The sequence below is a fragment of the Brevundimonas sp. NPDC092305 genome, from assembly GCF_044755415.1.
GTDB lineage: Bacteria > Pseudomonadota > Alphaproteobacteria > Caulobacterales > Caulobacteraceae > Brevundimonas.
Window position 1 is genome coordinate 770,788 of record NZ_JBIVQY010000002.1, and the last position, 55,874, is coordinate 826,661.

The 55,874-nt window shown below is 68.3% G+C and carries 51 protein-coding genes and 1 tRNA gene (2 of these 52 only partly in view); 29 read left to right on the top strand and 23 right to left on the bottom strand.

The features are described from left to right. The 5 genes from ACIQC9_RS14385 to gyrB all read left to right on the top strand — a co-directional run. On the top strand, positions 1-359 hold the 3' portion of the coding sequence (locus tag ACIQC9_RS14385) for a 3-hydroxybutyryl-CoA dehydrogenase (RefSeq protein ID WP_400617210.1). Its footprint begins 520 nt before the window's first position; 359 of the gene's 879 nt are visible here — the last part of the coding sequence; its start codon lies beyond the left edge, outside the window; its stop codon occupies positions 357-359. After that, positions 356-925 (top strand): phthalate transporter, encoded by a 570-nt coding sequence (locus tag ACIQC9_RS14390; protein ID WP_400617213.1) that lies wholly within the window; start codon positions 356-358, stop codon positions 923-925. Before ACIQC9_RS14385 ends, ACIQC9_RS14390 begins: the two co-directional genes overlap by 4 nt. A gap of 62 nt (positions 926-987) precedes the next feature. Further along, complete coding sequence (locus tag ACIQC9_RS14395) at positions 988-2,235, top strand: DUF418 domain-containing protein (protein WP_400617216.1); 1,248 nt, start codon at positions 988-990, stop codon at positions 2,233-2,235. 38 nt (positions 2,236-2,273) lie between these two features. Beyond that, on the top strand, positions 2,274-3,767 hold the full coding sequence (gene hisS / locus ACIQC9_RS14400) for a histidine--tRNA ligase (RefSeq protein ID WP_400617218.1): 1,494 nt from the start codon (positions 2,274-2,276) through the stop codon (positions 3,765-3,767). A 378-nt stretch (positions 3,768-4,145) separates the two neighbouring features. Continuing rightward, positions 4,146-6,593 (top strand): DNA topoisomerase (ATP-hydrolyzing) subunit B, encoded by a 2,448-nt coding sequence (gene gyrB / locus ACIQC9_RS14405; RefSeq protein ID WP_400617220.1) that lies wholly within the window; start codon positions 4,146-4,148, stop codon positions 6,591-6,593. A gap of 12 nt (positions 6,594-6,605) precedes the next feature. Here the strand turns inward: gyrB and ACIQC9_RS14410 are convergent, their stop codons facing one another. From ACIQC9_RS14410 to ACIQC9_RS14430, 5 genes are all read right to left on the bottom strand, one after another. After that, a complete protein-coding gene (locus ACIQC9_RS14410; protein WP_400617222.1) occupies positions 6,606-7,034 on the bottom strand; it encodes a surface-adhesin E family protein in 429 nt (142 codons plus the stop codon). 65 nt (positions 7,035-7,099) lie between these two features. Further along, entirely contained in the window at positions 7,100-8,737 is a 1,638-nt protein-coding gene (locus tag ACIQC9_RS14415) for a pilus assembly protein TadG-related protein (RefSeq protein WP_400617224.1), read from the bottom strand. Then, positions 8,737-9,156 carry a TadE family protein gene (locus tag ACIQC9_RS14420; RefSeq protein WP_400617226.1) on the bottom strand — a complete coding sequence of 140 codons (420 nt, stop codon included), beginning with the start codon at positions 9,154-9,156 and terminating at the stop codon, positions 8,737-8,739. Before ACIQC9_RS14420 ends, ACIQC9_RS14415 begins: the two co-directional genes overlap by 1 nt. A gap of 87 nt (positions 9,157-9,243) precedes the next feature. Further along, complete coding sequence (locus tag ACIQC9_RS14425) at positions 9,244-10,401, bottom strand: DNA cytosine methyltransferase (RefSeq protein WP_400617228.1); 1,158 nt, start codon at positions 10,399-10,401, stop codon at positions 9,244-9,246. Positions 10,402-10,439: 38 nt separating this feature from the next. Then, positions 10,440-11,348, bottom strand: coding sequence for an ROK family protein (locus tag ACIQC9_RS14430; protein ID WP_400617230.1), 909 nt, complete (start codon positions 11,346-11,348; stop codon positions 10,440-10,442). A gap of 465 nt (positions 11,349-11,813) precedes the next feature. Here ACIQC9_RS14430 and ACIQC9_RS14435 point away from each other — a divergent pair, with 465 nt between their 5' ends. The 10 genes from ACIQC9_RS14435 (at position 11,814) to ACIQC9_RS14480 (ending at position 24,196) form a co-directional block, all read left to right on the top strand. Further along, entirely contained in the window at positions 11,814-13,925 is a 2,112-nt protein-coding gene (locus ACIQC9_RS14435) for a glycoside hydrolase family 3 C-terminal domain-containing protein (RefSeq protein WP_400617374.1), read from the top strand. Between the two features lie 44 nt (positions 13,926-13,969). Next, positions 13,970-17,110 (top strand): TonB-dependent receptor, encoded by a 3,141-nt coding sequence (locus ACIQC9_RS14440; protein WP_400617232.1) that lies wholly within the window; start codon positions 13,970-13,972, stop codon positions 17,108-17,110. Between the two features lie 73 nt (positions 17,111-17,183). Beyond that, complete coding sequence (locus ACIQC9_RS14445; RefSeq protein WP_400617233.1) at positions 17,184-18,719, top strand: tryptophan halogenase family protein; 1,536 nt, start codon at positions 17,184-17,186, stop codon at positions 18,717-18,719. Between the two features lie 2 nt (positions 18,720-18,721). Continuing rightward, the gene (locus tag ACIQC9_RS14450; protein ID WP_400617235.1) at positions 18,722-20,257 is read left to right on the top strand and encodes a tryptophan halogenase family protein; all 1,536 of its coding nucleotides are present in this window, start codon (positions 18,722-18,724) and stop codon (positions 20,255-20,257) included. A gap of 64 nt (positions 20,258-20,321) precedes the next feature. After that, positions 20,322-21,374: a LacI family DNA-binding transcriptional regulator gene (locus ACIQC9_RS14455; RefSeq protein ID WP_400617237.1), complete on the top strand. Its 1,053-nt coding sequence runs from the start codon at positions 20,322-20,324 to the stop codon at positions 21,372-21,374. Continuing rightward, positions 21,371-22,588, top strand: coding sequence for an MFS transporter (locus ACIQC9_RS14460; protein ID WP_400617239.1), 1,218 nt, complete (start codon positions 21,371-21,373; stop codon positions 22,586-22,588). Before ACIQC9_RS14455 ends, ACIQC9_RS14460 begins: the two co-directional genes overlap by 4 nt. 74 nt (positions 22,589-22,662) lie before the next feature. Further along, positions 22,663-22,968 (top strand): ArsR/SmtB family transcription factor, encoded by a 306-nt coding sequence (locus tag ACIQC9_RS14465; protein ID WP_400617376.1) that lies wholly within the window; start codon positions 22,663-22,665, stop codon positions 22,966-22,968. Further along, positions 22,965-23,381, top strand: a complete 417-nt coding sequence (locus tag ACIQC9_RS14470) for an SRPBCC domain-containing protein (RefSeq protein WP_400617241.1) — start codon at positions 22,965-22,967, stop codon at positions 23,379-23,381. The genes ACIQC9_RS14465 and ACIQC9_RS14470 overlap by 4 nt, the downstream gene beginning before the upstream one ends. Before the next feature lie 4 nt (positions 23,382-23,385). Beyond that, on the top strand, positions 23,386-23,793 hold the full coding sequence (locus ACIQC9_RS14475; protein ID WP_400617243.1) for a DUF1801 domain-containing protein: 408 nt from the start codon (positions 23,386-23,388) through the stop codon (positions 23,791-23,793). Between the two features lie 10 nt (positions 23,794-23,803). Beyond that, complete coding sequence (locus ACIQC9_RS14480) at positions 23,804-24,196, top strand: DUF1801 domain-containing protein (protein WP_400617245.1); 393 nt, start codon at positions 23,804-23,806, stop codon at positions 24,194-24,196. Positions 24,197-24,202: 6 nt separating this feature from the next. Here ACIQC9_RS14480 and arr read toward each other — a convergent pair whose 3' ends face one another. From arr to ACIQC9_RS14495, 3 genes are all read right to left on the bottom strand, one after another. Further along, positions 24,203-24,619, bottom strand: coding sequence for an NAD(+)--rifampin ADP-ribosyltransferase (gene arr / locus ACIQC9_RS14485; protein ID WP_400617247.1), 417 nt, complete (start codon positions 24,617-24,619; stop codon positions 24,203-24,205). Between the two features lie 197 nt (positions 24,620-24,816). Further along, a tRNA-Arg gene (locus ACIQC9_RS14490) sits at positions 24,817-24,893 on the bottom strand. 73 nt (positions 24,894-24,966) lie between these two features. Next, positions 24,967-25,539 (bottom strand): hypothetical protein, encoded by a 573-nt coding sequence (locus ACIQC9_RS14495; protein WP_400617249.1) that lies wholly within the window; start codon positions 25,537-25,539, stop codon positions 24,967-24,969. Positions 25,540-25,655: 116 nt separating this feature from the next. Here ACIQC9_RS14495 and ACIQC9_RS14500 point away from each other — a divergent pair, with 116 nt between their 5' ends. Further along, positions 25,656-27,407, top strand: coding sequence for a gamma-glutamyltransferase family protein (locus tag ACIQC9_RS14500; protein ID WP_400617251.1), 1,752 nt, complete (start codon positions 25,656-25,658; stop codon positions 27,405-27,407). A gap of 7 nt (positions 27,408-27,414) precedes the next feature. Here the strand turns inward: ACIQC9_RS14500 and ACIQC9_RS14505 are convergent, their stop codons facing one another. Then, positions 27,415-28,275, bottom strand: coding sequence for a lipid A-modifier LpxR family protein (locus ACIQC9_RS14505; protein ID WP_400617253.1), 861 nt, complete (start codon positions 28,273-28,275; stop codon positions 27,415-27,417). Positions 28,276-28,388: 113 nt separating this feature from the next. Then, entirely contained in the window at positions 28,389-29,420 is a 1,032-nt protein-coding gene (locus tag ACIQC9_RS14510; RefSeq protein WP_400617255.1) for a 2'-deoxycytidine 5'-triphosphate deaminase, read from the bottom strand. A gap of 80 nt (positions 29,421-29,500) precedes the next feature. On the opposite strand from ACIQC9_RS14510, the gene apaG reads away from it, so the two are divergent. Next, the gene (gene apaG, locus ACIQC9_RS14515; protein ID WP_400617257.1) at positions 29,501-29,908 is read left to right on the top strand and encodes a Co2+/Mg2+ efflux protein ApaG; all 408 of its coding nucleotides are present in this window, start codon (positions 29,501-29,503) and stop codon (positions 29,906-29,908) included. A 286-nt stretch (positions 29,909-30,194) separates the two neighbouring features. Here the strand turns inward: apaG and ACIQC9_RS14520 are convergent, their stop codons facing one another. Next, positions 30,195-30,698 (bottom strand): GcrA family cell cycle regulator, encoded by a 504-nt coding sequence (locus tag ACIQC9_RS14520; RefSeq protein WP_400617259.1) that lies wholly within the window; start codon positions 30,696-30,698, stop codon positions 30,195-30,197. 195 nt (positions 30,699-30,893) lie between these two features. On the opposite strand from ACIQC9_RS14520, the gene ACIQC9_RS14525 reads away from it, so the two are divergent. The 3 genes from ACIQC9_RS14525 to argF all read left to right on the top strand — a co-directional run bounded on the left by ACIQC9_RS14525 (position 30,894) and on the right by argF (position 33,964). Next, positions 30,894-31,715: an ABC transporter permease gene (locus ACIQC9_RS14525; protein ID WP_400617261.1), complete on the top strand. Its 822-nt coding sequence runs from the start codon at positions 30,894-30,896 to the stop codon at positions 31,713-31,715. A gap of 113 nt (positions 31,716-31,828) precedes the next feature. Then, positions 31,829-33,025, top strand: a complete 1,197-nt coding sequence (locus tag ACIQC9_RS14530; RefSeq protein WP_400617263.1) for an aspartate aminotransferase family protein — start codon at positions 31,829-31,831, stop codon at positions 33,023-33,025. Between the two features lie 15 nt (positions 33,026-33,040). Then, positions 33,041-33,964, top strand: a complete 924-nt coding sequence (argF, locus tag ACIQC9_RS14535; protein ID WP_400617265.1) for an ornithine carbamoyltransferase — start codon at positions 33,041-33,043, stop codon at positions 33,962-33,964. Here the strand turns inward: argF and ACIQC9_RS14540 are convergent. Beyond that, positions 33,961-34,470, bottom strand: coding sequence for a pyridoxamine 5'-phosphate oxidase family protein (locus ACIQC9_RS14540; protein ID WP_400617267.1), 510 nt, complete (start codon positions 34,468-34,470; stop codon positions 33,961-33,963). The genes argF and ACIQC9_RS14540 overlap by 4 nt on opposite strands. A 59-nt stretch (positions 34,471-34,529) precedes the next feature. Then, on the bottom strand, positions 34,530-34,742 hold the full coding sequence (locus ACIQC9_RS14545; protein ID WP_400617269.1) for a hypothetical protein: 213 nt from the start codon (positions 34,740-34,742) through the stop codon (positions 34,530-34,532). Positions 34,743-34,960: 218 nt separating this feature from the next. Here ACIQC9_RS14545 and ACIQC9_RS14550 point away from each other — a divergent pair, with 218 nt between their 5' ends. From ACIQC9_RS14550 to ACIQC9_RS14560, 3 genes are all read left to right on the top strand, one after another. Beyond that, positions 34,961-37,726: a hypothetical protein gene (locus tag ACIQC9_RS14550; RefSeq protein WP_400617271.1), complete on the top strand. Its 2,766-nt coding sequence runs from the start codon at positions 34,961-34,963 to the stop codon at positions 37,724-37,726. A 114-nt stretch (positions 37,727-37,840) separates the two neighbouring features. Next, a complete protein-coding gene (locus ACIQC9_RS14555) occupies positions 37,841-38,761 on the top strand; it encodes a sulfite exporter TauE/SafE family protein (RefSeq protein WP_400617273.1) in 921 nt (306 codons plus the stop codon). Further along, complete coding sequence (locus ACIQC9_RS14560; RefSeq protein WP_400617275.1) at positions 38,761-39,570, top strand: TIGR02186 family protein; 810 nt, start codon at positions 38,761-38,763, stop codon at positions 39,568-39,570. The genes ACIQC9_RS14555 and ACIQC9_RS14560 overlap by 1 nt, the downstream gene beginning before the upstream one ends. Here the strand turns inward: ACIQC9_RS14560 and hisC are convergent, their stop codons facing one another. From hisC to ACIQC9_RS14575, 3 genes are read right to left on the bottom strand one after another with little or no spacing between them, the layout of a single operon-like run. Further along, entirely contained in the window at positions 39,571-40,662 is a 1,092-nt protein-coding gene (gene hisC, locus ACIQC9_RS14565; RefSeq protein ID WP_400617277.1) for a histidinol-phosphate transaminase, read from the bottom strand. It lies immediately after the preceding gene. 9 nt (positions 40,663-40,671) lie between these two features. Beyond that, positions 40,672-41,355 carry a hypothetical protein gene (locus ACIQC9_RS14570; protein WP_400617279.1) on the bottom strand — a complete coding sequence of 228 codons (684 nt, stop codon included), beginning with the start codon at positions 41,353-41,355 and terminating at the stop codon, positions 40,672-40,674. Beyond that, a complete protein-coding gene (locus ACIQC9_RS14575) occupies positions 41,355-42,395 on the bottom strand; it encodes a DUF2125 domain-containing protein (RefSeq protein WP_400617281.1) in 1,041 nt (346 codons plus the stop codon). Before ACIQC9_RS14575 ends, ACIQC9_RS14570 begins: the two co-directional genes overlap by 1 nt. Positions 42,396-42,619: 224 nt before the next feature. Between ACIQC9_RS14575 and ACIQC9_RS14580 the strand changes: the two genes are divergently transcribed. Continuing rightward, positions 42,620-43,054 (top strand): VOC family protein, encoded by a 435-nt coding sequence (locus tag ACIQC9_RS14580; protein WP_400617283.1) that lies wholly within the window; start codon positions 42,620-42,622, stop codon positions 43,052-43,054. Positions 43,055-43,154: 100 nt separating this feature from the next. Here ACIQC9_RS14580 and ACIQC9_RS14585 read toward each other — a convergent pair whose 3' ends face one another. Then, the gene (locus ACIQC9_RS14585) at positions 43,155-46,076 is read right to left on the bottom strand and encodes an ATP-dependent DNA helicase (RefSeq protein WP_400617285.1); all 2,922 of its coding nucleotides are present in this window, start codon (positions 46,074-46,076) and stop codon (positions 43,155-43,157) included. A gap of 249 nt (positions 46,077-46,325) precedes the next feature. On the opposite strand from ACIQC9_RS14585, the gene ACIQC9_RS14590 reads away from it, so the two are divergent. Then, positions 46,326-48,830, top strand: a complete 2,505-nt coding sequence (locus tag ACIQC9_RS14590; RefSeq protein WP_400617287.1) for a ligase-associated DNA damage response DEXH box helicase — start codon at positions 46,326-46,328, stop codon at positions 48,828-48,830. Beyond that, positions 48,827-49,558 (top strand): ligase-associated DNA damage response endonuclease PdeM, encoded by a 732-nt coding sequence (gene pdeM / locus ACIQC9_RS14595; protein WP_400617289.1) that lies wholly within the window; start codon positions 48,827-48,829, stop codon positions 49,556-49,558. Before ACIQC9_RS14590 ends, pdeM begins: the two co-directional genes overlap by 4 nt. Here the strand turns inward: pdeM and ACIQC9_RS14600 are convergent, their stop codons facing one another. Further along, on the bottom strand, positions 49,559-50,341 hold the full coding sequence (locus ACIQC9_RS14600) for a MipA/OmpV family protein (RefSeq protein WP_400617291.1): 783 nt from the start codon (positions 50,339-50,341) through the stop codon (positions 49,559-49,561). A gap of 220 nt (positions 50,342-50,561) precedes the next feature. On the opposite strand from ACIQC9_RS14600, the gene ACIQC9_RS14605 reads away from it, so the two are divergent. Further along, positions 50,562-50,855 (top strand): GIY-YIG nuclease family protein, encoded by a 294-nt coding sequence (locus ACIQC9_RS14605; protein WP_400617378.1) that lies wholly within the window; start codon positions 50,562-50,564, stop codon positions 50,853-50,855. A gap of 48 nt (positions 50,856-50,903) precedes the next feature. On the opposite strand, the gene ACIQC9_RS14610 is transcribed toward ACIQC9_RS14605, so the two are convergent. The 4 genes from ACIQC9_RS14610 to ACIQC9_RS14625 are packed head-to-tail and all read right to left on the bottom strand — an operon-like array spanning position 50,904 to position 53,835. Then, entirely contained in the window at positions 50,904-51,611 is a 708-nt protein-coding gene (locus tag ACIQC9_RS14610; protein WP_400617293.1) for a lysophospholipid acyltransferase family protein, read from the bottom strand. Further along, complete coding sequence (locus tag ACIQC9_RS14615; protein WP_400617295.1) at positions 51,608-52,252, bottom strand: YdcF family protein; 645 nt, start codon at positions 52,250-52,252, stop codon at positions 51,608-51,610. The genes ACIQC9_RS14610 and ACIQC9_RS14615 overlap by 4 nt, the downstream gene beginning before the upstream one ends. A gap of 9 nt (positions 52,253-52,261) precedes the next feature. Beyond that, a complete protein-coding gene (locus tag ACIQC9_RS14620; protein WP_400617297.1) occupies positions 52,262-53,137 on the bottom strand; it encodes a cell division protein FtsX in 876 nt (291 codons plus the stop codon). Continuing rightward, the gene (locus ACIQC9_RS14625; protein WP_400617299.1) at positions 53,134-53,835 is read right to left on the bottom strand and encodes a cell division ATP-binding protein FtsE; all 702 of its coding nucleotides are present in this window, start codon (positions 53,833-53,835) and stop codon (positions 53,134-53,136) included. Before ACIQC9_RS14625 ends, ACIQC9_RS14620 begins: the two co-directional genes overlap by 4 nt. 70 nt (positions 53,836-53,905) lie before the next feature. On the opposite strand from ACIQC9_RS14625, the gene ACIQC9_RS14630 reads away from it, so the two are divergent. Further along, on the top strand, positions 53,906-54,838 hold the full coding sequence (locus ACIQC9_RS14630) for an MJ0042-type zinc finger domain-containing protein (RefSeq protein ID WP_400617301.1): 933 nt from the start codon (positions 53,906-53,908) through the stop codon (positions 54,836-54,838). Then, positions 54,831-55,379 carry a phosphoribosyltransferase gene (locus ACIQC9_RS14635; RefSeq protein WP_400617303.1) on the top strand — a complete coding sequence of 183 codons (549 nt, stop codon included), beginning with the start codon at positions 54,831-54,833 and terminating at the stop codon, positions 55,377-55,379. Before ACIQC9_RS14630 ends, ACIQC9_RS14635 begins: the two co-directional genes overlap by 8 nt. Positions 55,380-55,436: 57 nt before the next feature. On the opposite strand, the gene ACIQC9_RS14640 is transcribed toward ACIQC9_RS14635, so the two are convergent. Continuing rightward, positions 55,437-55,874, bottom strand: partial view of a hypothetical protein gene (locus ACIQC9_RS14640; RefSeq protein ID WP_400617305.1) — the 3' portion only. 156 nt of this gene lie beyond the right edge of the window; the window shows 438 of its 594 coding nt (coding positions 157-594); its start codon lies beyond the right edge, outside the window; the stop codon is at positions 55,437-55,439.

Consider the following 55,874-nt stretch of genomic DNA (forward strand, 5'->3'; position numbering starts at 1 on the left):
GCCTGGGCAAGACCACGACCAACGCCGAGGATTTCCCCGCCTTCATCGTCAACCGCATTCTGGTGCCGATGATCAACGAGGCGATCTACACCCTGTACGAGGGCGTCGGGAACGTGGAGTCGATCGACAAGGCGCTGAAGCTGGGCGCCAACCATCCGATGGGTCCGCTGGAGCTGGGGGACTTCATGGGACTGGACGTCGTGCTGGCCATCATGAACGTGCTGTACGAGGGGCTGGCGGATTCGAAATACCGGCCCTGTCCGTTGCTGGTGAAATACGTCGAGGCGGGCTGGCTGGGGCGCAAGTCCGGCCGCGGCTTCTATGACTATTCCGGCGAGACGCCGGTCCCGACGCGATGATCCCCCAGCTCGAGCGCCCCGAGCGATTCCCCGGCCAGACGCGGGTGTCGTGGCGGCGCGAGCCGTGGCGGGTCGCCGTCGCCGCCGTCGCCGGGGCCCTGTGGCCGCCGCTGGTGCTGACCCTGCCGGTCTGGCCGCCGCACAACTGGATCCCCGGTCTGGAAATGGACTGGCGTCTGGCCGTGCTGGTGATCGGCTTCGCCGCCGTCCCGGCCGGGTTCTGGATGATCAATCGCGAGCGCAACCGCAACAGCCGCCCCGCGACGCGGTTGGGCGTGGTCTGGCGCTTCATGTTCTATGGCGGGCTGCTGGCGGCGGGCATCGCCGCATCGGTCGCCGTCGGCAATCTGCTGGCCCAATGGATCAGCTCGCAAAGCGTGGGACAGGCTCTCGGATCGACGGCGAGCACCCTGCTGATCTTCGGCGTCGGCCTGTTGCCGGTCGCGGTGCTGGTGGGCGTGTCCTATGCGCTGTGGGCCGGTCTTTGCGCCGCCTTCATCGCCTTCCAGCCCCAGCCGGAAGTGCGCGACCGCATGGGCGTGATGGCGCGCGACGCCCAACGCTGATTTGCGGTTTCCCCTGTGCGGAAATGATGTAAAGCTCGCTTGTCTTTGACGAGGGGCCGCCGATGACAACAGACGCCATTCAGGGCGGTGACGCCGCGATCGGACCGGTCGCGCCGAAGGACCGCATCTTCACGCTCGACATGCTTCGCGGCTGGGCCATCCTCGGCATCCTCGCGGTCAACGCCATGGCCTTCGCCTGGCCGGCGACGCTTGTGATGGGCGGCATGCACATCGCGCCCTTCCCGCACGACCAAGCCAACATTCTCGGCCACTGGGCGACCGACGCCTTCTTCCAGGACAAGTTCCGCTCGCTGTTCTCCATGCTGTTCGGCGTGTCGATCTTTCTGATCGGCGGCGAGCGGTATGACGAGACGCGGGGGCCGTTGCTGACGCGGCGGCTCATGTGGCTGGGCCTGTTCGGTCTGATCCACGGCTTCGTCTTCTGGTACGGCGATATCCTGCTGCACTACGCCTACACCGGCCTGCTGGTGATGATGGTGCGGTCGTGGTCGGCGAAAAAGCTGATCTGGACCGGCATGGCCGTGAACGGCGTCTTCGCCATCCTGTCGCTCGGAATGTCGCTGTTGGCGGGCGGCCTCAGCGGAGGCGGGCAGGGTCAGGGCAATCCTTTCGCCGCGACCCCGGAACAGCTTCAGGCCGTGATCGACGCCTACCGGTCGGGCTGGCCGGCGGGTCTGATCGAGAACCTAAAGGCCGCGCTGATGCTGCAGACCATGAGCGTCATGCTGATCCCGATCACCGGCGGGCTGATGATGCTGGGGCTGGGCCTGTTCAAGGCGGGCTTTCTGACCGGGCGGTCAGCGACGTGGATCTATGCGGTCGTGGGCCTGATCGGTGTCGCCGATCTGGTCGGCTTCGCCTGGTACGACTGGCTGATGCTGTCTGCGCCGCGCGGGGCGCCGGATCCCACACACGGTGTGGCGGACGCTTTCGGCAGCTTCGCGCCATTGATCACCCTGGGCTACGTCAGCTTGCTGATCCTGATGACAAAGTTCGGGCTGCGGGCCCTGACGGCGCGGCTGGCGCCGGTGGGGCGGATGGCCTTCACCAACTATCTGACCCAGACCCTCATCATGGCGACGCTGTTCTACATGCCTTGGGGGCCGCACTGGCTGGGCGATCCCGCCTGGGGGCCGGGGCGGCTGTGGATCGTGATCGGCGCGATCTGGGTGCTGCAGCTGATCTGGTCGCCGCTGTGGCTGTCGCGGTTCCAGATGGGGCCGCTGGAGTGGCTGTGGCGCTGCCTGACCTACGGACGGCGCGTGCCGTTGACGAGGCCGGCCGGCTGACCGTTGCCGGGCGGCGGGCGATGGCTTAATCGCGCGCCATGACTGACGCCGCCCCTCCTCGCCCCGAAGCCCGCAATCCCAGAGGGTTCGCCGACCGGCGCGGCCGCGATCTGGTCGCCGAGCGGCGGCTGGTCCAGCGGGTGTCCGAAGTCTACGAGCGCTGGGGGTTCGAACCGCTGGAGACCGGCGCGTTCGAATACGCCGACGCGCTAGGCAAATTCCTGCCGGACGCCGACCGGCCGAACGAGGGCGTGTTCGCGCTTCAGGACGACGACGAGCAGTGGATGGCGCTGCGCTACGACCTGACCGCGCCCTTGGCGCGGTTCGCGGCGCAGTCGTGGGAGACCCTGCCCAAGCCCTTCCGCCGCTACGCCTTCGGGCCGGTGTGGCGGAACGAGAAGCCGGGCCCCGGGCGTTTCCGCGAGTTCGTGCAGTGCGACGCCGACACTGTCGGTTCGGACCGGCCGGAGGCGGACGCCGAGATCATCGCCATGGCCTGCGAGGGCCTGCAGGCGGCGGGGCTGTCCAGCGATCAGGCGGTGATCCGTGTTTCCAACCGCAAGCTGTTCGACGGCCTGTTCGAGGCCGGCGGGGTTACAGACCCGATCCAGAAGCTGACCGCCCTGCGCGCCATCGACAAGTTCGATCGACTGGGCTGGGAAGGCGTGTCGGCCCTCTTGGGTGAAGGGCGGCTGGATGAGTCCGGCGACTACACCAAGGGCGCCAATGTGCCGCTGGGCGTGGCGGCGACGATCGAGGCGTTCCTGGCCTCTGCCGGCGATGGCGCCCTGTCGCGCGCGGAGACGCTGGAGCGGGTGGCACGCGCCGGCGGGCTGGGGGCGACGGGCGAGGCGGCGCTGGAGGAGCTGGCGGCCATCGACCGCGCGTTGACCGCGATGAAGGTCGGCAGTTCGGCGGTGAAGTTCGACCCGACCATCGTGCGGGGGCTGGAATACTACACCGGCGCGGTCTTCGAGGCGGAGTTGCTGCTGGAGACGACCGACGACAAGGGCCGCGCGGTGCGGTTCGGCTCGATCGGCGGCGGTGGTCGCTACGACGACCTGGTGGCGCGATTCACCGGAGAAAGACTGCCGGCGACAGGCTTCTCGTTCGGCGTATCGCGGCTGGCGTCGGCCCTGCGCGCGGCCGGGCGAGGCGGTGAGGACGCGGCGCGTGGACCGGTGGTGGTGATCGTCTTCTCTGACGCAGATATGCAGGTCTATCTGGATGCGGTGTCCGAGTTGCGCGCGGCGGGGATCGCGGCCGAGCTCTACCTCGGCCGGGCGGGCATGAAGGCCCAGATGAAGTATGCGGATCGCCGCGGCGCCCCGGCCGCGGTCATCCTCGGCGGCGACGAGATCGCGGCCGGGCAGGTGACGATCAAGGATCTGGATGCGGGCCGCGCGCTGGCGGCCGGCGTAACCGACAACGAGGCGTGGAAAGCCGAGCGGCCCGGGCAGCTTCTGGTCGCTCGCGACGAGCTGGTGAGAACGGTTCGCGGCATCGTCGGAGCCGCGCACACGGTTGCGTGAGTTACCGGCGATAACCTAGCAAAAACAGCCGTTTCAATCCCGCTGTCATTGACTTTGGGGGCGGACTGTCGTCAATCTGTCGTCACTCGAGAGGCGCGGCGTTCAGACGCAGCCGTCTCCCGGAGGCGTTTCGGGGAGGAAACGTCCGCTCCGTAGAGAGCGAAAGAAAGCCCGCCGCGACGTATCCCCCGCGGCGGGCTTTTTTGCGCCCGAAGCCCTGCGGTCGGAACACCGCTTTTTCTAGCAATTCCGGGCCGATTCCCTATATCCTGACGGCTGTTTCGCGCGAGAGATTCGTGCGGCTTTCACAGACCGCTCCGGGCCTCTGGCAGCCCGCTATTCCGGGCCCGGTTCAGGGCCGTTTCATCGATCGAATTCATGACCGACCAACTGCCCGACGACGACGTTCCCATGGCCGAATACGGCGCCGACTCCATCAAGGTCCTGAAGGGCCTCGACGCGGTGCGGAAACGTCCGGGCATGTACATCGGCGACACCGACGACGGCTCGGGCTTGCACCACATGGTCTACGAGGTGGTCGACAACGCGATCGACGAGGCGCTGGCCGGGCACGCTGATCTGGTTCAGGTGATCCTGAACGCCGACGGCTCGGTGACGGTCACCGACAACGGCCGCGGCATCCCGACCGACATCCACGAGGGCGAAGGCGTCTCGGCGGCCGAGGTCATCATGACCCAGCTGCACGCGGGCGGTAAGTTCGACCAGAACTCCTACAAGGTTTCGGGCGGCCTGCACGGTGTGGGCGTGTCGGTGGTGAACGCCCTTTCGGACTGGCTGGAGCTGAAGATCTATCGCGACGGCAAGGCGCACCAGATGCGCTTCGAACGCGGCGATACGGCGAAGTCGCTGGTCGTCACCGGCGACGCGCCGATCCGGACGGAGGGCGCAAAGGCGGGCCAGCCGCTGACCGGCACCGAGGTGACCTTCTATCCGTCGGTCACGACCTTCAGCCACATCGACTTCGATCTGAAGACGCTGGAGCACCGGCTGCGCGAGCTGGCCTTCCTGAACTCGGGCGTGGTGATCAAGCTGCGCGACGACCGGCATGCCGAACCGTTCGAGGAAATCCTGCACTACGAGGGCGGGGTCGAGGCCTTCGTCCGCCATCTGGACAAGTCCAAGTCGCCGATCCTGAAGGACGTCATCGTCATCCGCGGCAAGAAGGAAGGAATCGAGCTCGATCTCGCCCTGTGGTGGAACGACAGCTACCACGAGACCATGCTGTGCTTCACCAACAACATCCCCCAGCGGGATGGGGGCACCCACCTGTCGGCCTTCCGCGCGGCCCTGACCCGGGTCATGGGCGGGTATATCGAGTCAGCCGGCGCGGCCAAGAAGGAGAAGGTCTCCGTCTCGGGCGAGGATGCGCGCGAGGGCCTGACCTGCGTCCTGTCGGTCAAGGTGCCGGATCCCAAGTTCAGCTCGCAGACCAAGGACAAGCTGGTGTCGTCGGAAGTACGTCCGGCGGTCGAGGGGCTATGTCAGGAAGGTCTGGCGACCTGGTTCGAGGAGCATCCGGTCGAAGCCAAGCAGGTGGTCGCCAAGATCATCGAGGCCGCCGCCGCCCGTGAAGCCGCCCGTAAGGCGCGCGACCTGACGCGGCGCAAGTCGGCGCTGGAGATCTCCAGCCTGCCTGGCAAGCTGGCCGACTGTCAGGAACGCGACCCGGCCAAGTCCGAACTCTTCATCGTCGAGGGCGATTCCGCCGGCGGTTCGGCCAAGCAGGCCCGCAATCGTGAGAACCAGGCGGTGCTGCCGCTGCGGGGCAAGATCCTGAACGTCGAGCGCGCCCGGTTCGACCGCATGCTGTCGTCTGAACTGATCGGCACCCTGATCCTCGCGCTGGGCACCGGCATCGGACGCGACGACTTCAACGCCGACAAGCTGCGCTATCACAAGATCATCCTGATGGCCGACGCCGACGTCGACGGCGCGCACATCCGGACGCTGCTGCTGACTTTCTTCTATCGTCAGATGCCGGAGCTGATCGAGCGCGGCCACGTCTATATCGCCCAGCCGCCGCTCTACAAGGTCGCCAAGGGCAAGCAGTCCCGGTACCTGAAAGACCAGTCCGAGATGGATTCCTATCTGATCGAGGAAGGCTCGTCCGAGGCTGAACTCGACCTGCCGACCGGCGAGCGCCGCACCGGGCGGGATCTGCAGTCTCTGGTGCGTGAGGCCAAGGCCTTCCGGGCCGGGGTGGACCGTCTGAGCCAACGGGCGCCGACGTTCGCGATCGAGCAGGCGGCGCTGGCCGGACTGTTCGACGAGGCGGGCGAGCCCGCGGAGCGCGCCGCCGCCGCCGCCGACCGTCTCAACCTGTTCGCCGAAGAGGGCGACGGTCCTTGGTCCGGGTCTTCCGGCCCGCAAGGCGCGATCGTGTTCGAGCGCACCCGGCGCGCGGTGACCGAACGCATCGTGCTGGAAGAGACCCTGATCCGGTCGCTGGACGCCCGCCGTCTGGCCGAGCGGGCCCATGCCTTCGACGGCCTGTTCGCGAAGCCCGCCGTCTTCCGCCGCAAGGAGAAGGCGACCGACGTGCGCGGGCCGCTGGACCTGCTGGATGCGGTGCTCGATGCCGGCAAGAAGGGCATCTCGATCCAGCGCTACAAGGGTCTGGGCGAAATGAACCCTGAGCAGCTGTGGGAGACCACGCTCGACGCCAACGCCCGCACCCTTCTGCAGGTCAGCGTCGAGCATCAGGAGGACGCTTCCGACCTGTTCGCCAAGTTGATGGGCGACGTGGTCGAACCGCGCCGTGAGTTCATCCAGGAAAACGCGCTGGACGCCGCCGTCGACGCGTGACGGCGGCCGGCCTCAGGGCCGGCCGGTCTCGATGAAGGCCTGAAGGGTCGGGAAGGATGTCGGGCTGCGGGCGTTGTCGCAGGCGATCGTCTTTATGAAACCCGGCGGGGTCGACGGGTTGACGTTTTCCCACGCCGCGTCGGCCTCGGGATAGTCGCCCGTCTCGACGCCGGCGTGATCGAATTCCTTCGCGCCGGCAGTCCGCCACTTCGAGGCGGCGCATTGAAACTCATAGGTCTCAATCGTGTAGGAGACTTCAGCCGCCGGAGTCTCCCGCGGGACTGAAGCGACCCGCATCGAGGTGATGTCGCCGGTCAAGGTGATGCTGTCGACGTCGGCGAGATAGGCGGTCGTCTGACTGCGGGAATAGGTCATCCAGCTTTCGGCCGAGGCCGGTGTGGCGACGGCGATGGCGGCCGCGCACAGGATCATGGTCTTCATCACATCCTCCCCAGGAACACGGATATGATGCGCCGCCGGACGGCTTTGGCAAGAGGGCGCGGCGCCTAGCCGACCAGCACCGGCGCGGCTTCCCGCCCGGGGCAGAGAACCTGATGCACGGTCACATCGGCTTCTCCAAGAGACAGCCCGAGCGGAGTCAGAACCCTCTCGACCACACCGTCGAGAACCGGCCCGACCGGCGCAAGAACCCGGCCCACGGCGCCGGCGACATCGCCCAGTCCCAAGCCAAGGCCCAGCGCCTGTACCTTCAGGTCCGTGCGGCCCAGCAGGGACGAAACCAGTCCCGACGCGAACTGCCGCGACCTGATGGTCCGACTCTGCTGATCCCGGATGGCGATGTCGTCGAAGGCGAGGGGTGAGAACGCCTGATCCGCAGCCTGCAGGTCCGCGGACCCGGTCACCGACACCAGACCGGCGACGCTGAGCAGGGGCGCGGGGCGGACGGTCAGCGGCGTAGCGAAATCGTTCAGACGCGCCTTGTCGACGGTACCGAGGCGCGCCCGCGCCACGCCTGTTCGCGCGTCGATCCGAACCTTCCGTGGCGTCTCGCACCGGATGTCGCCCAGACGCGCCTCGGCGGATGCGAGTTCGATGAGAACGGGGGCCTTGATCTGGGCGAGGCCGGCGACGGCGTTGGCGGTGCGGGCTTCCAGATAGAGCCGGGCCTGCGCTGTATGGATGATCGGGTTTCCATTGTCGGTCACAGTGAGCCAGGGGGATATTTCGGGGCGTTGGCCGATCGCCAGCCAGACGTCCACCTCGGCCAGACCGGCGTCGGCCCCGAGGTCGAGCGCGACCTGTCGCCCGGCCCCCGCGATTTCGATCACCGCGCCAGCGATATCGAGCGCCGATACGGAGGCGTCGACACCGCCTTTCAGGGCCTGCGGAGCGTCCGCGTGCAGTGCGATCAGGTCGCCCACCCTGATATCCCGCCCGGAGGCGGCGCGGACGAGGGCGTTCAGGGCGGCATCCGCACCCTGCGAGGCGTCCTCCACCGCGCGCAAGGCGTCGCCGGCGTCCACACGGCTGTCCAGCAGGGCGTCATAGTCGCCGGCCTTGACGTCGGCATGCGTGGCGAGGCTGTCGGCGAAGGTCAGCAGGTCGACCTTCGCATCGGCGAGGGCGCGGTAGTCCATCACGCTGAGACTGATCTGGCTGCCGGTCAGGCCGCCGAGAACCTGATTGGCGACGCCGCTGTCGAGTCGCGCCAGCCGGGAGCCGATAGAGAACATCGCCTGCGGTCGGGCCAGCGGCACGGCGGCGACGCCGGTTCGGGTCAGGGTGACGGTGTCCCGACCCAGCAACAGCCGGCCGAACCACAGGGGCGCCGGGCCGGTGGCGGTGACGCGCGCGGCGTTCGGGGAAACATTCGCTGAGGCGGTCTGAAATCGATCCTGAGGCTTCACCGTCGGCTCATCGCGATAGAGGCCAACCGTCGTGACCACAGCCTCCACTTTTGCATTCGCCCGCGCAGTGGCGTCGCCCGCGGCAGACGCGCGATCCAGATCCCGGGCGGCGGCCAGCGCGCCGAGATCTGCGGCCGATTGCAGGCGACGGGCGTGCAGGGCGATGGAGCCGCCGTCAACGACGACGGCCGCCGTCAGACAGGCCAGCAGGCCGCTGATCCCACCCATGATCGCCACGCCGCCCTGACGGTTGGAGAGGAAGCCGGAACTGTTCATCAGTAGCCTCCCACGAGCACGGTGGATGTCCGCGTGATGGTCCGGGGCGGAGGCGGCACGAGGGCCGGCAGCGCCATGAACGGGTGCTCGCTCGCGTCGTACGACACGGTCACCTCGATGGCGCGGGTCGTACTGGCGACCGCTACGTCGATCTCGTCGGGCGACAGGATTGTGGCGTCGACGGTGTCAGTCACCGCTGCCCGCGCCAGCATGTCCCGCTCTGCAACGTCGAGCCCGGCCACGGCGGCGCGGGCGCCTTCGGCCGCCAGCGAACTAACTCCCTGCGCCATCCAGAACCAGCCGCCGTAGACGACCAAGCCCATCAGCAACAGAACGAACAGCGGCCCGACAAGGGCGAACTCGGCAGCGATCGCGCCCGAGTTGTGGCGCTCTTTCAGATGACTTGCGAACCTTGACATCAGCGTCCCCCTTCGCATTCAAGGAGACAACTTTTACGCGTATCAGGTTAAACGGCGTTTAAGCGCAAGGGTTGATGTAATGTTGTGTCAGGCTGCTCGTCGCCGAGATACGGCCAGCCCCAGAAGTGGCTTCAGAAGCTGCTCTGAAAGCCACGCCACCACCGGAACCGCTACGCCATCGCCTGTCAGGCGCAGGGCCGCGCTCTCGCTGTGAGGCAACCGGTAGTTATCCTGCAGTCCCATCAGCCGGGCGGTTTCGCGGCCGGTCATCAGGCGCGAGCGGACTTCGCCATTCCGGATGACCAACAGGATCTGTCGACTGGAGCCGCCGGCCGGCGTGCGCAGGCAGCCCGCGCGATCGAAACGCACCTCGGCGCGCTGGACCTTCCGTCCGGCTTCGGTCCGGGTGCGGCGGAAGACGGCACCGACCGCCTCGGTTCCCGAGCGCAGCGCCGTGTCGACCTTGGCGCGATTCAGCGGGGACATCTGGGCCAGCAGGCGTGCGGTGGCGTCATGTTTGCGCCAGCGAAGTGCAGGGGTGTCCGGTTCAACAATCGACGTAAGCGACGCGTTGCTCAGGCCCGGCTCCGGGAGGTTCCACCAGACGATGTGAGACCGCAGGTCTACGGGCAGGGCCTCGACGGCCCGCATTACGGCGGCCGGGTGAAATGTCAGTTCGGGGGCGGGTGAGGCGAGAGCGTCGGGCGCAGCGTCATCCCGCAAGCCAATGACGAAAAGGCGGGGTCGTGACTGGGGCACAAAGAGGTCAGCGTTGATGACCAGAGGGCCGGGGCGGTAGCCGGCCTCGACGAACGTCCGGCAGATGGTTTCGAAATCCTGCCCCCCGCGCGAGGTCAGGGCGCCGCACACATTCTCTATGACTACGAGCCGCGGCGCCCGCCTGTCCGCCGCCAGAGCACGAACGATATCGAAGAAGGCGTGAAAGGTCCCCGACCGTCCGCCCTCAAGCCCGGCTCCTGCGCCGGCGAGCGAGAGGTCCTGACAGGGAAAGGAGCCCCAGACGAGATCCGGCCGGCCGGGCAGGACGCTGGCGTCGAGCGTACCGATGTCGCCGAGATGGAAGTCCTCCCAGCCCCAGTTCTCGCGATAGGCGGCGGCCTTTCCGGGGTTGATGTCATTGGCGAACAGGCAGCGCCAGCCGTCGCCCAGCCCGGCGCGAACCATCCCGCCGCCGGCGAAGAATTCGTAGAAGGCGGGCCGCGCATCGGCGGACGAATCGACCATGCCCCGAGGCTGATCGCGCGGGGCGCCCCTGTCCACCATCAGGCCTTCAGCGCCGACAGTCCCAGCGCGATCGCGCCCAGTGGACCGGCCCGCGATCCGAGACCGGGCGGCTGAACGAAGGCGTCGCCTTCGGCCGAGATCCTCTCCGCGGTCGCATAGCCGGCCAAGCTGTCCAGAAGGGCGGCGCGCAGGCGAGGCAGCAGCCACGGCTGGCCGTCGACGACGCCGCCGCCGATCAGGATGCGCTGGGGCGCGGTCGTGAGCACCAGATTGTGCAGCAGGCCGCCGAGCGCATGCACCGCCATCTCCCAGGCAGGATCGTCGCCCGGCAACTCGTCTCCCGGCCGGCCGGCGCGCAGGGCGATCGCGGGACCGGCGGCCAGTCCCTCGACGCAGTCGCCATGATAGGGGCACCAGCCCGGCCAGTTGTCGCCGGTGAGGCGCCCTACCCGAAGGTGTCCGGCCTCCGAATGACCGAGACCGGCAACGGAGCGGCCGCCTATGATCGAGCCCACGCCAATGCCCGTGCCGACGGTGACGTAGGCGTAGCTGGTCAGGCCCTGCGCGGCGCCCCAGCGGGCCTCCGCGAAGGCGGCGCCGTTGACGTCCGTGTCTATCGCGATCGGAACTCCCAGTCCTTCACCCAAGAGGTTCAGGTCCGCGCCGCTCCAGCCCGTCTTGGGCGTGGAGACGATATGGCCGAACTGCGCGGCGTCCCGATCGAGCTCCAGCGGGCCGAAGCTGGCGATGCCCAGGGCGCTCACTCCCGGTCCGGCCGTCCATCGCTCCAGCACGGTGCGGATGGCGGACAGGGTCGTCTCCGGCGAATCCGTCGGCAGGCGGACCTCCTCGCGCACGTCGTCGGGCCCGGTTGCGAGCACGCAGACACACTTGGTCCCGCCCAGTTCGACACCGGCGATCAGAGGAGGGGAATCGGAGTCGCTCATGGATGGAGCCTGCCCGGTTCAGGCTGCGGGGGCGAGCCGCGGCAATCATCTTGTAACAACCGGGCTCTGTTACAAATCTTGTAAACCGCTTGTTGTGAACGCTCTCAAACCGTGATTACGATCCGGGTGCAGAAGACGAAGATCTTCGCTGGGACGGAATTCGCGGCGGCCTGAGGGGGCCGCATGGGAGGCAGGGAAACTACGACATAGCTCTGCGCGTCGGCGTCGCGGCCTGTCCGCACCGCTGTTCGCGTGGCTCGTGCGCCTATCGGGGACTGGCGCCCCCGCATCCGGAATCACATCGCGTTGTCTATCGCTCGTCGTCGTCTTCACATCAGCTGGGCCGCCCTTTTCGCGACGGGCGTACTGGCCTGTGCGCCCGCAACGGTCGCCGCGCAGGCCGCGCCTCGCGCCGAGGAATCGGCGACGTCGACCCCCGCCCGTGCGGAGGCTCTGCTGGCGCGGATGACACGCGAAGAGAAGCTGCAGCTGATCCACGGCTACTTCCCGCCGATGGCCGACCGCACGCCCGGCGCGCCCGTCGCGGATATGATCCCATCGGCCGGCCATGTGCCCGGCATTCCGCATCTGGGCCTGCCGACCCTGCGTGAGAGCGACGCCAGTCTGGGCGTCGCCAACCAGATCGAACAGCGCAAGGGCGATGTCGCGACCGCCCTGCCGGCCAGCCTCGCGACCGCCGCGACCTTCGACCCCGAGATCGCCTACGCCGGCGGGGCCATGATCGGCTCCGAGGCCCGGGCCAAGCGGTTCAACGTCCTGCTCGCAGGCGGGGTGAACCTGACCCGCGATCCGTGGGCGGGACGGAATTTCGAATATCTGGGCGAGGATCCGCTGCTGGCCGGCGTGATGGGCGGCGAGCACATCCGCGGCGTCCAGTCGAACCACATCGTCTCGACGGTCAAGCACTACGCCTTCAACTCGCAGGAAACCGGCCGGATGATCATGGACGCCCGTCTCGACGAGGCGGCGTTGCGCGAAAGCGATCTGCTGGCGTTCGAGATCGCCATCGAGCGCGGGCGGCCGGGCTCGGTCATGTGCGCCTACAACCGGGTCAACGGCGACTACGCCTGCGAAAGCGACTGGCTGCTGAATCAGGTCCTGAAACGCGACTGGGGCTATCCCGGCTGGGTCATGTCCGACTGGGGCGCCGTGCATTCGACGGAGAAGGCCGCGCTGGCCGGGCTGGACCAGCAGTCGGGACAGGAACTGGACCGCGCGCTGTATTTCGCTGCGCCGTTCGAGCAGGCTCTGGCCGCCGGTCGGATCAGCGAGGCGCGGCTGGACGATATGGTCCGCCGCATCCTGACCGGGGTGATCGAGACAGGCGTCATGGATGCGCCGGTCGTCGAGACCGCGCAGCCGATCGACTACGCGGCCAACGCCGAGGTCGCCCAGCGCGCCGCTGAAAACGGCATCGTGCTGCTGAAGAACGAGGGCGGCGTGTTGCCGCTGGCGAAGACCGCGCGACGCATCGTTCTGATCGGCGGACACGCCGATGTGGGGGTGCTATCGGGCGGCGGGTCCTCGCAGGTCCGTTCGGTCGGCGGAGCGCCCGTTGAGATTCCCCTGACCTCCGGCGCCGCTTCGTCGTTCGCCCGGGTCACCTACCATGCGTCCTCGCCGTTGAATGCGATCAAGGCCGCCGCGCCGGACGCCGAGGTGACCTTCGTGCCGGGCGACGATGCGGCCGCTGCAGCCGAGGCGGCGAAGTCGGCGGATGTGGTCGTGGTCTTCGCCGTCAAATGGATGACCGAGGCGCAGGAGGATGGAAGCCTGTCCCTGCTGGATGGTCAGGATGACCTGATCAACGCGGTCGCCGGCGCCAATCCGCGCACGGTCGTGGTGCTGGAGACAGGCGGGCCGGTGCTGATGCCGTGGCTCGAGCGCGTACCTGCGGTGGTGCAGGCCTGGTATCCCGGCCAGCGGGGCGGCGAAGCGCTGGCGCGCATCCTGTTCGGCGAGGTGAACCCGTCGGGCCGTCTGCCGATCACCTTCCCGCGCGAGGCCGCGCAGGCGCCGCGTCCGGAAATTCCCGGCCATACCGATCTGATGCGCGCCGAGGCGGCTGCGGCCTCGAACCCCGGCGCGGGCGATGCAGGCGGGCTGCAGCCCTTCGCTGTGGACTATGTCGAAGGGTCTGACGTCGGCTATCGCTGGTACGATCGTGAGGACCGGACGCCGCTGTTCCCGTTCGGGCATGGCCTCTCCTACACCAGCTTCAGCTACGCCGACCTGAAGGTCGAAGGCGGCGAGGGGCTGACGGTCAGCTTTGATGTGACGAACACCGGCGACCGGCCGGGGATCGAAACGCCGCAACTCTATGTCGCCGCGCCCGGAAGCGCGCGCCGGCTGGCGGGCTGGGGCCGCCTGTCGCTGCAGCCGGGCGAGACGCGCCGTGTGACCGTGACGGCGGAGCCTCGCGTGCTGGCGGAATACGACATCGCCGCGCCGGGCTGGCGTCTGGGCGGCGATTACCGGGTCATCGTCGGCAAGAGCGCCGGCGACGAGACGCTTACGGGCGAGGCGACGCTTCGGCCGCGATCAATGGAACCTTGAAACCGCACAACAGAGGCGGTTCGAACCTTGGGGAGGAAGTAGGGATGAAGACGGTTTACAGGCCCTGGCTGGCGGCCTTGATGGCCAGCTCCGCACTGGTGTCGCCGGCGTTTGCGCAGGACCCGGGGGCGGGTCAGGAGCCGACGGAGGTCGACGACATCATCGTCACCGGCATCCGCGCCTCGCAGGCGCGGTCGATCGACATCAAGCGCAACGAGACCGCTCTGGTCGACGCCATCTCTGCGGAAGACATCGGCAAGCTGCCCGACGTCACCGTGGCGGACGCCCTGCAACGCGTCGCGGGCATCCAGATCCAGCGCAACGCGGGTGAGGGCGCCACGGTCAACATTCGCAGCCTGCCGCAGGTCGTCACCCTGCTGAACGGCGAGCAGTATCTGTCGCCGGGCAACCTCGGCACCGCCCAGCCGAATCTGAACGACGTGCCGGCACAGCTGATGAGTTCGGTGGTGGTGTTCAAGTCGCAGGACGTGTCGAACGCCCTGTCCGGCATTTCCGGCACGATCGACCTGCGGACCCGCCGGCCGATGGACTTCGACTACGGCCCCAGCGTCTTCGCCACGGCTGAGTATCAGCAGGGCGACCGCACCCAGCAGGACGACTATCTGCTGAACGGCTTGCTCAACTGGCGCAGCGACCGGTTCGGCGTGATGCTGTCCGGCGTCATCAGCAACTCCAACCTCGGCAACAACTACTCCGGCGTCGCCGGCGGCCTGTTCGGCAACAACGACTGGGGCGGCCCTCCCGACGCGGACAACTGGATCGCGCCGCACGGCTATGAGAGCTTTAACCGCGTGGTCGAACGCGAGCGCGTCGGCATCAACGGCGCGTTCCAGTTCGACATTGAAGAGGGCATCCGCCTGACCGGCGAGGTCTTCTACACCCATCAGCAGGAGTATAACCGGGCCGCCGGTCTGAACATCTCCAACCGCTGGAGCGGCGTGACCTGGACCACGCCGACCGAGTTCACGGAAACCGGCGTCAACGGCGGCAACGGCAATCCATGGCTCGATGTGACCGAATACGACCTCGACGTCTGGTGGATGAACTCGTTCACCGTGAACCGGGCCACCGAAAACGAGTCGAAGAACTTCAACCTCGAACTCGACTACGACAAGGGTGGCCCCTTCACCTTCAGCGCGCGCGCCATCAAGGCCGACGCCAACATGGAAAGCATGAACGGCCAGGTGCAGGGCGACCTGTCGAACTGGGAGTACGGCCCGGACCGGACCTTCACCCTGTTCCGTCAAGGCGCCGACCGCACGCGGGGCACCTTCTATCCGGCCTCGATCGCGGCCTTGTACCCTGCATCCCGCTACACCAACGGCGTGGTCGGCAGCCAGGGCGGTCGCTACATCTCGCCGAACCCGTTCGGCTATGGAGCTGACCCGCAGCTGCATATCGACATCGGCGGATCGAAGATGGTCTGGAGCGGCTTCGACCGCGCCACTCCGGGCGGCCTCGGTGTTCGTCCGCTGACGGACTATATGAACAACCTCGACAGCTACACTGTCGGCGCCTACTCGTCCGAGGGCAACCAGCGCAACAACTCGGAGCTGACCGTGGTCCGCTTCGACGGCGGCTATGAGTTCCAACAGGAACCGGCGCTGGGCTTCATCACCCGCGTCGACGCCGGTATTCGCCACAGCGCGCGTGAAGTCGAGATCCGCAACTTCCACCTGTTCTCGGACTTCTACGCCGGTCAGGGCGCGGGCAATCCGCAGGGCTGTTCGGCCCAGTGGAAGGCCATCGACGTCGTCATGGACAATCCGCAGTGTCAGTCGGGCGAGTTCGTCTCCAACCCCGGCTACAACCCGGCACAGCCGCTGGCGACCGCGCCGGGCAGCTGTACGGCGGGCACGGTGCCAAACACTCCGACCTGCTTCCAGGGTTATACGGTCAACCGTCCGACCCTGCTGCGCGAGAACAACAACACCTACTTCCTGTCCGACTACGGTTCGATCACCCAAGGTCTGCCGGGCGTGTGGGTGGCCGATCCCCGTGACTTCGACGACGTCCGTGCCTTCCAGGAGCGGGTGTTCGGAAACGCCTATGAAGTCATCATTCCTGGCAACACCTACGACGTCGATCTGTACGAGGACTCGGCCTATGCCAACGCGTCGATCGCCTTCCGCTCGCTGAGCGGCGACATCGGCGTGCGCATGGTCCGGACCGAGCTGCGGGTTCGCCAGAACCTGACCGGCGACGTGCGGGCGTACGGCGACACCAACAACGACATCGGCGACACCCTGTCGACCCGCAGCTACACCGACTGGCTGCCGACGGTGAACCTGCAGTGGGAGTTCAACGAACGCCTCAAGCTTCGCTTCGCCTATGCCAAGACCATGATCCCGCTGGATCTGGGCAACTACGGCGGCGGCGTTACCGTGACCACCGCCGACTCTCCGGGACCGTCTCCGGCGGACCCGACCGCGCCTCCGATCGGCGTGCGTCGCGTGACCGGCGTGACCTTGGGCGGCGATCCGAACCTGAACCCGTGGCGTTCGGACAACTTCGATCTGGCGCTGGAGTACTATTACGGCCCGGCGACGATGTTCAACGCGGCGGTCTTCCGCCTGAACATCGACAGCTTCGTCACCCGCGCCACCGTTACGGCCAGCGGCTCGTATCCGGACAGCGACGGCGTCATCCGTCGTCTGGTGGATGTGAACCGTCCCGTGCAGGGCGACGGTGGCGAACTGCAGGGACTGGAACTGGGCGCCAAGATCGGTCTGTCGGACTTCATCGACACGCCGATCCTGTCCGACTTCGGCTTCGACGGCAGCTTCACCTATTCGGACAGCACCGCCAACGCCAAGAGCATCGCCGGGGACGACCTGCCGTTCCAGGACAACTCCAAATACTCGACCAACGCCGCGGTCTGGTATCAAGGCGACAGACTTCAGGCCCGCGTGGCCTGGAACTACCGCACGCCGCGCCTGAACGGAAACTTCGGCGGGATCCCGATCTATCAGGATACGTCGCAGTACGTGGACGTGAACGTCACCTATGACGTCAACGACATGGTGACGATCTACGCCAACGGATCGAACGTTCTTGGCGAGATCGAGGAATACTATCTGGAGTTCGAAAAGGGGGCCGAGCAGTTCCACTCGCGCAACCAGTTCGAGCCCCGCTACTCGATCGGCGTTCGCGCCCGGTTCTAAAGCTCTCCTGAGCGGACTGGCCGGCGGCTCCGAAAGGTGTCGCCGGCCTCCTTTTTTGTCGTAAGCATTCGTCATGGACACACGGAGCCAGGGCCCGATCCGATCCGTCGTCATCGTCGGCGGCGGCACAGCCGGCTGGATGGCGGCCGCGGCGCTGGTCCAGCATTTCCGCGGCACGCCGCTGAAGATCACCGTCGTCGAGTCATCCGAGATCGGTACGATCGGCGTGGGCGAGGCGACCATCCCGACCATCCGCCGCTTCTACGGCCAGCTGGGTCTGAGCGACGCCGAGGTCATGCAGGCAACGCAGGCGACCTGCAAGCTTGGCATCCGGTTTCTGGACTGGTCCGGACCGGGCTCTGACTTCATCCATCCCTTCGGCCACTACGGTCAGGACGTGAGAGGGATCGGCTTCCACAATTTCTGGATGCGCGCGCGGGAGGCTGGCGACGGCGTGGCGCTGTCTGACTTCTCGCTGGGCGCTGAACTGGCGCGCCAGGGCAAATTCACCCATCCGTCGCCCAATCCGCCCTCGACCCTGTCCGTGTTCGACTGGGCCCTGCATCTCGACGCCTCGCTCTTTGCCCAGTATCTGCGCAAGTACGCCGAGGCGGGCGGCTGCGAGCGGGTCGATGCGAAGGTGCAGGAGGTTCGTCTGCGCCCCGACGATGGCTTCGTCCGTGCGCTGGCGTTGGAGGACGGGCGCGAGATCGAGGGCGATCTGTTCGTCGACTGCACCGGCTTCCGCGGGCTGGTGATCGGTCAGGCGCTGGGGTCGGGATTTCAGGATTGGGGCCACTGGCTGCCCTGCGACGCCGCCTTCGCGATGCAGAGCGAGAACGAGCCGGGCGACGACCCCCAGCCCTTCACCCGCGTCACCGCGCGGTCGGCCGGCTGGCAGTGGGGCATCCCGTTACGCCATCGCGCCGGCAACGGCGTCGTCTATTCCACCGCGCATCAGAGCGATGATGCGGCCGCGGCCGAGCTGACGGCGAACGTCGTCGGCAAGCCGTTGATGGAGCCGCGCCGCATCCCCTTCCGCCCCGGCCGACGGGACAAGGTCTGGGTCAAGAACTGCGTCGCGCTGGGTCTGTCGGCGGGCTTCCTCGAGCCGCTGGAGAGCACCAGCATCGCCCTGATCGAGACGGGCATCGAGCGGCTGCGTTCGCTGTTCCCGGACCGGTCCTTCGCCCAGCCCGCGATCGACGAGTTCAACGATCAGTCGGCCCGTGAGATGGAGCGGGTCCGGGACTTCATCATCCTGCACTACAAGCTGAACCGGCGTGACGACACGGCCTTCTGGCGCGACTGCCGGGCCATGGCCGTGCCCGACACGCTCCAGCGCAAGATCGACCTGTGGAAGGCGCGGGGCCAGTTCGTGCGCTATCGCTGGGAGATGTTCCATCCCGCCAGCTGGCTGGCCATCTACGCCGGCTTCGAGGAAATGCCCGACGTGATCGACCCGGGCGTCGCCGCCTTCGATATCGGCCAGCTCAGGGACGCGCTGGGGCAGATGCGGACTTCCGTCGCCCGCGCTGTCGCCGAGGCCCCGTCCCATTCCGATTTTCTGGCGTCGCTCGACTGCGCGCCGACCCAGCCCAGGACCTGACGATGGACGCCAAGCCCGGCCCTCTGAAGAAAATCTGCATCGTCGGCGGCGGCACCGCCGGCTGGATCGCCGCCGCGCTGATGGCCGAGCATTTCAAGAGTCGGATGGCGCAGATCGAACTGGTCGAGTCCGACGACATCGGCACGATCGGCGTGGGTGAGTCGACCGTCCCGCCCTTCCTGCAACTGCTGGCCCGGCTGGGCGTCAATGAGCAGGAGTTCGTGCGCGAGACCCAGGCCAGCTTCAAGCTGGGCATCCAGTTCAGGGATTGGCTGAAAAAGGGCGAGAGCTATTTCCACCCCTTCGGCGCCATCGGCACGCCGATCGAGTTCGGCGACTTCTACCAGCTGTGGCTCAAGGCGGCGGCGAACGGTTATCCGGGGCCGTTGATGGATTTCGCCCCGTCGGCGGTGATGAGCCGGGAGGGTCGCTTCACCCTGCCGTTCAAGGCGCCAAGGACCCCGGTCGCGGGCGCCATCTACGCCCTGCACGTGGACGCCAAACGGGTCGCCCACTTCCTGCGCAACTTCGCCGAGGCGCGAGGCGTGACGCGAACCGAGGGCATCGTCGAACACGTGAAGACCCGACCCGACGGCTTCGTCGAAAGCCTGACCCTCAAGAGCGGAAAAACGGTGGAGGCTGACTTCTTCATCGACTGCTCGGGCTTCCGCTCGCTGCTGATCGGCAAGACGCTGGATGTCGAGTTCGAGGACTGGTCGCAGTGGCTGCTGTGCGACCGGGCCATCGCGGTGCAGACGGAGAACGTCGGTCCGCCGGCGCCCTACACCCAAGCCCTTGCCCAGGATTTCGGCTGGCGCTGGCGCATCCCGCTGCAGCACCGAACCGGCAACGGTTACGTCTTCTGCAGTAAATACCTCTCCGACGACGAAGCCACCGCGACCCTGATGAGCCAGGTCGAGGGCGAGCCGGTGGTGCGGCCCATGCCGGTGCCGTTCCGCACGGGCGTCCGCAAGCAGATCTGGAGCAAGAACGTCCTGTCGCTGGGGCTGGCGTCCGGCTTCATCGAGCCGCTGGAGTCGACCGCGATCCATCTGATCTATCGTGGCATGGATTTCTTCTTCCGCTTCATGCCCGAAACCGACTGCGATCCCCGCCTGATCGCCGAATACAATCGCCGCATGATTACGGATTTCGAGGAGATCCGGGACTTCGTGATCCTGCACTATTGCGCGACGCAGCGGGACGACACGCCGTTCTGGCGCGAATGCCGTGACATGGTCGTACCCGAAAGCCTGCAGGCCAGGATCGACCTGTTCCGGGTCAACGGAACGCTGAAAGAAGGCGTCGACGAGCTGTTCCGGAGCGTCAGCTGGCACGCGGTGATGGAGGGGATGGGCGTCCGTCCCCGGACCTGGCATCCGCTGACCGACCGAATCCCGTTCGACGCCGTGCCGGGCGAACTGGACCAGATGGCCGCCGTGCTCCGCCACGCGGTCGCCGGCCTGCCGACGCATCAGCAGTTCATCGACGCCCACTGTTCGGCCCCGAAGGTCGAGCTGGCGCCGCTCGCCGTGTGAGTCGGCTTGCGGACCTACGGCCGGGGCTGACAGAATGAACGAAGCCGAGGGGGCCCCGAAAAGCGTGCGTCGAGCCGTCACTATCAAGCATGTCGCGGCCGAGGCGGGCGTTTCCCTGCAGACCGTTTCGCGCGTCATCAACAACGAGCCCAACGTCCGCCCGCAGGTGCAGGAGCGAGTGCGCGAGGCCGTGGCCAGGCTGGGCTACACCCCCAGTCTGGCGGCGCGGCGGATGGGCGGTTCGCGATCCTATCTGCTGATGGCGCTGAACGATCGCGACCGCACCATCGAGGGCTGGCAGTCGGGCGAAGGCACGGACTGGGTCGACCAGATGCTGATGGGCGGGATGCTGCGCTGCGCCGAGTCCGGCTATCGGATGATCTTCGAGCTGGTGGACACCCATTCGTCCAATGTCGAACGCGAGGTGCAGGGCGCTATCTCGGCGCTGCACCCCGACGGCGTGATCCTGACGCCGCCCCACTCTGACAATCCGCTGATCACCGACCTGCTCAGCCGACAGGGCCTGCCGTTCGCACGGATCGGTTCTGTGGAGCCTGGGGACGGTTTCGCCATCTCCATGGATGACGGCAAGGCGGCCGAGGTGGCGACGGATCACCTGCTGGATCTGGGCCACCGTCGCGTGGCCTTCATCACCGGCAGCGATGAATATGCCCTGAGCGCCGCCCGTCTGGAGGGCTATCGTCGAGCTGTGAAGAACCGTGGCATGCCCTCTGACGACGCCCTGATCGGACGCGGCGACTTCACCTACGAGTCCGGCGAGGCCGCGATGGAGGCCCTGCTGAATCTGGCTGAGCCGCCGACGGGCGTGGTGGCCAGCAACGACCAGATGGCGCTGGCGGCGCTGAAGGTCGCGGGCCGTCGCGGCGTTGCGGTGCCGGAGCAGTTGTCGATCGTCAGCTTCGACGACACGCCCATCGTCAAGTTCAGTCACCCGGCCCTGACCGCCGTCACACAGCCGATCGCGGCCATGGCGGCCGAGGCGGCCAATCTGCTGATCCGCGCCAAGTCGGGCGAGGGCGATCTGCCGACCAGCAAGGTCCTGCCCTTTGATCTCGCGGTCCGTGGGTCCACCGCGCCGCCGCCGCGGCCCGCGTGACCGCTCCGGCCCGTCCCCGACGAAACCTCGGCTACCTGCTGCTCTACGCCCTCGCCTATGGCGGCGGGGTGGTGGCCTACGTGCCGCTGCTGACCCTGCTGCTGCCGGTCAAGGTCGAGTTTCTGGCCGGGCCGGACAAGATCGCGGTGCTGAGCGCTGCGACTCTCGCCGGCGCGATCGCCGCGAGTCTGGCCAACATCGCGGGCGGCATGATCAGCGACCGGGCGATGGACCGTCCGGCGGGGCGCAGGCCCTGGGTCTGGGTCGGGCTGGCGGGAACCGTCGCCTCGTATGGCGTGCTGCATCTGGCGGCCAGCCCCGCGATGGTGATCGCCGGCGTCGTGCTGTTCCAGCTGGCCCTGAACTTCATGCTGGCGCCCCTGCTGGCCATCGCCGCCGATGAGGCGCCGGACGAGCAGAAGGGTCTGGTGGGCGGTCTGTTCGGCGCCGTCTATCCGCTGGGCGCCCTGTCCGGCGTGCTGGTGACGTGGTCGCCGGGGGTAGGCGAGCAGATGCAGTTCGCCATCATCTGCGCGCTCATCGTCGCCCTGATCGCGCCATTCCTCGTGCTCAAGTCCCGCCGCGAACCGGTCGAGGCGGCGGAGGAGGCCGTGGCCGAAAGACGGGCTGGCGGCTGGCGCAATCTGACGCTGGTCTGGCTGGCGCGCCTGCTGCTGCAGATGGCCGGCATCATCCTGTTCGCCTACCTGCTCTATTATTTCGAGACGGTGGATCACGGCATCACCGCCGAGAGTCTGCCGGCGCGGATCGCGCTCCTGTCGGGCATCACCGCGGTGCTCGTGGTGCCGCTGGCGCCCGCGCTGGGACGGCTGTCAGACGTCACCGGATCGCGCAAGGTGATCCTCGCGGCGACGGCCGGGATGACGACGCTGGGGCTGGCGGTGATGGCCCTGCTGCCCGACTGGCCCAGCGCCGCGGTTGGCTACATGCTGTTCTGCTGCGGCTCGTCGGTCTTTCTGTCGATCCAGAACACCTATGCGATGCAGCTTCTGCCCTCGCGCCGGAACCGGGGGCGCGATCTGGGCATCCTGAACCTGACCAACACCATCCCGGCCATGGCGGCGACGATGATGGCCTTCTGGCTGATCAAGGCGGACGATTTCACCCCGCTGCTGATGGTGCTGGCGGGACTGACGGCGCTGGGCGGGACGCTGATGCTGTTCGTCCGCGAGGCGAAGCGGCCGGCCGCTTGACTCACGTATAACTCTGGGGTTATTGGTCCGATCAATAGCCAGAGAGTTATGAGTTGACCCCCACCACGCAGGACATGTTGTTCCGGACCCTCGCCGACCCCACGCGGAGGGCGCTGTTCGAACGCCTGTGCCGCGAGGGAGAGCAGACGGTCGGGGCGCTGACGGCGCAGGCGGGCGTGTCCCAGCCGGCGGTGTCCAAGCACCTCGGCGTGCTGAAGCAGGCGGGGCTGGTGCGTGACCGTCAGGACGGGCGCCAGACCCACTACAGCCCCCAGCCGCGTGCCCTCAGCCCCCTGCTGGACTGGACCGAACAGATGGCCGGGTTCTGGGAGGGGCGAATGGACGGTCTGGCGGATTTGCTGAACAGGATGGACCAATGACCGAGAGCCGCACCGTCGTTGTGGAGCGCGACCTGCCGCACCCCGCCGCCAAGGTCTGGCGCGCGCTGACCCAGCCGCATCTGATGGCCGAATGGCTGATGAAGAACGACTTCGCGCCGCAGGTCGGCCACCGCTTCAATCTGCGGGGCGACTGGGGCGGCGTGCTGGATTGCGAGGTGCTGACCCTCGAGCCGGAGCGCAAGATGTCCTACAGCTGGGACTTCAATCACGAGGACCCGGCCTACAGCCTGAAGAGCGTGGTGACCTTCACGCTCGAGCCGACGGAGTCAGGCACGCATCTGCGCATGGAGCAGGCGGGCTTCCGACCCGACCAGAAGCAGGCTTACGGCGGCGCCCATGCCGGCTGGAAGCAGTTCCTCGAGAATCTCGATCAGCTGTTGGCGAAGGACTGAGGCGATGACCGACACGCCCCGGCTGCTCTCGGGTGGCAATCCGCAGATCGCCAAGGGTTATGGAGACGCGCCCGTTCAGGCGTGGATCGCCGCCGCGCCCGAGTGGAAACAGGACATCGGCCGGCGGCTGGACGCCCTCGTCGAAAAGGTCGTTCCGGGCGTCCGCAAGGCGGTCAAATGGAACACGCCGATGTACGGCTGCGAGGAGGGGACGTGGTTCCTCGCGATGCATGTCTACGCCCGGTACATGAAGGTGACCTTCTTCCACGGGACCGAAATGGACCCGGTCCCGCCGGTGGCGTCGAAAGTCGGAAACGTCCGCTACGCCCATATCCATGAGGGAGAGTTCGACGAGGCCCTGATGGCCGACTGGATCCGACAGGCCAGCCGCCTGCCCGGCGAACGCATGTGAGGAGAAGGCGATGACCACCCCCGCTCAGGACAGCTCAGCCTCTGACCAGATCGATACGAAGATCGCCGGCCTCGCCGACTGGCGCGGCGAGATGCTGGCCCGCCTGCGTGCGATCATCCGCGCCGCCGATCCCGAGGTGATCGAGACCGTCAAATGGGGTGGCGTGCCGGTGTGGGAGAAGGACGGCATCATCACTACCGGTGAGACCTACAAGACGGCGGTCAAGCTGACTTTCGCCAAGGGGGCGTCGCTGGACGATCCGGCCGGCCTGTTCAACTCAAGCCTTGAGGGGAACACTCGCCGGGCGATCGACTTCCGCGAAGGCGATCCGGTAAACGAGGCGGCGCTGAAGGCGCTGGTGCGTGCTGCGATCGCGCTGAACGGAGCGAAGGTGAAACGCTGACGCCGGTCAGTCCTTGATAGCCTCGACGCCCAGCTGTTCCAGACGGGCCAGATGCTCGCGCATGGTCCTGACCTGTTCGGGCGTATGCCCGGTCCAGTCCGTGACTTCCCCGACGACCTTAAGGGGCTGGCGGGTGCGATAGGACAGGGTCGGATTGCCGGGGAACTTCTTGTCCGTCAGGTTCGGATCGTCCTCGATCGGTCCGGTCGGTTCGACGATGTAGATGCGGCCCGGTCCGTCGCCGACCGCCAGCTCTGCGCCCCAGGTCGCTGCGTCCAGAGTGGCCGACAGATAGACCCAGACGGCCTTCTTTCGCGCGCCATAGTTCGACGCGTAGCCGGCCCCGATCAGGTCGCCCGGCGTCAGGTCCGCCTTCGTGCCGTGATAGAGAGGATGTTCGTCCGGACCGGTGATCGTCGCCATCCTATGCCCCTTTTGAAACGCCGACACCCAAGGTCAGCCAAGGCGCGCCAGACTGCGAATTATTCGCCGGCGGACAATTCTTGATCTCAACTCTTTTGCGCCCATCTCCCTGCAGAGGGCGCAGTCACGCTCCCGGACGGCGCATACGAAAAAGGCCGCTGACGCGGCCCTGTCGTTCAGATCTTCAAAAGAAGAAGTGGCGCACCCGAAGAGATTCGAACTCCTGACCCCCAGATTCGTAGTCTGGTGCTCTATCCAGCTGAGCTACGGGTGCGCACGGCCGCGAACGGCGAGGGCGGGTCTTTAGCGGACGAGGACCGGTGGGGCAAGACCCGCCCCGCGCCTTTTCAGGAGGCGGGCAGAAGGTCGGCCGGAATGGGGTTGTCCGGGGTCTCGCCGGCCCATGCGATGGACACGACCCACAGCCGGGTTCCGTCGTCGAACAGCTGGAGCGTATTGACGCCGCGCTGGACCACTTCGGTCGCATCCGGGGCCCTGCGGATGTCATAGGCCGAGCGGACGGTGATCATCCGGCCGAAGCGAAGCTCCTGTCGGCCGATCTCGCGCTCGTAGAAGTCTTCCTGGGCGAAGACCGGCCCGTTGCGGGCGATGTAGTCGGTCGGCGACATGGCGCGGGCGCGGGGCGTGCCGTCCGGCGCGCGGCCGGCGGCGGTCATGATGGCGCCGGGCAGGAAGAGGCTGTGAAACCGGTCCCAGTTGCGGGGCGCGCCGGCCTTGCCCGAGATGACGTCGTACATGGCCGCCACGATGGCGTCGACGGAGGCCACGTCGGCCGGATCGGCGACGGGCGCGGCCGGGGCCGCCGCGGGCGTGGCGGCGGGTGGTGGTGAGGCGGTCTGCGCCAGAGCCGGGACCGGCAGGGCGAGAACGAGGGCGGAGAGAAGGATGGTCGGGCGCATCGGAGCTCCTTGGAGACTGTGAAAACCCGCCTGACGACGCGGAAACGTCCGATGGCCCTTTCGCCGATCCCGCTGACGCGCCAAACAGGTAGCTCCTTCCTAGCGCCGAGTCCGACATGAGCCCATCCCCGCTGTTCCGCCCGCTTGCGGCGCTCGTCATGGCGACAGGGCTGGCGCTGGGCGGATGCGGCGGGGCGACGACCGCGATCGCGCCCTCCGCCCCGGTCGGCGCCGTTGAGGCGATTCCCCGCGCGCAAGGGCCGTTCGTGGCGGCGGCCAATCCATTGGCGGTCGAGGCGGGGATGAAGGTTCTTAACGCCGGCGGCTCGGCGGTGGACGCGGCGGTGGCCGTGCAGGCGGTGCTCGGGCTGGTGGAGCCGCAGTCGTCCGGACTGGGCGGCGGGGCCTTCATGATGCTGTACGACGCCTCGACCGGCGAAGTGACCAGCTACGATGGCCGTGAGACCGCGCCGTCGTCGGCGACGCCGGAGCTCTTCTACGAAAACGGCCGACCGCTGCCCTTCATGGACGCCGTATTGAGTGGACGCTCCACGGGCGCGCCCGGCGCGGTGGCGATGCTGGCGATGGCGCAGAAGGACCATGGCAAGCTGGCGTGGCGCGATCTGTTCGGCGAGGCCGAGCGGCTGGCGACAGACGGCTTCACGGTCAGCCCCCGTCTGGCCTCGATGATCGCCGCGAGCCGCGGGCAGGGCCGGACGCGCTGGGCCAACGCCTATTTCACCAAGGCGGACGGCACGCGCTACGTGGCCGGCGATCAGCTGAGAAACCCGGAATACGCGCGCACGGTGCGCGAGCTGGCTGACGGCGGCGCGGAAGGCTTTTATACCGGCCGCATCGCGCGCGAGATCGCGGAAACCGTGGCCATGGAGCCGCGTCCCGGGGCGCTGACCGCCGCCGACATCGCGGCCTACCAACCGATCGAGCGCGGCGCCCTTTGCCGGCCATACCGGGTCTATGTGATCTGCGTGCCGCCGCCGCCGTCGAGCGGCGTGGCGGTGCTGCAGCTTCTGGCCATGGCCGAGCGGACGCCGGACATCGACAAAGGCGAGAACAGCGTCGAGGCCTGGGCCGCTTTCGGCCAGATGCAGCGCCTGATGTACGCGGATCGCGACCGCTATGTCGGGGATCCCGGCTTCGTGCGCGTGCCGGTGCAGGGGATGCTGGATCCCGACTATGTGGCGTCGCGCGCGGCGCTGGCGCCCGGCCTGACCGGGGCCGCTCAGCCGGGGACACCCCCGGGCGGCGTGTTCACGGGGGAGGACGCCACGCGCGAACCGGCCGGCACCTCGCACATGGTCATCGTCGACGCAGAGGGAAATGCGGTCAGCATGACCACGACGGTCGAGAGCGTCTTTGGTTCGGGCCGGATGGCGGCGGGCTTCTTCCTCAACAACCAGCTGACGGACTTCTCGTTCAACCCCGAACGGCCGGACGGCGGGGCTGCGGCGAATGCGGTCGCGGCGGGCAAGCGACCGCGCAGTTCGATGTCTCCTGTGATCATTCTGGATCGCGAAGGGCGGCTGGTCGGGGCGCTGGGCTCGCCGGGCGGGCCTTCGATTCTCGCGTACAACACCAAAGCGCTGATCGCCGTGCTGGACTGGGGCCTGCCGGTGCAGGCGGCGTTCGACCTGCCCAATCTGGTCGCGCGCGGCGACGGCTTCGGAGCCGACACCAGCCGCTTCCCGCAGGACCAGCGCGAAGGTCTGGCGGCGCGGGGGATCGTGCTGGAGCCGAACGCCAGCGAGACTTCAGGCCTGCACGGCGGCGTCTGGCGGCGCGGCGCGAACGGCTGGGGCTGGGACGGCGGGGCGGACGATCGCCGCGAGGGCGTGGCGCGGGTGAACTGACCCGGCCTTACTCCGGCTTGATCGACAGCTGGAAGGCGATCAGGCCTTCGGACACATCGGTGTCGACGCCGTGGCCCGCGCGCAGGCCCTCGGCGCTGATCTCGCGATAGACGAGCCCGAGCGAGCTTTGCACCGGGCCCCGGCGCATGGCCACGCCGATCGAGGCGTCGCCGAGGAAGTTGCCGGCATCGTGGCTCATGCCCGAGCGAGCGAAGTCGCCGTCGCGGGTGCGGGCGAAGTTGTAGCCGACCGCGCGGCCCGACCCGGCGGCGTACAGATACCAGCGGGCCCTCTGGCCGAAGGCCTCGGAGCCTTCCGGAACCAGACCTTCCAGATCACGCCCGATCTTCAGCGTGGCTCCGGCCTCGGTCACGCCGCCCTGACTGCCAACGCCCACGCCTAGGTGGGGCGTCAGGGTGACGTCGAGACCATTGCCGGTCTGGCCCAGATCGCCGGTCCAGCCGCGGGTGTAGGTCACGTCGTAGTGTTCGGTCTCCAGCGCTGCGGGGTCCAGCGGGCCGGGAGGCAGCGGTCCGCCGTCGGCCCGGCGCAAGCGACCGGCGGTGCGCAGGCGCAGGCGGTCGTCGAAGCCCGCGCCGGCGAAACGCACCTCGCGGCGGGAAGCGGCCCAGTCCGCGCGCGGCTCGCCGGTGACGGCCCAGCGTTCGTCCACAGCGGCGGTTTCCGGGGCATAGTCGGAGAAGTCAGGATCGGCGTTCAGCTGCACCAGCAGGTCGCTGACGGTGCGGGCGCGCCCCGGTTCAGCGGCGCGCCAGGGGTCGGCGATGGCCACCTGCGGCTTCGCACAGGCCGGCGCCGCGAGAGCGACCCCCGCCGCGACTCCCAGAATGCATACGCCAATACGCACTAACGGCTCCCCTCGACCCGTTAAGGTTTCGACCCTGCACGATCAGGGGCGGAACGCCAACGGGATTCTCCTGTCACGGTTGGGCGAACGTGACTTGGGGGGCCGAGGTTCCGTCAGCCCCAGGGACGGAAGTGTTTCGACAGCTTCAGGCCCTGGCTCTGATAGTGGCTGCCGCCCTCGCCGTAGAGGCGGGTCGGCCGCTCGGTCAGGGGCTCATAGACCAGCCGGGCTACGATCTGGCCGTGCTCCAGCAGGAACGGTGTGTCGTGGGTGCGGACTTCGAGCACGCCCTTGGAGCCGGCCCCGTGCGCCTCGTCGGTGCCGAAGCCGGGGTCGAAGAAGCCGGCGTAGTGGACGCGGAACTCGCCGACGGACGGATCGATCGGCGTCATCTCGGCGGCCTGATCGACCGGGATCTCGACGTCGTCGGATGAGGCGAGGATGTAGAACTCGCCCGGATCCAGCAGCAGTTCGCCGCGGCGCAGGGTCAACGGCTCCCAGAAGTCGCGCGGGTCGTGGCCGTCGATGTTGTCCAGATCGACCACGCCGGCGTGGCGACGCCCCCGGAAGCCGACGATGCCCGAGCCGGTCTCGCCCGACAGATCGACGCCGACGCTGCGGGTCTCCAGCCGCGGCGGCTCGCCGGACTTGAGGCGCAGCTGGTTCAGGCGCGTGCCGGGGCGGACCAGGATCGAGAAGGTCTGCGGCGCGATCTCCAGATACAGCGGCCCGTCATAGCCGGGGTCCACGTCATCGAAGCTGGAGCCTGCGTCAGTCAGCAGGCGCACGAAGACGTCGACCCGGCCGGTCGAGCTCTTCGGGTTGGCGCGGGCGATCAGGCCCTGCGGCAGCTTCAGTCGCTCCTGCAGCCGCACGATGTAGACGCAGCCCTTCTCCAGCACCTCGCCGCCGGTCAGGTCGATGCGGTGCATCAGCACGTCCTCTATGCGATCGGCGACCTTGCGGCGGCCCGGCAGGAAGGAAGCGCGGACGCGGAAGGCTTCGTGCGACAGGCGCAGGTCCAGACTCGCGGGCTGGACCTGATCGGCGTCGAAAGGGGTATCCGAGGTGATCGCGCCGGCGGCGATCAGGGCCTCGATAGACTGGCAGGGCAGGATGCCCGGTCGGGAGGAGTTCAGGCTCATGGGATCGGCTTACACGATTCCGCGTCGGGTCTCGCCTGTCTCGCTTGACCTGACGCCTCGGCGCGCACGACCATGGCCGCATGCACGACGGCAAGGCCTATGAAGCGGAGACGGACGGGATCGTGGTCCGGGTGCGACCCAGCTATCTGGCAGGTCAGTCCGACCCCGCCGGCGGCCGCTGGGTCTGGGCTTATCAGGTCGAGATCGTGAACCTCTCGCCGACGCCGGTGCAACTGGTTGCGCGCCGTTGGGAGATCACGGACGCGCTCGGCCATGTCGAGGAGGTGCGCGGGTCAGGCGTGGTGGGCGAGCAGCCGACGATCCAGCCGGGGTCGAGCTACTCCTACGCATCCGGCTGTCCGCTGGGCACGCCGTCCGGTGCGATGGCCGGCGGCTATCAGATGATCGACGACCGCGGCCGGATGTTCGAAGTGACCATCCCGCCCTTCAGCCTCGACGTACCGGGCGAGCGGCGCGTGCTGAACTAAAAGAGTATGGGCCAGCCTTCCGGCCTCAAGCAGCGAGCGACCGCGTCGCGAGCGCCAGGCCCACCCACAAAGCGGGTGAGGGGCTGCGTCAACCCGGATAACCGCAGCCCCGCCCCAGTCTCCTGAACCGCATTGCGGGGCGGTCCGGAGGCGGACGGCGGCTCACTAGGAGCCATCTGTGTCGGTCGCGTGACCGAATTGGGAAGGGCGCGTGAAGATCGGCCGCGCACCCATACGGTCGCCGCGCTCAAGCAGCGAGCGACCGCGTCGCGAGCGTTAGCGCTCTTTAGATGTAGCGACGAAGCTGACGCGCCAGCTCGGTGGCGCCGTTCTTCTTGACCGCGGGCTGGTAGGCGACGCGGGCGTGTTCCACGCAGTAGACGCCTTCCGAGGCGCGACGGCCGCAGAAGCTGAACTCGGTCGAGGATGGGTCGCCGATCGGCCATTTGCACATGTGGGCGCCCAGCGTCATCACCGTGGCCGTGCCGGGCAGTTCCGGAACCGGAGCCGCGACTGGAGCGGTCAGGGCGCGGGGCTGTGCGGCCTCGATACGGCGCGGGGCCGACGGCGCCTGGGTCGGCGTCGGACGCGGGCGAGCCGGGCGGAAGGTGGCGCGGGCCGGCTGCGAGGGCGTGGCCCGACCCGACAGGCCCAGGCGGTGCACCTTGCCGATGACGGCGTTGCGGGTGACGCCGCCGCCCAGCTGTTTGGCGATCTGGCTCGCGGACTGGCCCTCAAGCCAGAGTTTCTTCAGCGCGCCTACGCGGTCTTCAGTCCAGCCTGCGGTCATGTCGCCCTCCGGGATTCAACATCTGGTGGCCGGGTCCCCCTCCGAGGTCTCGACCTACCATCACTAGTAAACGGCATCTTAAATTCCGCAACATCTAGCAAGCAGTCCGTCCACAGGAACCATATCTGGTATGGTTAAGGCCGGAATCGGCGTTGACCCTTGCGCGCGGCGACCGGCAGGCGCATCTGCGCGGCCATGACCGATCTCGCCTCCACCCGCCCGACGGGCCTGCCACAGCCGCGCGTCTACAAGGGCGTGAACTGGGAGGGGGTGAAGACGCTGTACCTCAAGGAGGTGCGGCGGTTCTGGAAGGTCGGGGCCCAGACCGTCGCGGCGCCGGTGGTGACGACGCTTCTCTACATGCTGGTCTTCGTGGTGGCGCTGAAGGGCGCGCGGCCGCCGCTGCACGGCACGCCGTTCGCGGAGTTCGTAGCGCCCGGCCTGATCATGATGGCGATCCTGAACAACGCCTTCGCCAACGCCTCGTCCAGCCTGATCCAGGCCAAGATCATGGGCACGGCGACCGACTTCCTGACCCCGCCGCTCAGCCCGCTGGAACTGACCATCGGGTTTTCGCTGGGCGCCGCGACGCGGGGCATTGCGGTCGGGCTGGTGACGGCGATCTGCGTGCTGCCGTTCGCACGGCTGGGCGTCGCCAACATCGCCCTGATCCTGTGGTTCGGACTGACGGCGTCGCTGCTGATGGGCATGCTCGGCGTCTTCGCCGGACTTTGGGCCGAGAAGTTCGATCAACTGGCGGCGGTGCAGAACTTCCTGATCATGCCGATGACGTTCCTCAGCGGCACCTTCTATCTGGTCGACAATCTGCCCGAGCCGTTCGCCACGATCAGCCACTGGAACCCGATCTTCTACATGATCGACGGCTTCCGGGCCGGCTTCATCGGCCATGCGGAAAGCAATATCTGGGTGGGCGTGGCCATGAGCGCGGTGCTGACGCTGCTGATGTCCTGGGCCTGCTGGGCGGTGTTCAGGTCCGGCTGGCGGCTGAAGAGCTGAGGCTGCCCGGGCGGTGTTGACTAACCGCCCCCCTCGTCCGACAAGACCTGACTTTATTTGACCGGCTCCGTCGCGCCCGCGCCGGGGCCGTCTCTCTTCTGGAGGTCTGTTCCGTGTCCACCGAGCATCTGATGGGTGTCTACAACCGCGCGCCGCTGGAAGTGGATCGCGGACTGGGCGCGCGTCTGTGGTCGACGGACGGGACCGAGTATCTGGACTGCGTGGCCGGCATCTCGACCAACGGCCTTGGCCATGCGCATCCGAAGCTGGTGCAGGCGGTCAAGGATCAGGCTGAAAAGCTGTGGCATGTGTCGAACATCTTCCGCATTCCGGGGCAGGAGGCGCTGGCCGACGACCTGTGCTCGAAGTCGTTCGCGGACGTGGTCTTCTTCACCAACTCCGGCACTGAGGCGGTCGAGTGCGCGCTGAAGACGGCGCGCAAGCATCACGTCGCCAACGGCCAGCCCGAGCGGATCGATATCTACGGCTTTGACGGCTCGTTCCACGGCCGGACCTATGGCGCGATCAACGCCGCCGCCAACCCCAGCTACACGGAAGGCTTCGGCCCGAAGATGGAAGGCTTCCATCAGCTGGTCTGGGGCGATCATGAGGCGATCAAGGCGGCGATCGCCAACCCTACTACGGCTGCAATCATCGTGGAGCCCGTCCAGGGCGAAGGCGGCTGTCGCGCGATGCCGGATCAGTGCCTGCGAGGGCTGCGCGAGCTGTGCGATCAACATGGCGTGCTGATCATCTTCGACGAGGTCCAGTGCGGCATGGGGCGGACCGGCAAGTTGTGGGCTCACGAGTGGGCCGGCATGACGCCCGATATCATGGCTATCGCCAAGGCTCTGGGCGGCGGCTTCCCTATCGGCGCCTGTCTGGCCACGACCCATGCCGCAAAGGGCATGACGGTCGGGGTTCACGGCTCGACCTTCGGCGGCAACCCGCTGGCCATGGCCGTCGGTCAGGCGGCTTTCGGCGAGCTGTCGAAGCCCGAGACGCTGGCCCATGTGAACGAGGTCGCCGGTTATCTGAAGCAACAGCTTCACGGCCTGCAGCAACGGTTCCCCGACATCATCGTGGACGTGCGCGGCAAGGGGCTGCTGATCGGGGTCAAGCTGGTCCCGAACAATCGCGAGTTCATGGGCTGGGCCCGGGACGAGCAGCGGTTCCTCGTAGCCGGCGGCGGCGACAACTGCGTGCGCATCCTGCCGCCGCTGGTGCTGACGCTGGATGAGGCCCGCGAGGCCGTCGAGCGGTTCGAAAAGACCTGTGAATTCGCGCGGACCAAGCTGGCCGCCGCCTGACATCCGGAGGGGCCGATGGTCCGTCACTTCCTCGATATCCATCGGCTGAGCGCCGAGGACCTGCGCGCCATTCTGGACGACGCCCATGCGCGCAAGCAGGCCCGCGAGGCCTGGCCGAAAGGCCGCGCAGACGCCGATGCGCCGGCGAAGGACCGCGTGCTGGCGATGATTTTCGAGAAGAACTCGACCCGCACCCGCTTCAGCTTCGACGCGGCCATCCGTCAGCTGGGCGGATCGTCGATCATCGCCAACGCCGGCGACATGCAACTGGGGCGCGGCGAGCCGGTGGAGGACACCGCGCGGGTGCTGTCGCGCATGGTCGATGCGGTGATGATCCGCGCCAATGATCACGAGGACGTCGAGCGGTTCGCCCGCGTCGCGACCGTGCCGGTGGTCAACGGCCTGACCGACCGCTCGCACCCCTGCCAGATCCTGGCCGACATCATGACGATCGAGGAGGCCCGGGGACCAATCGCCGGCAAGACGATCGCCTGGGTCGGCGACGGCAACAACGTCTGCCACAGCTTCATGCATGCTGCGCCGAAGCTGGGCTTCCACCTGCAGGTCGCCTGTCCGGCCGAGTATCACCCCGACCTTCGCGACCTCGCCATCGGAGGAAACTCGGTCACCCTGACCGCCGACCCGCGCGAGGCCGTTGCGGGCGCCGACGTCGTTGTCACTGACACCTGGGTGTCGATGGGTGATCAGGATTACGAAGACCGGCTGGAGGCCTTCGACGGCTACGGTGTGGACGACACCCTGATGGGCGCGGCCAACGCTCACGCCGTCTTCCTGCACTGCCTGCCGGCCCACCGCGGCGAGGAGGTCACCGACGAGGTCATCGACGGCCCCCGCTCACTGGTCTGGGACGAGGCCGAGAACCGCATTCATGCGCAGAAAGCGGTCCTCGCCTGGTGTTTCGCGGGCTCCGAACCCTAGTTCAGCTTCACGTCCACAACGTCGCCCGCATCGGGCAGGGTTTTCGTGACATTGGCCTTGGCGACTTCGTAGGCGAACTTGAAGAAGCCGCCCTCGTTGACCCAGATCCGGCCGTCGTCGCCATTGAACCGCAGCACGGTCAGATGCGGGTCGTCCTTGCCCTCGGGATACCAGGCGGCCAGCACGGGGTTCCAGTAGCGGTCGATGATCTCGCGATCCGCACCATGAACCGACAGGTCGCCGTGCACGCAGGCCCAGACGTTCTGGTCTTTCGAGCCATAGGTGAACATCGCGCTTTGGCCCGAGCCGACCGCGGCGTCGCGCGCCAGATCGGTGTCGTCGCGCGTGAAGAACCAGATCACGCCCGTCTCCTCATCGCGGAAGGCGGTCATCGGCTGGCTGTGATAGCCCGGCTGGTCCAGCCCCAGCATGCCGGTATTGGACTTCTTCAGGCTGTCCCAGAAGGCCTTCTCGGCCTCGGCGGCGGTAAGGGTCTTGTCACCCATGTCGGTATCTCCTGTCCGTGTTCACGGTCAGGAATGGACGGCGCGCGGGCTTGTTCCGCTCAGTAGGGCGTGGGCGGCTGGGGGGCGCCGAGCAAGGCGGCCAGATGGATGCCGAGGATGAAGGCCGCGGCGCCCGAGAACAGCATGATCAACCGCCACGGAGTCATGCGCACGCCCCTGCTCGGCTCCCACGGCCGCGACCCGCGCCAGCCGGCGAAAACCGCCAGCGCCAGACAGGCCGCCATCAGGGCAAGGGTGACGGTCAAATTCATGGCGCGCTGGGTGAACCGGAACGCGTTTCAGCGCAAGCCGCGAGTCCTACCGGGACGTTAATCTTCACCGCTCATTAACCAAGGTTCCCGCACAAAGGCTCAAGGGGTTCGTGCTTTCCACAGGAAGATCGCCTGACCCCTACATCTTGGGGTTAACCGCGCGTTTACACGCTTGATCTGGACGATTAGCGTCAGACGTGAGGTCGGGAGGCGAATCAGTGAGCGCAGCGCCGTGGAGCGTTAAGGGCATCGACCCGAAGGCTCGCGAAGTCGCCAAGGACCTCGCCCGTCGCAACGGCATGACGCTGGGCGAGTGGCTGAACACCATGATCATGGAAGACGGCGACGAAGACGAGGACAGCGTCGTCCCGCTGGGCCGCCGCCCGCACGCCGGCCAGATGGTCGACCGCCGCAGTCGCAGTCGCCGGATGGACGACGCCTACAGCCCCAATGACGACGTCTGGTTGCGCCTAAGCAGCTCGGTCGACGGCATCGCCCGTCGGCTGGAAGCGTCCGAGCAGCGATCCACCGCGGCTATCCAGGGGATCGATCAGGCCGTCGCCGGCATCATGCGGCAGCTGGAAGGCCACGAGGTCGCCGGCAAGACCTACGGCCGGCGCATCGACGACATCGCCGAGGAACTGAAGGAAGGCCATCGCCGTCTGCGTCAGTTCGAACACGACACCGGCCCCCGCACGACGGACGCCCTCGGCAAGGTCGAAGGCTCGATCGGCGGCATCGCCAGCCGGCTGTACGATATTGAGGAGCGCCAGCGCTCCAGTGTGAACGAGTTGCGTCAACGGATGGACGCGGTCGAGAAAGCCGCACCTGGAGCAGGAGCCGACGCCTTGACCAATGTCGCCCGCCGCCTCGACGAGGCGCAGGGACGCACTAACGACGCCCTGCGGGATCTCGAGAAGAGCTTCGCAACGCTGGACCAGCGACTGCGCAACGCCGAGACCCGCATCGAGCCGGAAGGCGCCCGCGCCGTCGCGCAGTTCGAAAAGCTGGCCGAAACCCTGACCCGTCAGATCGAGGCCAACCGCGACGAGATGATCCGTCGCCTCGACACCGCCGAGAGCGAGAACCGCATCGACCGCATCGAGCGGGCCCTGCTGTCCATGACCGATCAGGTGCGCGCCACCGAGGAACGCTCGGCCCGCGCCGTCGAGCAGATGGGTCAGGAGGTGATGCGGATCGCCCAGAACCTGAACGGACGTCTGGGCCGTCTCGAGACCGATGGCGACGGCCGGCTGGAGCAGCTGACGCAGAACCTCAGCCGCCGGATTGACGCCGACGTCACCCGCGCCACGCAGGGGCTCGAGCGTCGCCTGACCTCCGCCGAAGACCGTCAGGCGCTGGCGCTGGAGAAGCTGGGCGGCGAAATCACCCGCATCTCGGACCAGCTGGGCGAGCGCATCGCCCAGTCGGAGCGTCGCTCGGCGCAGGCGTTGGAAGACATCGGCCGTCGTCTGGTCGACAACTCCAGCCGGGTCGAGCAACGCTACGAACGCGCGTCAGGCGAGCTGGCTGAACGCATGCGTCAGTCCGAGGAACGCACCGCCTCCCTGATCGCCGAGGCCCGCCAGAACATGGACCGCCGGGGCGCGCCGTCAACGGCGACGACCGCCGCCGTCGAGCCTGAGTCCGACTGGCGCGCCGCCGCCTTCCCGGGCGCGGGCTTCCCGACGGCGTTGGAAGACGATCCGGTCTTCGTCGAGCAACAGGCCTGGTCCGCCGACCTCGCCCCGCCGTCGCCGCCGGAACCTGAGGCGGCGCCCGAGCCCGAGCCGGATTTCACGCTTGAGGCCGAGACTCCGCTGGAGCCGGATCCCGTTCTGCACCCCACCGCCGACCCGGCGTTCGAGACGGTGATGCGCGGGGCCTATGGTCAGGCCGAGTCCGTTGCGACCCCCTTCGGCAGCGCTGCATCCGCCGATCCGGCGGATATGCCGCCGCCGCCCGTTTTCGTCTCGCAGCCTGAGGGTCCGGCGACCTTTGGTCAGGGCTTCGGCGGCGCAGACGTTTCGGACGCGCTGGCCGTCACGGCAGACGACGACTTCGATGATGCGGCCGACGAGTTCAGCGACGACGCCGATCTGGTCGCCACCCGCCACCTGCGCACCGCCGCGGTCGAGGAGCGTGTCTCCACCAACCGCACCGCCGTCGAGAACGCACGGGCAGCCATGGAGGCCGCCGAAGAGGCCAACCGCAAACCCCGTCTGCACTTCGGCCTGAAGCGCGGCGGTAAGGGCAAGTCCCAGGATGGCGGAACCATGGGCAAGGCGCTGGGCGCCTCGGCCGTGGCCATTCTTCTGGTCGGAGGTGGCGTCGCCGCAACCAACCAGCTGACCGGCGGCGCGCTCGGTCTGCCCGGCCTCACCCCGACGACGCCCGAAGCCACCCCGACCGCCCTGCTGGCGACGACCAATGCGCCGGTCGATCTGGTCAAGGGCGAGCAGCTGTACCAACAGTCGATCACCCAGCTGGACGCCGACGACGCCAGGGGCGTGGAGACGCTGAAGCAGGCCGCGCTGCTGGGCTATGGCCCGGCGCAACTGCATCTGGCCGGCCTCTATCAGGACGGCGGCAAGGGTGTTGCGATCGATCCGGCCGAGGCCCGCAGCTGGGCCAAGCGGGCCGCCGACGCCGGCGACGCGCGCGGTATGCACGCCTACGGCATGTACCTGTTCGACGGCGTGGGCGGCGCGACCAATACGCAGGATGCGCTGGCGTGGCTCGAACGCGCCGCCAACAAGGGCCTGGTCGACAGCCAGTTCAACGTGGCCAAGCTGTATGAAACCGGCGACACGGGCATCGCGCCCAATCCCGTAGAGGCCTATCGCTGGTACCTGATCGCCGCCCGCGCCGGAGACACGGACGCACAGGCCGCTGTCGAACGCCTGCGCGCCACGATGCCGGCGGCCGAACGGGGCGCCGCGCGGGTCGCGGCCGACCGGTTCAAGGTCGAGCCTCTGGGTTGAACTCACGTCCCGGGCGCATCCGCTGGCGATGAGCGGAGGATGGGTCTAGGACGAACAGCATTCCGTCGTCGCCTTCCCGGCGCCTAGCTTCAGTTCCAGCCGAAGGCGCGCCCTTTGGATCTCTACCTGCCGATCGCCGAAGTATCGGTGAACTGGCCGATCCTGGTTCTGCTGGGGGCGGCGGTTGGATTCGTGTCCGGATTGTTCGGCATCGGCGGCGGCTTCCTGATGGCCCCGATCCTGATCTTCATGGGCATCCCGCCGTCGGTGGCCGTGGCCAGCCAGGCCAGCCACGTCGTCGCCTCCTCGACCTCGGGCGTGATCAGCTACACCAGCCAGAAGGCCGTCGATTACCGCATGGGCGGGATCATGGCCGTCGGCGGCGTGCTGGGGGCCTTCCTGGGCGTCGAACTGTTCCGCTACCTGCGCCTGCTGGGTCAGGCGGACCTGGCGGTGGCCCTGTCCTACCTGCTCTTCCTCGGCTCGATCGGCACCCTGATGCTCTATGAGAGCCTCGGCGAGATTCTGCGTCGTGTGCGAGGCGAGGTCGTTCCGCACAAGGAGCGGCGGCGGCCGCTGTGGCTGTACGGCCTGCCGCTGAAGATGCGCTTCCCCCGCTCAGGTCTCTACATCAGCGCCATCCCGCCGATCGCGCTGGGCATGTTCGTGGGCATTCTCTCGGCCATCATGGGGGTGGGCGGCGGCTTCATCCTCGTACCCGTCATGCTGTATGTGCTGCGGATGAAGGCCAATGTCGTTGTCGGCACCAGCCTGCTCCAGATCATCGTCACGACGGCCATGACCACGGTGCTGCAGGCGGGGCGGAACCAGACAGTGGACATCGTCCTGTCGATCATCCTGCTGCTGGGCGGCGTGGTCGGCGCGCAGTACGGGGCGCGCTTCTCGGGCCGGTTCAGGGCCGAGGAACTGCGGGCGGTGCTGGGGCTGATCGTGCTTCTGGTCGGCATCCAGATGGGGCTGGAGCTGTTCGTGCGGCCCTCCGACCTGTTCAGCTTCGCGCCGGGGGTGGGCTGATGTTCCAAGCCCTTCCGCCCCCGCCGCCCGCCGTCGAGGCGCCCGCGCCAGAGCGGTCCGCCGCCACGGTCGAGCAGGTCCGCGTCGCCGCCGCCCTGACCGACGCCCGGGTCATGATCGACTCCAGCTTCCGCGGCGACACGATCGTTCTGTACGGCGCGGTCTTCAATCCGACGCCCGAGCCGACGGATGTGGTTGTCGTGGTCCGCGGGCCGGACGCGCCGGTCCGTCTGGTCAAGAAGACCCGCAACATGGGCGTCTGGCTGAACAGCCGGCCGGTGCTTTTCGAGGGCGCGCCGGGCTTCTACATGACCTCGTCGACGCGGCCGCTGAACGAGATCGCGGACTTCGGCCAGCTGCGGCGGCTGGGCGTGGGTCTGAACCACCTGCGGATCAATGCGCCGGAGGAGAGCCGGACCGAGACCCGCTACGGCGTGCGCGACGTGGTCGTCAGCCGGCTGGGCGAGGACTACCTCGACTATCGCCGCGCGGTGATCCGGTTGCGCGAGGCGGCGGCGCTGTACGACACCGATCCGGAGGGCGTCAGCTTTGTCGACCGCGGCCTGTTCCGCGCCGAGGTCGAGCTGCCTGCGGTGGCTCCGACGGGCCAGTATTTCGCCGAGGTCTGGCTGTTCCAGGACGGCGAGCCGGTATCGGTCAGCAACCTGACCCTGACCGTCGAAAAGGTCGGCATCGAGCGCGACATCTTCGACTTCGCCCACCGCCGCCCGTGGAGCTACGGCATCCTGTGCGTCCTGCTGGCGGCCTTCACGGGATGGGCGGCGAGCAGGGTGTTCAGACGACAGTAGTCAGCGCGCCGCAAACTCGCTCAGGGCGTCGATCACCGCGCGGTTCTGGTCTTCGGTTCCGACCGTGATCCGCAGGCAGTCGGGCAGGCCGTAGCCGCCGACGGGGCGGACGATGATGCCCTTGGTGTTCAGATAGTCGTTGGCGGCGGGGGCGTTGCGCTTTTCGTCGGGGAAGCGGACGAGGACGAAGTTGCCGGCGGAGGGGAAGACGTCGAAGCCGAAGCCCTTGATGGCCTGCGTCAGGCGGGGACGCCAGGTCTCCACGAGGTCGCGCGAGGCCTTCTGGTGGGCTTCGTCGCCGAGGGCGGCCATGGCGGCCTCAAGCCCCGGGACCGAGACGTTGAAGGGCAGGCGGATACGATCGACGGCTTCGCAGACGGCCAGCGGCGCATAGCCGAAGCCGATGCGCAGGCCGCCGAGGCCGTGGATCTTGGAGAAGGTGCGGGTAACGACGATGTTGGAGGCGTCGCGGGCCAGCGGGAAGCTGGTCTCCCAGTCGGGGGCGGTGACGAACTCGGCATAGGCCTCGTCGACGACCAGCAAGACGTCTGCGGGCAGGGCGGCGTGCAGACGGCGCGTCTCTTCGGCGGTGTTGTAGCTGCCGGTCGGGTTGGACGGGCTGGAGATGTAGACGATGCGGGTGCGGTCATCGACCTGTTCGAGGATCGCATCGACCTCGGCCTTGAAGCCGGGCTCGGGCGCCAGCTTGACGCTGGCCTGATTGGCCAGCGCCGAGATGCGGTAGGCGAGGAAGCCGTACTGGCCGGTGACGATGTTGTCGCCGGGTTGCAGATAGGTCTGGTTCAGCAGGGCGAAGACCTCGTCGGAGCCGTTGCCGAAGATCAGGCGCTCGGGCTCCAGCCCATGATGTTGGGCGACCGCGTCGCGCAACTTCGTGGCCCGGCCGTCGGGGTAGATATGGATGTTGGCGATGGCGGCCTGATAGGCCTCGCGCGCCTTCTCGCCGGCGCCTAGCGCATTCTCGTTGGAGGACAGCTTCATCGGCTCGGCGACGCCCGCGATCTGCGACTTGCCGCCGACGTAGGGGGCGATGTCGAGGATGCCGGGCTTGGGGGCGGGGGCGTCGGTCATGCAGGGCTCTCAGTAGATCGGGGCGGCGCCGATGACGCCGGACAGGTCGCCGGGCGCGTTCGCGAGCCGCCCGTCCTCGGCCTGCACATAGCCCGCCAGGATGAACAGCTTCAAGCCGCCGCCCGCGATGAGGGGCGTGGCGGCCAGCCCTTCCGCGGACAGGGCCTCGACGATACGGGCGTCGGGCAGGCGGCTGTCGGTCGCCCAGAAGGTGCGGTCGTCGCCAGTGGGGCCGGGCTGGGCCTGCTGGACCAGCAGGGCGCGCGGGACGGCGGCGGCGTCATCCGGAAGGGCGGCGGTGACGCGCAGCGACGGCTCGGCCAGCAGACGGCCCCACCATGGACGGCTTGGGGTCAGGTCGAGAAGGGCGCGGCCGCCGGTGCGGACGGCCTTCAGCGCCTCTTCCGGCTCGGCGCCGGGACGGGCGGTCAGGCCGTGGCGGTCGGCGGCCAGCAACGGAGCCAGAGCGCCCCAGACGGTCAGCGGGGGGGCGGACGCGGCGTCGATGCGGCCCAGCACGGCGCGCACGGCGGTGGATTGCGCCGGCGACAGGCCGGCCAGAACCTCGCGCAGGGCGATGGCGTCGGCGTCGGGCGAGAGACGGGGGCCTGCGTTCAGCCGGGCCTGAACAGCCGTGGCGACAGCGCGGTCCAGCGTCAGGCGGTCTCGATCCTCTTCGGGTTCGACGAGCATCAGAACAGCTTCGGCGCCGGGGCGAGGGCGAAGGGGCCCAGCCATGTCCGCCCGCCCTCGAACCGGATGGTCAGGTCCAGCGGCCGGTCGCCCGAGGGCGCGGTCGCGGCGGCGGCGCCGACGGCTCCGGCCTGATCGACTGCGCCGGAGTTCGAGCCCGCGAGGCCGGCGATGGCGGCCAGAGGCTTTTCGGCCGCGACGGTCAGCTGGCCCTGAAGCCGGCCATCGGGTCGGGCGTACAGGCGGTCGCTGCGCAACAGGGCGCGGGTCTCGCCCGCCTTCACCTCGCCCAGCACGCCGGTGAAGTCGCCGCCGGCGCGGGTCCAGTCGGCGAAGACGCCGGCGTCTTCACCGGCGGACAGGCGGCTCGCCTCCCCGATCACCGCCTCCAGGCGCAGGCTCAGCTCGCCCTGCTGGGCCGCGCCGGCCACGGGGCCGCCGGGCCGACCGCGGCCGTCGGTCAGCACGAACAGGACATCCATCTGGTCGGTGGATTGCTGCCCGTCGGTCAGGTGAGGGCGGCTGTAGAACTCGACCCGTTCCGCGCTGGCCAACGGAAAGGGCTCGGCGCCCTGATGCGGAGTGAAGATCGGGCGGATCAGCTCCGCCCGGACATCGCGGAAACGGTCGCGCAGGTGGCTGATGCTGAAGCGGGCTCCGCCGCCTGTGATGGCCACCTTGCCCTTGCCGGCGCGGTCCAGCGTCAGGCCTCTCGGCGCGATGACGACCCACTTGTCGGGATTGTAGGCGTTGGCCTCGGCGACCAACTCCAGCGCGTCGACGCCATGGCCGGCGGGCGAGACGGCGTGGAACAGGGGGACCTCGACCCGGGCGCGGAACGGCCAGCCGGTGGTGGTGACCGGGCCGTGGCGGATGTCCCAGCCGTCCTGACGCAGGGTCTCGACCTGCGCCGCCAGCCGGACCTCGATCTGACGGGTCAGGTAGAACCACCAGCCGGTCCATGCCGCCAGCAACAGGCCCACAATGATGAAGGGAATCAGGATGCCGCGGCGGCTGTGGCGAGGGGCGGCGGCGGTCATCAGGGCTCCGGAAAAACGGGTACGTACAGTGCGAAACGTCCAGAGCCCGATCCGGACTCCAAAAACACAGTCCGAAGCGTCCGATGCGTCCGGATCGTCCGGTCGGAGCCCGCCGGTCGACGCGCCGATATGGGGCTGCTGCCAGTTTCGGGCAAGCCCGGCGTGTACGGGAACGCACGTCGGGACCGAGCCGTTCGACCCGCATCGAAACACCGGAGCCTGACATGGAAACCCAGTCCCTGCATCGCGGTCGCTTGATCGACCACATCCAGCTGGTGGTGAAGGATCTGCCGGGGACCCGGAAATTCTACGGCGCCGTGTTCGAGGTGCTGGGCGTGCCAATCGGCGGCGAGGAGGACAGCTATTTCTGGGCCGATGAACTGTTCGTCTCCACGGCCGACAGCCCGGCCGCGCACGGCAAGCTGACCGGCCGACATCATCTGGCGTTTCAGGCGAAGGATCGCGCAGCGGTGGAGGCCTTTCACGCGGCGGGCCTGAAGGCCGGCGGGACCGACAACGGCGCGCCGGGCGAGCGGCCGTATCATCCGGGGTATTACGCGGCGTTCCTGCTGGACCCGGACGGGAACAATATCGAGGCGGTGTACCACGGGCCGCACGAGCGGAATGCGGAGAGCGTGGAGATCACGTTCGAGCAATAGAGCTCCTTCTCCCCTCGGGGGAGAAGGTGGCTCGCGGAGCGAGACGGATGAGGGGGCCGCCGGCCTCACGCTCATTGTCAGACGATCTGCGAACTCAACCCTACCCCTCATCCGAGCGGCTTCGCCGCCCACCTTCTCCCCCAAGGGGAGAAGGGTTCAGGAAGGCGCTCACCAGCTCCACCGCCTCGGCCAACCCCATCCGTTGCACCTCAGTCCCCGGCGGCAGGCTGGCGAACAGGCGGGTCGGACAGGCGGCGTCCAGCATGACGAACACCCCCTTGTCGTCAGCGCGGCGGATCAGGCGGCCGAAGGCCTGGGCCATGCGGGCGCGGGCCAGGGCGTCGTCGAAGTTGCGGCGACCGACTGACGAGCCGCCGAAGCGTTCGCGGCGGGCCTTGTGCAGAAGATCGGGGCGGGGCCACGGGACGCGATCGAAGGCGAGGATCCGAAGGGATCGGCCCGGCACGTCGACGCCGTCCCGCACCGCATCGGTGCCGAGCAGGCAGCTGTCCTGTTCGGCGCGGAAGACGTCGACGAGGGCGCCGACCTCGAGCGGATCGACGTGCTGGGCGTAGAGAGGAATTCCGGTTTTCGCGAGATCGGGACCCAGTCGCTCATAGACCGCCTTCAGCCGGCGGATGGCGGTGAACAGGCCGAGGCCTCCGCCGCCCGCCGCGAGGAAGAGTTCACGCATCGCCGCCGCGGTCTGGCGCGTGTCGTCCTTCATCAGGTCGTTGACGACGATGACCCGGCTGTTGGCGGCGTAGTCGAAAGGGCTTTCGACCTTCAGCGTCCGGGCGGGCTCGATCAGGCGGGCCGAGCCGGTGCGCAGGCGGGCCATGTCGAAGGGATCGCCATACTCGGAGTTGGGCATGGGATCGGACAGGGTGGCGCTGGTCACCAGCACCCCGTGAGAGGGCATGATCACGGCGGCCTCAAGCGGCACGGTCGGATCGATCCAGTGGCGACGCAGGGCGACATCGTGGATGCGGCCGAAGGCGGCTTCGGCGCTGAGCCAGTCGACGAAATCCGGGTCGGGCTCGCCCGTGTCGACATCGAGCGCCGCCAGCATGGAGCGCCAACCGGGCAGGGTCATGCGGGCGCGCCGGTCGAGACCGCGCAGGGCGCCTTCGATCCGGGCGCGGGAGGCGCCGTCCAGCTCGGCCGCCTCGTCGTCGAGAATGTCCTCGAGGTGGCGCGACAGGGCCAGCAGCGGCGCCTCGACGGCGGCCAGCGCCTGCGCCGCCTCGCGGGCGGTTTCCAGCACCGGATCGGTGACCGGGCGCAGGCTGCACTCCATGCCGAACTCGCCGCCGCCCGGGGTGCTGTTCTCGCTCGTCCGGGCGCGGAGCTGTTCCAGCGCCGCGACGAGAAAGCGTTCGATCGGCCCGATCGGATTGACCTCGCCGGACGCGGCGGCGATGCGGCCGGAGACGCCTTCGCCGGGCAGCTGGGCGGCGGCGCGGATGGCGTCGTTCAGGGCCTGCGTCGCCGCCTCGTTGTCGGCGCAGAGATCGCCGAGCCGCTGTTCCAGACCGCGCCCGCGACGGCCGCGTCCTTCGGGTCCGCGTAGCCAGCGGCGCAGCTCGGCGGCCTCCTGACCGGACAGGCAGGCGGAGAAGGCGCTGTCGGCGGCGTCGAACAGGTGGTGGCCCTCGTCGAAGACGATGCGTTTGAGGGCCGCCGTCTCGCCATCCTGCTTCAGACCCCGCGCCGAGCGGGCGCCGTCGAAGGCGGCCTGGGTCATCACCAGCGCATGGTTGGCGACGACGAGATCGGCCCGGCGGCTGGCGCGGATGGTCTTTTCGACGAAACAGGTGCGGTAGTGGGGGCAGGCGGCGTGGACGCATTCGCCGCGCCGGTCGACGAGGTTGGCGGCGCTGGCCTGATGGCTGGGCGCCGTGGCGAACAGGCCGGGCAGCCAGCCGGGATAGTCGCCGCCGGTCATGTCCCCGTCGCGCGAGTGCATGGCCCAGCGGCTGGCCAGAGCCATGCCGATCAGGTCGCCGTTCCCCAGCTGGGCCGCCTGCACCATCTCCTGCAGGTTCAGCAGGCAGAGGTAGTTTTCGCGGCCCTTGCGGACGACGGCCTTCTTCTTGCGCTCGGCCGGGTCGGGCCAGAGGGCGGCGCTTTCACGATCGATCTGGCGCTGCAGGGCGCGGGTGTAGGTCGAGACCCATGCGGCGCCCTGATTGCGTTCAGCCCACAGGCTGGCGGGAGCCAGGTAGCCGAGGGTCTTGCCGGTCCCTGTGCCCGCCTCGGCCAGCAGGACGCGGGGGCGGCCCTCCTCGTCACGGGGCGAGAAGGCGAAGGCGGCCTCGGCGGCGTAGTCGGACTGGGTCGGCCGGGTCTCGTCGAGGCCCGAGGCCTGAAGCAGCTTGTCGAGGCGGATGCGGGCGCTTTCGCTGTCGACCGGAGCCGAGCCGGCCTCGCCGCGCGGGGCTTCGTCCTCCCACTCCGGCAAGCGGGACCAGGCGTCGAGACCGCTGCCGCGATGCTGGCGGGTACGGATCGGTTGGTGCTGCAGGGCGCCGGAGACGCGCCACGACCATGACCAGCCGGCGCGGCCCAGCGTCTCGGCGAGGGTGAAGGCGTCCTCCCGGTTGGGGTAGGCGGGATCGGCCAGCTCGCGCAGCAGCACAGAGGCGGCGTCGCGAAGGGCGGTCGCCTGAGCTTCGGCGCCCTTCGGCTCGGACTGACCGAGCGCCAGCGCCAGACCGCTGGGCGACGGCGCGCAGAAGCGGGCGGGGCGGACGAAGGCGAACAGCTCCAGCACGTCCAGCAACTCGGCCGAACGCGACGGCGGGGAGACGCCGAGCCGGCGCGCTGTGAGGCTGGCGTGGGCGACGAGCACGGGGCCGGTGGTGAAGGTGCCCTCGGCCGCGCCCCGGCCGATCTTCCTCGCGCCCTCGTCATCGCAGATCGCGCCGGCGCCGGGCGGCACGGCGAGCGCCGACGGCAGCCCGAGCCATGGCTCGGCGCCGGTCAGGGTCGAGGAAGAGGTGAGCGAGTCGACGGACACCGCCGATAGATAGTCGCTTTCGCAGGGAAACGGAACGGGAACACTGGCGCGGCTCCGACCTCTGGCCTACAGGTGGCGAATGGCCTCACGCACGCCCGCACCTTTGCAGCTCCTGTTGCTCGTGGTCGGAATGATTTTGGTCTTCGCCGCCGGATTCCGGTGCGCCGGATACATGGCCAAAGACAATTGTCTGGACGCCGGGGGCCGGGTCGGGACCCGGGGCGTCTGCGAAGGCGTTCCGCCCGCATCGTGACCACGCTTCCCCCCCTCTTCGCCGACTGGTTCGCCTCGCGCGGATGGGCTCCGCGTCGGCATCAGATGGAGATGGTCGCGGCGGCCGAGGCCGGGGCGCATGCTTTGCTGGTCGCTCCGACCGGGGGCGGCAAGACGCTGGCGGGGTTTCTGCCGTCGCTGATCGAACTGGCGGAGCGCGGGCCCAGGCCGGAGTTCGGGCCCGGGTCGGGCGTGCACACCCTCTATCTGTCGCCGCTGAAGGCGCTGACGACGGACGTCGAGCGCAACCTGATGACGCCCATCCGCGAGATCGGGCTGAACATTCATGTCGAGAGCCGGACGGGGGATACGAAACAGTCCAAGCGGCAACGGCAGCGCGAGTTTCCGCCGGACATCCTGCTGACCACGCCGGAGCAGCTGGCGCTGTTCTGTGCGTGGGAGGGCGCGCGGGCGTATTTCGCGGACCTGAAGTGCGTGGTGCTGGACGAGGTGCATGCGATCTGGAGCGGCAAGCGGGGGGATCTGCTGTCGCTGGGGCTGGGGCGGCTGCAGCAATTCGCGCCGGGGATGCGACGGGTGGCGCTGTCGGCGACAGTGGACGATCCGGAGATGATCGCGGGGTGGCTGGCGCCGTCGGTCGGGGCGCCCGTGACGATCGTGAAGGGCGACCCCGGTGCTCCCCCGGTCGTGGATGTTCTCGTCTCCGAGGGCCGGGTTCCGTGGGCGGGGCATACCGGGGTGCACGCCATTCCGGAGGTCTACGACGCCCTCAAGCGCTCGGGCATGACCCTGATCTTCGTCAATACGCGCTGGCAGGCGGAGTTCGTGTTCCAGCAGCTGTGGGCGATCAATGACGACGATCTGGCCATCGCCCTGCACCACGGCTCGCTGGCGGCGGAGCAGAGGCGCAAGGTCGAGGCGGCGATGGCGCGCGGCGAGCTGAACGCCGTCGTCTGCACCTCGACGCTGGATCTGGGCATCGACTGGGGCGACGTGGATCTGGTCATCCAGCTGGCCGCGCCGAAGGGGGCCAGCCGGCTGGTGCAGCGGATCGGGCGGGCCAACCACAGGCTGGACGAGCCGTCGCGGGCGCTGATGGTGCCGGCCAGCCGGTTCGAGATGCTGGAGTGTCAGGCGGCGCGGGAAGCCGTGGCCGAGAACGCCTTTGACTGGGAGCCCGTGCATATCGGGACGCTGGATACGCTGGCCCAGCACGTCATGGGGTGCGCCTGTTCCGAGCCGTTCACGCTGGATGATCTGTATGCGGAGATTACGGGCTGTGGCCCCTATCGCGCGCTGACGTACGAGGCGTTCGAGGAGGTGGTCGATCTGGTGGCGACCGGCGGATACGCGCTGCGCACCTATGAGCGGTTCGCGCGGATCGTGCGCACGCGGGACGGCAAATGGAAGGTGCGCAACGCCCTGACCGCCCAGCGGCACCGTATGAACGTCGGCGCCATCGTTTCGGCCGCCAATCTGAACGTGAAGGTCGCGTCGCGTCGCGCTGGTGGAAAGCAGTTGATCGGCGGGCGGAAGATCGGCGAGGCCGAGGAGTGGTATTTCGAGCAGATGTCGCCGGGCGACACCTTCGTCTTCGCCGGTCAGGTCTGGGCGTTTCAGGGCATCACCGGGACGGACGCGCTGGTCACCCATGCGGTCGACAAGGATCCGAAGATACCCTCCTACGGGGGGTCGAAATTTCCGCTGGGCACCTCTCTGGCCGAGCGGGTGCGCGACATGATCCAGGACCGCGACCACTGGCGGGTCCTGCCGCCCGACGTGCAGGAGTGGCTGGAGCTGCAGGAGGTGCGCTCGCTGATCCCGCCGGCGACGGGGATGCTGGTCGAGACCTTCCCGCGCGGCAGCCGGCACTTCATGGTCGCCTATCCGTTCGAGGGGCGGCTGGCGCACACGACGCTGGCTATGCTGCTGACCCGGCGGCTGGACCGGGCGGGGGTCGGGCCGCTGGGGTTCGTGGTGACCGACTATTCGCTGGCCATCTGGTCGATCAAGCCAATGGACGCCCTCGACCTCGACGCCCTGTTCGAGCCCGACATGCTGGGCGACGATCTGGAGAGCTGGCTGGAGGAGAGCTTTATGATGAAGCGCACCTTCCGCAATTGCGCCCTGATCTCGGGCTTGATCGAACAGCGCCAGCCGGGGGCCGAGAAGACGGGCCGGCAGGTGACCTTTTCCACCGACCTGATCTACGACGTGCTGCGCCGCCACCAACCCGATCACCTGCTGCTGCGCACCGCGCGGGCCGACGCGGCCTCGGGCCTGCTGGACGTGGCGCGGCTGGGCGACATGCTGTCTCGCGTGCAGGGCAAGATCGTGCTCAAGGCGCTGGACCGGCCGTCGCCGTTCTGCGTGCCGGTGCTGGTCCAGATCGGGCGCGAGCGGGTCGGCGGCGGTGCGGCCGAGATGATCCTGACTGAGCGCGCCATGGACTTCGCCGAGGAGACCCTGATCGCCGAGATCATGGCCGATGCTCCGCCCGAGCTGGAGGGCGCGGCGTGAACGCGGTGCTACGCCAGACCCTGTCGCCCTATCGCCATCCGTGCGGGGGGCTGAAGGTCCGGATCAACGGGGAGGCCTGCGTGCTGCGCTGTTCGGGGGCGCTGTGGGTGGTCGAGCACCGGACGCTGATCGCCTCGGACCTGCACCTCGAGAAGGGATCAGCCTTCGCCGCGCGGGGCCAGATGCTGCCGCCCTATGACAGCCCGGCGACGATCGCCAAGCTGGAGGCGGAGATCGAGGCGCTGAACCCGGCGACGGTGGTCCTGCTGGGCGACAGCTTCCACGACACGAAGGCCGTGGGGCGGATGACGGGGTCGGACCACACGCGACTGGAGCGGCTGGCGGCGGGCCGGACCTGGGTCTGGCTGGAGGGCAACCACGATCTCAAGGCGCTGGCCGGGGCGCTGGACGTCCTGACCGGCGAGGTGGTCGAGACGATGCAGGTCGGCGCCCTGAAGCTGATCCACGAACCGCAGCCGGGCGAGCAGCGGGGCGAGGTGGCGGGCCATCTGCACCCGTGCGCGACGGTCGCCGCCTACGCCCGCAGCGTCAGGCGGCCCTGCTTCGTCACCGACGGCTGCCGGCTGGTCATGCCGGCCTTTGGGGCCTTCACGGGCGGGCTGAGCGTTCGTCATCCCGCCATCGCCGACCTGTTCAAAGAGCCGCCGATGGTCGCGGCGATGGGGGCCGACAAGGTCCACGCGCTAACGTGGGAGACGCTGGTCTGATCAGCCGCCGAACCGGCGCGCGATGAAGCCGCCGACGCGCCAGGCGTCGTCGTTTTGCGACAGGGGGCTGTCGGCGATATCGCCCAGACGGCGCTCGTAGTTGGCCAACCCTCCGATCGCCCACTGGCGGCTGATCGGCGCGACGAGCACGACGTTGACGCCCGCGCCCTGCAAGCCTCCATCCGGGGCATAGGCGGAGATGCCGTTCAGCGCCGCCTCGGACGCGTCGACGCCGTAGTAGGCGTCCGCCAGCTTGCGGTCGCCGCCCCGGACATAGGCCGTGGCGTTCAGCAGGCCGACGCCCGTCGCGCGCTGGTGGCCGATCGAGCCGTAATATTCCGTGCCCTCGCTGACGTCGGAGATATCGCGGCTGACGCGCCCGCCGATGACGATGTTTCCCGGCAGGCGCTGGAAGGCGTAGACAGCCGCGTCGGCGCCGAAGTCGGGCCGCTCCAGCGTCAGGCCCTCGATGTCATCGGGGCTGAAGCGCGGACGGATCTGCACGCCGGCGCGGAAGCTGTCGGTGCGGATGGCGTTCCAGCCCACGCCCTCGAACGGGCTGAAGTAGACCGTGTCGCGCCAGTTGGCGGCGATATAGGGGACGACGTTGGTCTTGCCGCCCGTATCTCCGCTCGAGTCCTGGCTGAACAGCACGCCGACGCCGAGATCGACGGTCCAGTCCTGCTTCGGACCGACCTGTTCGTAGGGCTGGGTCTGGGCGAGGGCGGCGCCGGAAAACGCCATGGCGGCGGCGGTCGCGGCGAGGGTCAGGCGAAGCTTCATCGGATACCTCAGGAGAAAGTCACGCGTCAGAATGCCCTGATACGGAACCCGCTCCCGACAGGATGAGGATCAGGCCGGGGTGCGACCTTATGGCAACGGCTGGGGACGCGGCTGCACACAAGGTCCCGGTATTGCGAAGCGCCTCAACCCATCCTAGAAAATCCGCTCATCCCGGCGAAAGCCGGGACCCAGTACTTTCGCAGTGCAGGCTGGTTCCGGGATGGCGTTCTTTACTTACATCGTCGCAAGTCGCCGAAACGGGACGCTCTACACGGGTTCGACAGATGGCCTGATCGATCGGGTAATCCAGCACCGGGACAAGCGCCGCGAAGGTTTCACGGCGAAGTACGGTGTCGCACTGCTGGTCTGGTACGAAACGCATGAAACCCGTCATGCCGCGTTTATTCGCGAGCGCCAGATCAAGGAGTGGAAGCGGGTCTGGAAACTTGAACTGATCGAGCGGACCAACCCGGGCTGGAAGGACCTGTTTGAGGAATTCGGCCGACAAGCCTGAGATTGCTGGACAGGACTGGGTCCCGGCTTTCGCCGGGATGAGCGGAAATCAGGAATTTAGGAGAGCGGTTGACGCCCCTTCCAGCCGCTCTTCCAGCTGCGCCATGAACTCCGCCCGTTTCAGGCCGGCAGGCACGGCGGGCAGGAACTCGTAGACCACGGTGCCGGGGTAGCGACGAAAGCCGTGGGCCGGCCAGTGGACCCCGGAGTTGGTGGCCATGGGGGTGCAGGGGGCGTCGAGATCGCGGTAGAGGGCGGCGATGCCGGGCTTGTAGTCGGGGGCGGCGCCGACCTCTGTGCGGGTGCCTTCGGGGAAAATCAGGATCTGCCGGCCCTCGGCGTGTCGGGCGCGGGCCTGTCGGACCATGTCCTTCAGCGCCTTGGAGTGGGCCGAGCGGTCGACGGCGATCATGTTCGTCTTCCAGGCGAACCAGCCGAAGAAGGGCAGGGGCATCAGCTCCTTCTTCATGATGAAACAGTTGTCGGGAAGGATGGCGAAGGGGGCGATGACGTCCAGCATGCCCTGATGCTTGCCGGCGATCAGGGCAGCGCCAGTCGGACGGTGTTCGAGGCCGCGGAACTCGACCTTCACGCCAGCGATCCAGCGCAGGCCGAACAGGACGAAGCGCGCCCACATGCGGATCACCGTCATGGCGGCGCGGTAGGGCAGCAGCAGTGCGGGCGACAGGCCGACGGCGAACAGGGCCATCGATAGATAGAGCCACAGCACAAACAGCAGCGAACGGACGGTGGTCATGCGGTGGGCTCCAGCGTCGCGTCCGGCGTCGGCCGGCTCTCGACGACGGCCGAGGTCTCGCCGGATACGCGCGACCACGCGGCGCGACCGAGGGCGGCGAGGTATTTGACGTATTCGAGCGTCATGCGGCGGGCGGTGACGGCGGCGCGCCACCACTGGCTGTCGTCCAGCGACGGCGTCTCGATGGCGTAGGGCGTCAGGGCAACTCCGGGGGCGGCGGCGCGCAGTTCGGTCAGGGCGCGGGGCATGTGATAGTCGGAGGTGACGACGATCAGGCTGTCATAGTCCTTGGACCGGGCCCAGGCGGCGATCTCCTGCGCATTGCCGATGGTGTCCTCGGCCTCGAAGCCCAGATCGACGCAGCAGTTGAACAACTTGTTCGAACCGGGGGTCAGGGCGCGCAGCTCCTGACGGCGGACCTCGCGATTGACTCCGGAGATCAGGACCCGCTCGCCCTTGTCCTGCTCCAGCAGGCGGATGGCTGTGTTGACCCGCTCGGAAGACGGGCCGGTCAGGGCGACGATGGCGTCGGCGCGCGCGGGCTCCTGCGCCGGCGCATAGCCCCGCACCCGGTCGGCGAAGACGAACAGGCCGACCAGCCAGATCAGCGCGATGATGACGATGAACGTCAGAAACTTCATGGCTTTAGCTTAGCGACGCCCCCGAAGCCGCGCCAGCGCGGCGATGCGGGCTGCGACAAGCGCGACGGTAGCGGCCAACAGCGGACATGGCGAGAGCACCCAGACGTCGCTCCATGCGACAGGCAGGGCGGGCGTGACCCCTTCCGCGCCGCCCAGAAAACGGACCGCCGCGACCACCACCATGGCGCCGAGCGTGCCCGCCGCGCCGGCGCCGAGGGCCAGCAGGGCGTAGCGCGTTTGATACAGGCCGGCGATGCGGCTGTCCGAGGCGCCGTTGAGGCTGAGGGTCTCGATGATCGCGCCTTGGGCCGCCATGCCCGCACGGGTGGCGTAGGCGACGACGGCCCCGGCCGCCCCCGCAATGATCAGAAAGCCGATCAGGGCCAGCGTAGTCACCGTGTTGGCCGAGCGCTCGACCTCGCCGCGCCACAGGGTGTGGTCGTCCACGGAGGCGTCCACGCCGGCCTCGGCCAGTGCGCGGCTGAGAGTCACGGCGCTGGCGGGGGCGTCGCGGTCCAGTCGGACGGTGACGAGGAAGGGGATGGGCAGGTCAGGCAGGACGGCGTCGCCGATCCATGGGCGCAGCAGGGCCTCGGCCTCGGCGCGCTTCATGGCTTCGGCTTCTTCGACACCGGTGACGCCGGCAAGAGTTTCTGCGGCGCGGGCGGCGGCCTCGGCGCCCGTCTCACCGACGCGGGGCCGGACCTGAACCGTGGCCTCGGCGCCCAGCGCCCGGGCCCAGCCGTGGGCGGCGCGGTTGGCGGCCGAAGCGCCGACGGCGGCCAGACAGGCGAGACAGCACAGGATGGCGATCACGGTCGCCAACAGACGCTCGCCGCCGGCATCGTGAGGCAGGATGGTCGGGCCGCGACGGAAGGAGATCATGCGGACGCCCCCTCTAGCACGCCGCCCTCGAGCCGCAGCACCCCCGCGCCGGACCGTTCGGCGAGGCTCTGGTCGTGGCTGGCGATCAGGACGGTCACGCCCAGCCGGTTCATCGACTGGAACAGCTTCAGCAGACGTTCGGCCATGCGGGCGTCGACGCTGCCGGTCGGTTCGTCGGCGATGATCAGCTCGGGCCGGGTCACCACGGCGCGGGCGATGGCCAGCCGCTGCTTCTCACCGCCGGAAAGGACGGCGGGCCGGTCGTCGGCGCGGGCGCCGAGCCCGACCCACTCGAGCATTTCGCGCACGTCCTGCTCATAGTTTCGCGCGCCGGACAGGCGCAGGGGCAGGGCGACGTTATCGAAGGCGCTGAGGTGGTCCAGCAGGCGAAACTCCTGAAACACCACCCCCATGCGCCTGCGAAAGGCGGGCATTGCGGCGCGCGGCGCCTCGCCTGCGTCTTCGCCGAACAGCTCCAGCCGGCCCGCCGTGGGCCGTTCGGCCAGCGTCAGCAGGCGCAGAAGCGTCGACTTTCCCGCGCCGGACGGGCCGGTAAGGAAGTGGAAAGAGCCAGATGGCAGATTGAGGTTAATGTCCCGAAGCACCTCGGGTCCGTCCGCGTAGCCGAAACCCACGCCTGACAGGCGCACGGTGTCGGTCTCGGAGGCGGTTGAGGCGCGGCGGGGCTGGACGGACATTGATTCGGATTCAGGACGCGGCGAGGTCGTCGCGACGGGAGGGGGCGAAGAGCCTCGCAGTCAGACCGACATGATACTGACCTGCCCGTCCTGCGCCACCAGCTATTTCACCCCCGATGACGCGATCGGGCCGAACGGCCGTACCGTGCGCTGCAAAAGCTGTGCGCATACGTGGAAGGCCACGCTTGAGGAGCCGCTGGAGCTGACGGCTGCGGCGCCGGTCGCGGAAGAACCGAAGAGCTTCGGCAAGCGGGATGAGGCGACGGCGGAGACCCTCGCGGAAACCCCTGCCCCCGAGCTGCCCCGCGCCTTCCGCGCCAAGGCCGAGCAGCAACGCCGCCTGCGTCGGGCCGCGACCCATGGCGTGATCTGGGCGGGCGTGGCCTCTGTGTTCATCGGCCTGCTGGGCGCCGCCTGGCTGTTCCGCATGGATGTGGTCGAGGTGATGCCGCGCACGGCCTCGGCCTATGCGGCGGTCGGGCTGAAGGTGAACCCGACCGGACTGGAATTCGAGGCGGTCAGCGCCCGGCCCCTGCCGAACGATCCGTCGAAGGTGGTCATCTCGGGTGCGCTCAGGAATGTGCGAGACAACGAGCGGATCGCGCCGCCGGTGCGGGTGGCCCTGCTGGACGCCCACGGGGCCGAGATCGGCTTTAAGGTCGTGCATATCGACGCCGCGCCGGTGCTGCCGGGCGGTGTGCAGGGCTTCGCGGCCGTCATCGACGATCCCGGGGCCAAGGGCGCGGGCGTGGGCGTGGACTTTGCCTCGGCCGCCGACGCGCCGAAGCGCGACGCCCACCACGGCGCGCCCGCCCATGCGCCGGAGCATGACCAGCCGGTCGAGACCCATGCCGAAGCGGCCCCGTCTGCGCCCGAGCCCGGCCTGCGTCCGGCCCTGTCGCCGGACACCGCGCCGGCGCCGGCCAACATGCAGCCGATCGACGCCGTGCCGGTGGCGATGGACTCGCACGGGGCAGAGGCGGTATCCGCCTCTCATGGCTGACGCTCCCCAGACGCCCACTCCACAGACGCCCACCGTTCTTCTGCCCGAGGTCGAGATCCAGCGCATCGTCGCGGGCCTCGCCGAGCGGATCGCGCCCCATGTGGATGACGAGACGGTCGCGGCCGTCCTGCTGACCGGCGGGCTTTGGTTCGCGGCCGACCTGACGCGCGCCCTGTCGCGGGCCGGGCGCAACGTCCGCTTCGACGCCCTGTGGCTGGCGTCGTACGGCGACGACAAGCAGAGCCGGGGCAAGATCGACGTCTATGCGAACTTCCAGCGGCCGATCGCGGGCAAGACCGTGCTGATCGTCGACGACGTCTTCGACACCGGCCTGTCGCTGGCCGAGGCGGTGCGGATCGCGACCGAGGCAGGGGCGGCGAAGGTTCTCACCGTCGTCTTCGCCAAGAAACCGTGGCCGCTGCCGCGGGCGCCCGAGCCGGACTTCGTCGGCTGGGATGCGCCGAACCGGTTCCTCGTGGGGTATGGGCTGGATCACGCGGGCGGGTTGCGCGGGCTGCCGGACGTGTGTGCGCTGGATTAGTTCGAGCGGTCCTAGCGCGACGACTTGTCTAGACAGCTCAAACGCCTGCTTGTGGATTTATTGGGCGGCGTCCGGTTTTCGCTGCATCTCGGGAGGGGCGATCGGGCTCGCCATCCAGTCGCAACCGTCCACTATCGCTTTGAAGCGCTCACTCCAAACAGCCAATGCGCCATGACTGGAACTCAAGCTGACCTCGACGGGCGCACCTAGGCCAGCGTCCGAATCCTTGGGCGGTGCTTCCGCAGTGTTCGCAATGAGCGTGTAAGATGAGCCCCGATGCGCCCCTTCAGGCGGGCCCGGCGGCCGATCAAGTTCATTAGCTCCCGGCACAAAAATATAGGGTGGGACTAGATCGCGCATTTCGCGCAAGACTGGAGCGAAGGCACAATGGTCGGAATCGAGGGTTTCGACGGCACCAGCATTCAAACGGAAGAGCTGGAATTCTGGATCTTCAGGCTGCCTCCACAGCTTTCCGGTTGTAACAGCGACTTCCCA

Bases quoted from the DNA above. Each gene is read 5' to 3' on its own strand.
- ACIQC9_RS14635 (WP_400617303.1), top strand. From the start codon at position 54,831: ATGGCTGACGCTCCCCAGACGCCCACTCCACAGACGCCCACCGTTCTT.
- ACIQC9_RS14430 (WP_400617230.1), bottom strand. From the start codon at position 11,348: ATGAGCGACTCCGATTCCCCTCCTCTGATCGCCGGTGTCGAACTGGGC.
- argF (WP_400617265.1), top strand. From the start codon at position 33,041: ATGGTCCGTCACTTCCTCGATATCCATCGGCTGAGCGCCGAGGACCTG.
- apaG (WP_400617257.1), top strand. From the start codon at position 29,501: ATGCACGACGGCAAGGCCTATGAAGCGGAGACGGACGGGATCGTGGTC.
- ACIQC9_RS14420 (WP_400617226.1), bottom strand. From the start codon at position 9,156: ATGTCAAGGTTCGCAAGTCATCTGAAAGAGCGCCACAACTCGGGCGCG.
- gyrB (WP_400617220.1), top strand. From the start codon at position 4,146: ATGACCGACCAACTGCCCGACGACGACGTTCCCATGGCCGAATACGGC.
- ACIQC9_RS14470 (WP_400617241.1), top strand. From the start codon at position 22,965: ATGACCGAGAGCCGCACCGTCGTTGTGGAGCGCGACCTGCCGCACCCC.
- ACIQC9_RS14520 (WP_400617259.1), bottom strand. From the start codon at position 30,698: ATGACCGCAGGCTGGACTGAAGACCGCGTAGGCGCGCTGAAGAAACTC.
- ACIQC9_RS14390 (WP_400617213.1), top strand. From the start codon at position 356: ATGATCCCCCAGCTCGAGCGCCCCGAGCGATTCCCCGGCCAGACGCGG.
- ACIQC9_RS14540 (WP_400617267.1), bottom strand. From the start codon at position 34,470: ATGGGTGACAAGACCCTTACCGCCGCCGAGGCCGAGAAGGCCTTCTGG.
- ACIQC9_RS14525 (WP_400617261.1), top strand. From the start codon at position 30,894: ATGACCGATCTCGCCTCCACCCGCCCGACGGGCCTGCCACAGCCGCGC.
- ACIQC9_RS14445 (WP_400617233.1), top strand. From the start codon at position 17,184: ATGGACACACGGAGCCAGGGCCCGATCCGATCCGTCGTCATCGTCGGC.
- ACIQC9_RS14580 (WP_400617283.1), top strand. From the start codon at position 42,620: ATGGAAACCCAGTCCCTGCATCGCGGTCGCTTGATCGACCACATCCAG.
- ACIQC9_RS14415 (WP_400617224.1), bottom strand. From the start codon at position 8,737: ATGAACAGTTCCGGCTTCCTCTCCAACCGTCAGGGCGGCGTGGCGATC.
- ACIQC9_RS14435 (WP_400617374.1), top strand. From the start codon at position 11,814: ATGACACGCGAAGAGAAGCTGCAGCTGATCCACGGCTACTTCCCGCCG.
- hisS (WP_400617218.1), top strand. From the start codon at position 2,274: ATGACTGACGCCGCCCCTCCTCGCCCCGAAGCCCGCAATCCCAGAGGG.
- ACIQC9_RS14605 (WP_400617378.1), top strand. From the start codon at position 50,562: ATGGCGTTCTTTACTTACATCGTCGCAAGTCGCCGAAACGGGACGCTC.
- arr (WP_400617247.1), bottom strand. From the start codon at position 24,619: ATGGCGACGATCACCGGTCCGGACGAACATCCTCTCTATCACGGCACG.
- ACIQC9_RS14465 (WP_400617376.1), top strand. From the start codon at position 22,663: ATGTTGTTCCGGACCCTCGCCGACCCCACGCGGAGGGCGCTGTTCGAA.
- hisC (WP_400617277.1), bottom strand. From the start codon at position 40,662: ATGACCGACGCCCCCGCCCCCAAGCCCGGCATCCTCGACATCGCCCCC.
- ACIQC9_RS14630 (WP_400617301.1), top strand. From the start codon at position 53,906: ATGATACTGACCTGCCCGTCCTGCGCCACCAGCTATTTCACCCCCGAT.
- ACIQC9_RS14625 (WP_400617299.1), bottom strand. From the start codon at position 53,835: ATGTCCGTCCAGCCCCGCCGCGCCTCAACCGCCTCCGAGACCGACACC.
- ACIQC9_RS14410 (WP_400617222.1), bottom strand. From the start codon at position 7,034: ATGAAGACCATGATCCTGTGCGCGGCCGCCATCGCCGTCGCCACACCG.
- ACIQC9_RS14440 (WP_400617232.1), top strand. From the start codon at position 13,970: ATGAAGACGGTTTACAGGCCCTGGCTGGCGGCCTTGATGGCCAGCTCC.
- ACIQC9_RS14570 (WP_400617279.1), bottom strand. From the start codon at position 41,355: ATGCTCGTCGAACCCGAAGAGGATCGAGACCGCCTGACGCTGGACCGC.
- ACIQC9_RS14425 (WP_400617228.1), bottom strand. From the start codon at position 10,401: ATGGTCGATTCGTCCGCCGATGCGCGGCCCGCCTTCTACGAATTCTTC.
- ACIQC9_RS14545 (WP_400617269.1), bottom strand. From the start codon at position 34,742: ATGAATTTGACCGTCACCCTTGCCCTGATGGCGGCCTGTCTGGCGCTG.
- ACIQC9_RS14480 (WP_400617245.1), top strand. From the start codon at position 23,804: ATGACCACCCCCGCTCAGGACAGCTCAGCCTCTGACCAGATCGATACG.
- ACIQC9_RS14600 (WP_400617291.1), bottom strand. From the start codon at position 50,341: ATGAAGCTTCGCCTGACCCTCGCCGCGACCGCCGCCGCCATGGCGTTT.
- ACIQC9_RS14495 (WP_400617249.1), bottom strand. From the start codon at position 25,539: ATGCGCCCGACCATCCTTCTCTCCGCCCTCGTTCTCGCCCTGCCGGTC.
- ACIQC9_RS14620 (WP_400617297.1), bottom strand. From the start codon at position 53,137: ATGATCTCCTTCCGTCGCGGCCCGACCATCCTGCCTCACGATGCCGGC.
- ACIQC9_RS14500 (WP_400617251.1), top strand. From the start codon at position 25,656: ATGAGCCCATCCCCGCTGTTCCGCCCGCTTGCGGCGCTCGTCATGGCG.
- ACIQC9_RS14395 (WP_400617216.1), top strand. From the start codon at position 988: ATGACAACAGACGCCATTCAGGGCGGTGACGCCGCGATCGGACCGGTC.
- ACIQC9_RS14475 (WP_400617243.1), top strand. From the start codon at position 23,386: ATGACCGACACGCCCCGGCTGCTCTCGGGTGGCAATCCGCAGATCGCC.
- ACIQC9_RS14610 (WP_400617293.1), bottom strand. From the start codon at position 51,611: ATGACCACCGTCCGTTCGCTGCTGTTTGTGCTGTGGCTCTATCTATCG.
- ACIQC9_RS14615 (WP_400617295.1), bottom strand. From the start codon at position 52,252: ATGAAGTTTCTGACGTTCATCGTCATCATCGCGCTGATCTGGCTGGTC.
- ACIQC9_RS14510 (WP_400617255.1), bottom strand. From the start codon at position 29,420: ATGAGCCTGAACTCCTCCCGACCGGGCATCCTGCCCTGCCAGTCTATC.
- ACIQC9_RS14560 (WP_400617275.1), top strand. From the start codon at position 38,761: ATGTTCCAAGCCCTTCCGCCCCCGCCGCCCGCCGTCGAGGCGCCCGCG.
- ACIQC9_RS14450 (WP_400617235.1), top strand. From the start codon at position 18,722: ATGGACGCCAAGCCCGGCCCTCTGAAGAAAATCTGCATCGTCGGCGGC.
- ACIQC9_RS14575 (WP_400617281.1), bottom strand. From the start codon at position 42,395: ATGACCGCCGCCGCCCCTCGCCACAGCCGCCGCGGCATCCTGATTCCC.